At 41.6% G+C, this 57,671-nt stretch carries 41 protein-coding genes and 6 pseudogenes (1 of these 47 running past the window's edge); 29 read left to right on the top strand and 18 right to left on the bottom strand.

Translation table 11 applies throughout. The features are described 5' to 3' along the window. The 10 genes and pseudogenes from GTK07_RS09325 to GTK07_RS09280 all read left to right on the top strand — a co-directional run. Positions 1 to 1,401 carry the 3' portion of a TonB-dependent receptor gene (locus GTK07_RS09325; protein WP_313790791.1) on the top strand. The gene continues 1,362 nt to the left of window position 1, outside the view, so 1,401 of the gene's 2,763 nt are visible here — the last part of the coding sequence; its start codon lies off the left edge, out of view; the stop codon is at positions 1,399 to 1,401. After that, positions 1,401 to 2,729: a DUF4249 domain-containing protein gene (locus GTK07_RS09320; protein WP_163634985.1), complete on the top strand. Its 1,329-nt coding sequence runs from the start codon at positions 1,401 to 1,403 to the stop codon at positions 2,727 to 2,729. Before GTK07_RS09325 ends, GTK07_RS09320 begins: the two co-directional genes overlap by 1 nt. Further along, on the top strand, positions 2,726 to 4,021 hold the full coding sequence (locus tag GTK07_RS09315) for a DUF4249 domain-containing protein (protein WP_163635252.1): 1,296 nt from the start codon (positions 2,726 to 2,728) through the stop codon (positions 4,019 to 4,021). Before GTK07_RS09320 ends, GTK07_RS09315 begins: the two co-directional genes overlap by 4 nt. A 10-nt stretch (positions 4,022 to 4,031) precedes the next feature. Beyond that, entirely contained in the window at positions 4,032 to 5,801 is a 1,770-nt protein-coding gene (locus GTK07_RS09310) for a hypothetical protein (RefSeq protein WP_163634984.1), read from the top strand. 42 nt (positions 5,802 to 5,843) lie between these two features. Further along, positions 5,844 to 6,281: a DsrE family protein gene (locus GTK07_RS09305; RefSeq protein WP_163634983.1), complete on the top strand. Its 438-nt coding sequence runs from the start codon at positions 5,844 to 5,846 to the stop codon at positions 6,279 to 6,281. Positions 6,282 to 7,001: 720 nt separating this feature from the next. Beyond that, positions 7,002 to 7,884 (top strand): annotated as a pseudogene (locus tag GTK07_RS09300) (IS481 family transposase). 107 nt (positions 7,885 to 7,991) lie between these two features. Further along, positions 7,992 to 9,731 carry a sulfatase family protein gene (locus tag GTK07_RS09295; protein WP_051947148.1) on the top strand — a complete coding sequence of 580 codons (1,740 nt, stop codon included), beginning with the start codon at positions 7,992 to 7,994 and terminating at the stop codon, positions 9,729 to 9,731. 6 nt (positions 9,732 to 9,737) lie between these two features. Continuing rightward, the gene (locus tag GTK07_RS09290) at positions 9,738 to 11,381 is read left to right on the top strand and encodes a sulfatase family protein (protein ID WP_036379439.1); all 1,644 of its coding nucleotides are present in this window, start codon (positions 9,738 to 9,740) and stop codon (positions 11,379 to 11,381) included. A gap of 54 nt (positions 11,382 to 11,435) precedes the next feature. Continuing rightward, positions 11,436 to 12,545 (top strand): formylglycine-generating enzyme family protein, encoded by a 1,110-nt coding sequence (locus GTK07_RS09285; RefSeq protein WP_036379437.1) that lies wholly within the window; start codon positions 11,436 to 11,438, stop codon positions 12,543 to 12,545. 283 nt (positions 12,546 to 12,828) lie between these two features. Next, the gene (locus GTK07_RS09280) at positions 12,829 to 13,674 is read left to right on the top strand and encodes a glycoside hydrolase family 3 N-terminal domain-containing protein (protein WP_394297318.1); all 846 of its coding nucleotides are present in this window, start codon (positions 12,829 to 12,831) and stop codon (positions 13,672 to 13,674) included. Between the two features lie 52 nt (positions 13,675 to 13,726). On the opposite strand, the gene GTK07_RS09275 is transcribed toward GTK07_RS09280, so the two are convergent. After that, on the bottom strand, positions 13,727 to 14,032 hold the full coding sequence (locus tag GTK07_RS09275) for a transposase (RefSeq protein WP_394297317.1): 306 nt from the start codon (positions 14,030 to 14,032) through the stop codon (positions 13,727 to 13,729). A 286-nt stretch (positions 14,033 to 14,318) separates the two neighbouring features. On the opposite strand from GTK07_RS09275, the pseudogene GTK07_RS09270 reads away from it, so the two are divergent. Then, a pseudogene (locus GTK07_RS09270) lies at positions 14,319 to 14,459 on the top strand (ATP-binding protein); the annotation flags it as partial. 300 nt (positions 14,460 to 14,759) lie between these two features. On the opposite strand, the gene GTK07_RS09265 reads toward GTK07_RS09270, so the two are convergent. From GTK07_RS09265 to GTK07_RS09255, 3 genes are all read right to left on the bottom strand, one after another. Beyond that, positions 14,760 to 16,181, bottom strand: a complete 1,422-nt coding sequence (locus GTK07_RS09265; RefSeq protein ID WP_036386028.1) for a RagB/SusD family nutrient uptake outer membrane protein — start codon at positions 16,179 to 16,181, stop codon at positions 14,760 to 14,762. A 16-nt stretch (positions 16,182 to 16,197) separates the two neighbouring features. After that, positions 16,198 to 19,560 (bottom strand): SusC/RagA family TonB-linked outer membrane protein, encoded by a 3,363-nt coding sequence (locus GTK07_RS09260; RefSeq protein WP_163634982.1) that lies wholly within the window; start codon positions 19,558 to 19,560, stop codon positions 16,198 to 16,200. Between the two features lie 182 nt (positions 19,561 to 19,742). Beyond that, on the bottom strand, positions 19,743 to 20,894 hold the full coding sequence (locus tag GTK07_RS09255) for a FecR family protein (protein ID WP_036379431.1): 1,152 nt from the start codon (positions 20,892 to 20,894) through the stop codon (positions 19,743 to 19,745). A 125-nt stretch (positions 20,895 to 21,019) separates the two neighbouring features. On the opposite strand from GTK07_RS09255, the gene GTK07_RS09250 reads away from it, so the two are divergent. Then, positions 21,020 to 21,613, top strand: coding sequence for an RNA polymerase sigma factor (locus GTK07_RS09250; protein WP_036379429.1), 594 nt, complete (start codon positions 21,020 to 21,022; stop codon positions 21,611 to 21,613). Between the two features lie 120 nt (positions 21,614 to 21,733). Here the strand turns inward: GTK07_RS09250 and GTK07_RS09245 are convergent, their stop codons facing one another. The 9 genes and pseudogenes from GTK07_RS09245 to GTK07_RS09215 form a co-directional block, all read right to left on the bottom strand. After that, complete coding sequence (locus GTK07_RS09245; RefSeq protein ID WP_036379427.1) at positions 21,734 to 22,546, bottom strand: sialate O-acetylesterase; 813 nt, start codon at positions 22,544 to 22,546, stop codon at positions 21,734 to 21,736. A 316-nt stretch (positions 22,547 to 22,862) separates the two neighbouring features. Continuing rightward, positions 22,863 to 23,513 (bottom strand): annotated as a pseudogene (locus GTK07_RS09240) (IS3 family transposase); the annotation flags it as partial. Then, positions 23,514 to 23,645: pseudogene (locus GTK07_RS19515) on the bottom strand (transposase); the annotation flags it as partial. 127 nt (positions 23,646 to 23,772) lie between these two features. Continuing rightward, positions 23,773 to 24,861: a hypothetical protein gene (locus GTK07_RS09235; protein WP_067034461.1), complete on the bottom strand. Its 1,089-nt coding sequence runs from the start codon at positions 24,859 to 24,861 to the stop codon at positions 23,773 to 23,775. A 193-nt stretch (positions 24,862 to 25,054) separates the two neighbouring features. Beyond that, a pseudogene (locus tag GTK07_RS19440) lies at positions 25,055 to 25,828 on the bottom strand (IS3 family transposase); the annotation flags it as partial. A gap of 204 nt (positions 25,829 to 26,032) precedes the next feature. Then, positions 26,033 to 26,245 (bottom strand): transposase, encoded by a 213-nt coding sequence (locus GTK07_RS19435; protein WP_220123573.1) that lies wholly within the window; start codon positions 26,243 to 26,245, stop codon positions 26,033 to 26,035. Positions 26,246 to 26,436: 191 nt separating this feature from the next. Continuing rightward, positions 26,437 to 27,207 (bottom strand): alpha/beta hydrolase, encoded by a 771-nt coding sequence (locus tag GTK07_RS09225; protein ID WP_163634981.1) that lies wholly within the window; start codon positions 27,205 to 27,207, stop codon positions 26,437 to 26,439. Positions 27,208 to 27,328: 121 nt separating this feature from the next. Next, entirely contained in the window at positions 27,329 to 28,216 is an 888-nt protein-coding gene (locus GTK07_RS09220) for a hypothetical protein (RefSeq protein WP_036379423.1), read from the bottom strand. Between the two features lie 34 nt (positions 28,217 to 28,250). Then, positions 28,251 to 29,897, bottom strand: a complete 1,647-nt coding sequence (locus GTK07_RS09215; protein ID WP_051947143.1) for a sulfatase family protein — start codon at positions 29,895 to 29,897, stop codon at positions 28,251 to 28,253. 383 nt (positions 29,898 to 30,280) lie between these two features. Here GTK07_RS09215 and GTK07_RS09210 point away from each other — a divergent pair, with 383 nt between their 5' ends. From GTK07_RS09210 to GTK07_RS09180, 7 genes are all read left to right on the top strand, one after another. After that, complete coding sequence (locus GTK07_RS09210; RefSeq protein ID WP_163634980.1) at positions 30,281 to 30,880, top strand: RNA polymerase sigma factor; 600 nt, start codon at positions 30,281 to 30,283, stop codon at positions 30,878 to 30,880. Between the two features lie 285 nt (positions 30,881 to 31,165). Further along, on the top strand, positions 31,166 to 32,047 hold the full coding sequence (locus GTK07_RS09205) for a FecR family protein (protein ID WP_163634979.1): 882 nt from the start codon (positions 31,166 to 31,168) through the stop codon (positions 32,045 to 32,047). Between the two features lie 161 nt (positions 32,048 to 32,208). After that, positions 32,209 to 35,547 carry a TonB-dependent receptor gene (locus tag GTK07_RS09200; RefSeq protein WP_163634978.1) on the top strand — a complete coding sequence of 1,113 codons (3,339 nt, stop codon included), beginning with the start codon at positions 32,209 to 32,211 and terminating at the stop codon, positions 35,545 to 35,547. 26 nt (positions 35,548 to 35,573) lie between these two features. Next, positions 35,574 to 37,001, top strand: coding sequence for a RagB/SusD family nutrient uptake outer membrane protein (locus GTK07_RS09195; RefSeq protein ID WP_036379417.1), 1,428 nt, complete (start codon positions 35,574 to 35,576; stop codon positions 36,999 to 37,001). A gap of 184 nt (positions 37,002 to 37,185) precedes the next feature. Continuing rightward, a complete protein-coding gene (locus tag GTK07_RS09190) occupies positions 37,186 to 38,640 on the top strand; it encodes a sulfatase family protein (RefSeq protein ID WP_036379415.1) in 1,455 nt (484 codons plus the stop codon). Between the two features lie 59 nt (positions 38,641 to 38,699). Continuing rightward, positions 38,700 to 39,806: an alpha/beta hydrolase gene (locus GTK07_RS09185; RefSeq protein ID WP_051947140.1), complete on the top strand. Its 1,107-nt coding sequence runs from the start codon at positions 38,700 to 38,702 to the stop codon at positions 39,804 to 39,806. 186 nt (positions 39,807 to 39,992) lie between these two features. After that, a complete protein-coding gene (locus GTK07_RS09180) occupies positions 39,993 to 40,931 on the top strand; it encodes an aldose epimerase family protein (protein WP_203583768.1) in 939 nt (312 codons plus the stop codon). Between the two features lie 357 nt (positions 40,932 to 41,288). Here GTK07_RS09180 and GTK07_RS09175 read toward each other — a convergent pair. Continuing rightward, positions 41,289 to 42,390 (bottom strand): annotated as a pseudogene (locus GTK07_RS09175) (IS3 family transposase). Positions 42,391 to 42,493: 103 nt separating this feature from the next. Between GTK07_RS09175 and GTK07_RS19345 the strand changes: the two are divergent. After that, positions 42,494 to 42,616, top strand: a complete 123-nt coding sequence (locus GTK07_RS19345; protein ID WP_255307434.1) for a hypothetical protein — start codon at positions 42,494 to 42,496, stop codon at positions 42,614 to 42,616. 163 nt (positions 42,617 to 42,779) lie between these two features. On the opposite strand, the gene GTK07_RS09170 is transcribed toward GTK07_RS19345, so the two are convergent. The 4 genes from GTK07_RS09170 to GTK07_RS09155 form a co-directional block, all read right to left on the bottom strand. Further along, entirely contained in the window at positions 42,780 to 43,376 is a 597-nt protein-coding gene (locus tag GTK07_RS09170; RefSeq protein ID WP_036379408.1) for a TetR/AcrR family transcriptional regulator, read from the bottom strand. Positions 43,377 to 43,513: 137 nt separating this feature from the next. Continuing rightward, positions 43,514 to 43,726: a lysophospholipid acyltransferase family protein gene (locus GTK07_RS09165; protein ID WP_036379405.1), complete on the bottom strand. Its 213-nt coding sequence runs from the start codon at positions 43,724 to 43,726 to the stop codon at positions 43,514 to 43,516. A gap of 161 nt (positions 43,727 to 43,887) precedes the next feature. Then, positions 43,888 to 44,445, bottom strand: coding sequence for a lysophospholipid acyltransferase family protein (locus GTK07_RS09160; RefSeq protein WP_036379403.1), 558 nt, complete (start codon positions 44,443 to 44,445; stop codon positions 43,888 to 43,890). A 69-nt stretch (positions 44,446 to 44,514) separates the two neighbouring features. Further along, positions 44,515 to 45,123: a TetR/AcrR family transcriptional regulator gene (locus tag GTK07_RS09155; RefSeq protein WP_051947139.1), complete on the bottom strand. Its 609-nt coding sequence runs from the start codon at positions 45,121 to 45,123 to the stop codon at positions 44,515 to 44,517. Between the two features lie 79 nt (positions 45,124 to 45,202). On the opposite strand from GTK07_RS09155, the gene GTK07_RS09150 reads away from it, so the two are divergent. From GTK07_RS09150 to GTK07_RS09110, 9 genes are all read left to right on the top strand, one after another. Then, entirely contained in the window at positions 45,203 to 45,643 is a 441-nt protein-coding gene (locus tag GTK07_RS09150; protein WP_036379402.1) for a PaaI family thioesterase, read from the top strand. A gap of 100 nt (positions 45,644 to 45,743) precedes the next feature. Next, positions 45,744 to 47,081, top strand: coding sequence for a TolC family protein (locus tag GTK07_RS09145; protein WP_036386003.1), 1,338 nt, complete (start codon positions 45,744 to 45,746; stop codon positions 47,079 to 47,081). 8 nt (positions 47,082 to 47,089) lie between these two features. After that, positions 47,090 to 48,154 carry an efflux RND transporter periplasmic adaptor subunit gene (locus tag GTK07_RS09140; protein WP_036379401.1) on the top strand — a complete coding sequence of 355 codons (1,065 nt, stop codon included), beginning with the start codon at positions 47,090 to 47,092 and terminating at the stop codon, positions 48,152 to 48,154. 36 nt (positions 48,155 to 48,190) lie between these two features. Continuing rightward, positions 48,191 to 51,361, top strand: a complete 3,171-nt coding sequence (locus GTK07_RS09135; RefSeq protein ID WP_036379400.1) for an efflux RND transporter permease subunit — start codon at positions 48,191 to 48,193, stop codon at positions 51,359 to 51,361. A gap of 392 nt (positions 51,362 to 51,753) precedes the next feature. Further along, positions 51,754 to 53,598, top strand: a complete 1,845-nt coding sequence (locus GTK07_RS09130; protein WP_036379398.1) for an ABC transporter permease — start codon at positions 51,754 to 51,756, stop codon at positions 53,596 to 53,598. Between the two features lie 66 nt (positions 53,599 to 53,664). After that, positions 53,665 to 54,762, top strand: a complete 1,098-nt coding sequence (locus tag GTK07_RS09125) for a hypothetical protein (RefSeq protein ID WP_141673284.1) — start codon at positions 53,665 to 53,667, stop codon at positions 54,760 to 54,762. Beyond that, the gene (locus GTK07_RS09120; protein ID WP_036379395.1) at positions 54,734 to 55,045 is read left to right on the top strand and encodes a hypothetical protein; all 312 of its coding nucleotides are present in this window, start codon (positions 54,734 to 54,736) and stop codon (positions 55,043 to 55,045) included. The genes GTK07_RS09125 and GTK07_RS09120 overlap by 29 nt, the downstream gene beginning before the upstream one ends. Positions 55,046 to 55,614: 569 nt before the next feature. Continuing rightward, on the top strand, positions 55,615 to 56,055 hold the full coding sequence (locus GTK07_RS09115) for a helix-turn-helix domain-containing protein (protein WP_051947138.1): 441 nt from the start codon (positions 55,615 to 55,617) through the stop codon (positions 56,053 to 56,055). After that, positions 55,979 to 56,932: an IS3 family transposase gene (locus tag GTK07_RS09110; protein WP_067032276.1), complete on the top strand. Its 954-nt coding sequence runs from the start codon at positions 55,979 to 55,981 to the stop codon at positions 56,930 to 56,932. Before GTK07_RS09115 ends, GTK07_RS09110 begins: the two co-directional genes overlap by 77 nt. Positions 56,933 to 57,671 lie beyond the last annotated feature (739 nt).

Raw genomic sequence — 57,671 nt, 5'->3', positions numbered from 1 at the left:
AGCATCACTTCAGACTCCCTTTACAATTATAGCAACCGATTGTTTTCAGTGCGTTGGGCACATCGGTTAAGTGATAGGACCAGTGGGGTACTGACCGCAGGTAACAGTGATTATGATTTTGGGATCGATTACGAAAGTGAAGGAAATAATGATTTTGAGTTGGATTATGCCATCAACGAATCGGAATTGAAATACAAAATAATGACCCGTTTGAACGAAAACCATGCCTTGGACTATGGCCTTTCTGCCAAATACTATTCCGTTAATCCTGGAAGTATTGAACCACAGGGCGATTCCAATGTGGCCCCTGTGGATATTGAACAAGAACAAGCGTTGGAGGGAGCACTTTTCTTTGGGGATGAATTCAAGGTATCCGATAAATTGTTGTTGAGTGTAGGGGCTAGGTACATGTTCTATTCCGCCATGGGAAAGGCAACCCAGAACACCTATCAAGAAGGCGCTCCCCGCAATGAGGCCACCGTTCAAGACACATTGCGCTATGATAGTGGCGAGTTCATCAAAATGTATGGCGGGCCCGAAGGAAGGATTTCAGCACGATATTTATTAGCGCCTGATTTATCGGTCAAGGCAAGTTTCAATAATTCCTACCAATTTATTCATACCCTTTCCAACAATACCACGGTTTCCCCGATCGATACATGGAAATTATCGGATTTGAACATCAAACCCCAAAAAGGGTATCAGGCGACTTTGGGATTCTATAAAAACTTCAAAGACAATATGTTCGAGTTAAGTCTAGAAGGGTATTACAAGAAGATGGATGATGTGCTCGATTTTAAGACAGGGGCCGATCTATTGTTGAACGAGAATGTGGAAACCGAAGTACTGCAAGGAGAAGGGAAGGCCTATGGAGTGGAATTTTTGTTAAAGAAGGACAAAGGGGATTTGAATGGCTGGCTCAGTTATACCTATTCCAGATCGTTGTACAAATTTGATGGCGAATATCCCGAGGAGCGAATTAACAATGGTGAATTCTTCCCATCTAATTTTGATAAGCCACATGATGTAAGCTTGATCGCCAATTACAAATTGACCAGAAGGTTCAGCTTTTCCATGAACTTCGCCTATCAAACAGGGAGGCCCATTACCTATCCTGTGGGAACCTTTCGCTTCAATAATGCGGATTATGTAATCTTTAGTGATCGAAATAAATATAGAATACCCGATTACTACCGATTGGATTTGGGAGTGAACATTGAGGGCAATCACAAGAAGAATAAATTGGCCCATAGTTTTATTACAATTCAAGTGTATAATGTTCTTGGTCGTAACAATCCATATTCCGTGTTCTTTGTAACGAAAGATGGTGAGGTCAAGGCCTTGCAGAGCTCTATTTTCGGGATCCCAATTCCCTCCATAACCTACAATTTTAAATTCTGATGAAGGTGCGTGCAATTATTTATAGAACCATTTTGGGGTTGATGTTGTTGACCGTGTTGGGAGCTTGTATTGATGAGCTTGACATAGAAACTTTTGGGGAATCTGATGCCAAAGGACTACTTGTGGTAGAAGCCGTTTTATCCGATGAGGTCATCACACAAAAAGTGTATCTAAGCCGCAGTGACAATCGCCTCGATTTGGAAACTGATACCGTATATAATCCCTATATACCACTGGGTAGCCAACCCTACGATTCAGTGGATTGGGAAGAAAGGGCAAGGGTGAGACTCTTGGGAAATAACGGAACGGAGTTTTTGTTCACAGAGGGGCAATCAGGGTTCTATTTTTCCAATGAACCTTTTGCTTTACAAATGGGAGTGGATTATGAACTGGAAATTACCACCAGTGGTGGAACGGATTATACGTCCGATCCCATTGCCGTGCAGGGAACTTCTGAGGTTACCAATCTTTATGCGGAAAGGGCCATTAGTAATTCTGGGGTAGAGGGAGTGGCCATTTATGTGGATAGCCAACCAACAAAAGGGTCTTCGGAATATTTGAAGTATACCTATGATGAGACCTATGAAATTGTTGCCCCTTATTGGTCGCCAAGTGAATTTGTACTCACAGATTATGAACCTTGTGCCTTGCCTTTTCCTACCTATAATTTGGAAGTGGTTGCCCGAGAGATAGAAAACAGGGTCTGTTACAATACCGTTTCCTCCACTACCATAGAACAATTGAGTATGGCAGGAAATCCAACGGGCCAGGTCTCCAAGCATATGGTTCGCTTCATCGGAAAGGATAATTTTATTATTTCCAATCGGTATAGCATATTGGTGCAGCAACAAGTACAATCACCTGAAGCCTTTTCGTTTTATGAAGTATTGAAGAGTTTTTCCCAATCGAACAATCCGTTCTCCCAAGTACAGCCTGGGGCTATTTATGCCAATGTGCATCGAAGTGATGGTTCGGATGAACACGTATTGGGGTTTGTAGAGGCCGTGGGGGTTTCCGAACAAAGGCTCTTTTTTAATTACGAGGATTTTTTTCCTGGGGAAGAATTACCGCCCTACCCATTTGTATGTAATCCGCAATCCACACCAGAGTCCCATACGTCCTATTGCACCTCTGATCCTGCTGGTAATCCCTGTCCGCTGTCAGTCATTGAGAGCGTGAATAACGGGTTGATAAGCTACTTTTCGGCTTATGATGAAAATTTGGTTCCAAATGCATCCTGTCCGGGTCCGTATGTTTTTGTTCCAAGGATCTGCGGGGATTGTACGCTGATGGGGTCCAATGTAAAACCTGATTTTTGGGAAGAATGAAGATGTTAAGACATATAGGGGCTTTACTTTTCCTTTCATGTTGTTGGGCGTGTCTAGACGAGTTCGAGATTAGTACGCTTGAAGAAGATGGACAATCTGGGTTATTAGTGGTAGAGGCAGTTTTAACCAATGAGGTGATCACCCAAAAGGTTTATCTCAGCAGGAGCGACAACCGCCTCGATTTGGAAACGGATACGGTCTATAGCCCATACACACCGCTGGGTAATAGGCCAATGGACTCTGTTAATTGGGAAGAAGGGGCAACGGTAACGGTACAGGGTAGCAACGGAACGGCATTTTCGTTTACAGAAGGGCAATCAGGGTTCTACTTTTCCAACGAATCTTTTGCGTTGCAAATGGGAGTGAACTATACACTCGAGATTACCACAAGTGGAGGAACGGATTATATGTCCGATCCCGTTGCCGTGCAAGGTACCTCTAAGGTTACCAATGTTTATGCGGAAAGAGCCATTAGTGGCTCTGGAGTGGAAGGAGTGGCCATTTATGTGGATAGCGAGCCTCTAGAAGGTAAAACGGAGTATTACCGCTATGCTTATGAGGAAACTTATAAAGTAGTGGCACCTTATTGGCAACCAGTTGATTTTGAACTTACTGGTTATGATAACTCCGTTTATCCACCCGCGTTCAATTTGGATATCGTGGAAAGACAAATTCAGAATAGAATTTGTTATAACACTGTTTCGTCTAACACCATAGAGCAGTTCAGTACTGCAGGTAACCCGGAAAGGGAAATTTTTAAACATATGGTACGATTTATCGGGAAAGACAATTTCATTATTTCAAACCGATATAGCATCTTGGTACAACAGCAGGTGCAATCCGTAGAGGCCTATTCTTTCTATAAGACACTGAAAAGTTTTTCTCAATCCGATAATATTTTTTCCGAAGTTCAACCAGGGGCACTTCTTGCCAATGTGTACAGAAAGGACGGGGTAAAAGAAAGTGTTTTGGGTTTTGTAGAGGCTGTTGGCGTCTCCGAACAACGGTTGTTCTTTAATTTTGATGATTATTTTTCAGATATGGAAATTCCCGAATTTCCCTTTAACTGTAATCTGAGCACCGCAAGAATATACAATGAGCCACCCCCTCCATCATGTCCTCAAGATTTATTGAGCAGGCTAGATAACGGCATTGTCACTTATTATGGGCTGTATGAAGAAGGTTTGGTGCCCAATGCATCATGTCCAGGTCCATATGTTTTTGTGCCAAGGATCTGTGGGGATTGTACCTTGATGGGTTCCAATGTAAAACCTGATTTTTGGATAGATTAAAAACTCGCTTATGAAGAAACATTTCATATTACTTTTCGTTTTTTGTGCCATCGGATCAATAGCTCAGGGGCAATATGTGATCAAGGATAATGAGGAACTTCAAAACCTGAAAAACCTCCCGGAGGAAAAAGTCTTTGTGCACCACACGGGGCCAGTTGTATTTGTTGGGGAATATGTGCATTATGCTTTTTATTGCTTCAATGCCCAGACCAACAAGGCAAGTAATATCAGTTATGTAGGTTATGTGGCCTTGGTGAACGAAAAAGGGGAATACGTTCATGAGGAGAAAATCCGGTTGGAAAAAGGCTTGGCACAAGGCGACTTCTTTCTCAATACCGAGATTCCATCTGGTCATTACAAATTGCTCGGCTATACACAATGGATGAAGAACAATGGTCTCCAACAGGTTTTTAAGGATGATATTGTCATCATCAATCCCTATCAAGTAGATCAGCAAGGTTTGCAGGGAGAACATATGGAATCTGAGGTATCCTATCAAGATGTGGTGAAGGTTTCGGATTCATCCATCATTCAAATAAGGTTTGATAAGGAGCAATTTGGTACCCGTGAAAAGGTGAAATTGGCGTTGAGAAATTACAAAGGTCCGTTGGGCTATGGCAATTTCACCATAAGGATCCAAAAAAAATCCCCGTTTCAAATATCCCAAAGTATGAATGCCATGGAGTATGGAACGGTGTATTTGAATGTGGCAAACCAAATTGACAAACAAGTAGGCGACAGTCTCTTTTTACCGGAGCAACGTGGAGAACTCTTGTTCGGAAAAGTAACCGACCAAGCCTCAGGGGAACCGGTTGATAATGCAAAAATGGTGATTTCCGTGCCCGGGGAAGAGTTTCTGCTACAGTTTGCCACAACAGACCCCGAAGGAAATTTTTATACGTATTTGAGGAAGGATTACAAAGTGCCCCAAACGGTAATCCAGGCCAAGGATTTGAGGCAACCCTTGAACGTTAAATTGTTGCAAACCGCAAAATTGGACGTTGCAGGATTGAATTTTGGTCGATTTACCCTGAAACCGGAGTATGCCGAAATCATCAAAAAGCGAAGTGTTTACAACCAAATTGAGAACCAGTTCTTTGCCGTGAAACCGGATTCAGTGTTATTGGGTCTTCCTATTGATCCTTTTGATGGTGGAATTCCGGAGACCATTGATCTGGATGAATATACCCGTTTCCCTACCTTGCAGGAAACCTTGGTGGAGCTCTTAAAATATGCGGGGTATAGGAACGGTCCGGATGGTGACTACATCCGTATTGCGCAAGATCTTCAGACCTACAATGAAAAGACCAATGATTTTCCGGCCATAGTCTTGATCGACGGTGTTTTTATTCCCCATCATGAAACCATAAAGGAATTTGATGCGAGAAAGATAAAGACCATCAGTTTGATCCGTGACCAATTTGCGTTGGCAGATAGGGATTATCAGGGCATGATGGTAATCAAGACCATTGAGGGCGATTTTTATAAAACCTACGCCCCTGAACATGGCATCAATGTACCGATCGAAAAACCGCAACCCAAAAAGAATTATTATCGCCAACGCTATGACATGGTGGATACCGCAAGCGATAATATTCCGGATTATAGGAACCTATTGTTTTGGGAACCCCATGTGGAGCTGGAAGGCGATGCCTTGGAGTTTGAGTTTTACACTTCGGACCTTACCGGCAATTTTGATGTGATCGTGGATGGATTTACCTCTTATGGCAAGCCCATTACCGTTTACAAAAGTATTTCGGTAGGGGATGAAAGCCAATAACGTATCTTTGGTACATACTCAACCTTAATTAAAAATACCCTCATGAAAAATTTCTTCCAAGTTCTCGTATTTATTCTGATGACAGGTAACATCACCTCAACCTTGGCACAGGAAAAATTGGATGCTTCCATCGTGGCAGATCTTCAAAAAACACCAAAATATGCTTTCGGTGTCACGGATGATTTCCATTTTAAAGGAGTTTTGGGCCTGTATGATACTTTGGTGGAAAATGGAGTGGAAATTGAAGCGTTCGAGATTGTGGTGAAGGGAAAAATTGTGTCCGAATTGGTAAAAGGCTCGGATTTGGAATCCTATTTTCAAAAATACCAGGGCAAGGTGCGGGTAAGCGTATGCAGTATGGCCATGAAGAAATGGAATGTTATCGCGGACCAATTGTTCGAAGGATTGATACCCGTGCCCACGGCCTCCATTCGAATGCTGCAATTGCAGGCCAAAGGGTATAACACATTATCATATTGAACCATTTAAGGATATAAAATAAAAAACCTTGCAACATTCTGGGAAAGGCAAGGTTTTTTTATGAAATATGCTTTGTGACCTCGGCAGGACAGAATTCGAACTTTTTAAAGAAAGATATTGAAATCATTTTAAATAAGTCATTTCATATCAGAAGAGCTTGATTTTAGCCCATCAAGGAGTATAAATATTCTCCACCTCATATGTCGTCAAGCGGTAAAGCTTAGAGAAATCGATGTGCTTGTCCACCGTGTTCGGAAGATGCCTAACTTCTGGCTTATCCGCCGCTTGCTCACACCCCAGGTGTAGAATTTGAATATCTATTTATTTTTGCACGTCTACCTGCTTGTTCGCCATGGTCCTCTTTGGCAAAAAAAGACCTTTGGGACTTTACAAACAGCACAAATCAAAAGTGGCTCACTTTCACTGGCCAGCTACACTCACTTTGACCCGACGAAGATGATATACTATGTCTGGCGTTTCCACTAATTCAAGGGTTAAACTAATATATTGAGATTGTCAGATTAAGTATTAACTAATATACATAAGTGCTCGATTTTATTATATTTATCCAGGGAAAATCCCTCCCCTTTAAGTGAGACTTTAGGTTGTATATTATTTATGTAGAATGTAGGACCTCCTGAAGGCTCCCTGTTACTTGTTCATGTATGTGACTACGTCAACTAAAAGTGTACTATTTTGATAATATTTAAAGAGACACTTTTGAGATGGAAGTTCAAACTGAGGGTATTGGACTTTGCAATAGATTATGGAAAGGTCAAGGAAACCTGTGAGATGTTCAATGTGAGCAGGAGCACTTTCTTTAGCTGGAAAAGAAAGTATGATTAGTATGGGACAGAGGGTCTTTTAAGGAAAAAAAGGGAAGCGGATACCTACCCCAATAGAATCAATCAAAAAACGGTTGATCTGATATTGGACCTTAGAAGGAAATACAAACTTGGCGCATGGCGTATCAAATGGTACTTGGAAAGATACCATGACATCAATATTTCTGAATCAAGTGTTTATAGGACCCTTAAAAGAAACGGTATCAAACCGCTCAAACGAGCAGTTACCAGAAAAGCGATGGGACCTAAACGTTACGCCAAGGAAACTCCGGGACACCATGTCCAAGTGGATGTTAAATTCTTGATTTTCCACACCAACGAAGGAAAAAAGATAAAACGATATCAGTACACGGCCATTGATGATTACACGCGTATCAGGGCATTGAAAGTATATGAAAGTCACAACCAGTCAAGTTCCATTGACTTTATGGATTATGTTGCCAATAAGTTCCCTTTCCGAATCCATGCAGTCCAGACAGACAATTGACATGAGTTCCAATCTAGGTTCAATTGGCACGTGAAGGACCTTGGCATGGAGCACCGTTACATAGAGCCAGGAAGACCACAGCTCACGGAAAGGTGGAACGATCACACCTCACGGACAAGAAAGAGTTTTATCAACTACTAGATTATTCTGATGATGTTGATTTGAACAAGAAAATAAAACAATGGGAAGACTTTTATAACTTTATAGAACACAAGGTGCATTTAAGGGAAAGACACCCTATGAGATTTTAATGTTTCACTTAAAAGAATGAGAGTTTATTGCCATTTTAGCTGAAGTAGCACACTAGAAAAAAAATCAAAATCTTGTCTATAAAAGGAAAATGGATCGCTCTAATTAGTGAAGCCAATCTTGTACAACATGATTTTTGATTCTTTTTCGCATACTGTAACATTATTTTTAAGAACGATTACCAAACGATTTACGATTCTTCTTATATTTATTTTCACCGCGCACACATTTTCCCAGACCAAATCTAATATTGTTTGGATCGTTTGTGAAGATATTTCCCCCTATATCGGGGTTTATGGGGATGCCACTGTGCGGACTCCCAATATTGACGCACTGGCAAGGGATGGCGTTAGGTATACGCGGGTATATACGACTGCTGGGGTCTGTGCCCCAAGTAGGTCCTCTATCATTACGGGAATGAACCAGATCTCCATCGGGACTTCCCATATGAGAACTACTCATAACAACTCAAAATTGATGCCCGAAGGGGTCCCCAGCTATTCGGCCGTGTTACCACCAAAAGTCAAGGCTTTTCCCGAGTATCTGAGAAAAGTTGGGTATTACACATCGAACAACGCAAAAGAAGATTATCAATTTGAGGAGCCCGTGACCGTTTGGGACGAAAGCAGTATTGGTGCCTCCTACCAAAACAGGAAGGCTGGGCAACCTTTCTTCAGTGTCTTTAACTTTGCCATTTCGCATGAGTCCCAAATCATTTCTCCTCCAGATTCCCTCTACTACGATCCATCTAAAATGGTGCTGCCCCTTTATTACCAGAATACGGAACAAATGAGGCACGACAAGGCTGCCTTGTATACTCGGATTGAGCAAATGGACAGTGATGTGGGAGAATTGATCCAACAACTAAAAAAAGATGGGGTCTATGATGATAGTTATGTGATCTTTTATAGTGATCATGGAGGCAATTTGCCCTGGATGAAACGTGAAATCTTGGAGAGAGGCACCCATATCCCATTTGTTGTGAAACATCCAGGATCTGAAATGGCCGGTACCGTGAACAATGACTTGATCAGTTCCGTTGATTTCGCCCCCAGTATGTTATCCATTGCCAGGGCTGATATTCCAGACTACTTGCAGGGCAAGCCATTTTTGGGCCCAAAATCGGGAAGTGAAAAGAACCAATATGTATTTGCCGGCAGGGATAGAATGGCGGATAAATATGATAGAGTTCGCTCTGTGACCGATGGGACCTTTAGGTACGTTTATAATTTTCATCCCGAATTGCCCAAATACCAGGATTTGGCCTACAGAAGACAAATGGTCAGCATGCAGGAAATCATTGATATGAGGGATGCAGGCAAGATTACCAATCCATACCTTTCGGACTGGTTCAATACGCCAAAACCGCAAGAAGAATTCTATTATACCACCAAAGATCCGGACGAAGTACACAATCTAGCAGACGACCCCGCATACCAAGACAAGAAAAACGAGTTGAAAGAAGTACTTTTTAACTGGCTGGAAGTTGTTGGGGACACCGGTAAAATTCCAGAAAAAGAAATGGTCAGGAACATGTGGTGGAAAGGTAAGGATGATGCCCCTATGACCGAAAAACCAGTCATAAAAAAAAGCAAGGAAGGTGTAACACTTTCATGTGCCACCGATGGTGCCTCCATAGGTTATCGAATATTCAAGGACAATGTAGCGGATTCCACCTTGGTACGGGACATAAAAACTTGGGACTTTTTCTACCTAATGCCACATAACAACAAAAAAACAGTGACCGTGCCCAAGCCGTGGAATGTTTACACCGGTGGTAACATATCACTCAAAAAAGGGCAGACCATTCAAGTCAATGCGCATCGTATAGGATATAAGCCAACAGAAATCATCTATAAGTTTAAATAAAATAACATGAAGAATCCTTTTCAAATCATACTGGTATTCGTAATGTTGTGGTCGTTCAGCATTACCAAAATACAGGCCCAACAAAAAGATGAAAACCAAAAAAGGCCCAATATTGTCTTCATTATCAGTGATGACCATGCCTATCAGGCCATCAGTGCCTATGGCGGTAGATTGGCCCAAGTAGCACCAACTCCCAATATTGATCGGATTGCCAAGGAAGGCATGCTCTTTGAGAATTGTCTGGTTGCCAATTCTATTTGTGGGCCATCAAGGGCTACCATACTCACGGGCAAGTACAGTCATAAAAATGGATTTATCGACAATAGGTTCGGTACCAAATTCGACTTTGACCAACAAACCTTTGGTGAATTGCTCCAACAGGCGGGATACAAAACCGGGGTGCTCGGTAAACTACATCTGGGCGATAAACCGACCAAAGGATTCGATTATATCGACATTCTACCAGGTCAGGGATCCTATTACAATCCCCTTTTCATCAATAATGAGGGACAATATCAATTGGAAGGATACACTACGGAAATCATTACGGAGAAAGCCATCAAATGGATTGACGCCATCAAATCCGATGACCAGCCCTTTATGCTGTTTTTGGGACACAAATCCTCACACAGACCATGGCAGCCGGGACCAAATGAGTTGGGCATGTATGAAAATGTAGAGATTCCAGAACCAAAGACTTTGTTCGATGATTACTCAGGAAACAGGGAGGTAGCCGCCATGAACTATATGTCCATTTCCGAAGCCATGAAAATGGCACAGGATATTAAAATAACGGACCAACCCCAAGCTGGTTTTACAGAGGAACAACAGAAAAAATGGGATTCTATCTATGGGCCTATCAACGAAAAGGTCAAGAAAGCTAATCTTAAGGGAGACAATCTGACCCGTTTTAAGTATCAACGTTACATGCGGGATTATTTGGCCTGTATTGCCGGCGTGGACAAAGGGGTTGGCCAAGTATTGGATTATTTAAAGGAAGCTGGGCTCGATGAGAACACTATTGTTATTTATACCTCCGACCAAGGATTCTATTTGGGGGAACACGGCTGGTTTGATAAAAGATGGATGTATAAGGAATCTTTGCAAACTCCATTACTGGTAAAGTTGCCCGGTAAGGTCAGCCCAGGAACGACCAATAAGGACCTGGTTTCCAATCTGGATTTTGCCGAAACCTTTTTGGATATCGCACAAACCGAAATTTCAGCGGACATGCAAGGGAAAAGCATGCTGCCCATTTTAGAGGGAAACACACCTAAGGATTGGAGAAAAGCCCATTACTACCACTACTACGAACATCCTTCCGAGCACGATGTAAGAAGGCATTACGGAATTACCACCGATAGATACATGTTGATCCATTTCTACTATGATTTGGATAAATGGGAATTATACGACTTCCAAAAGGATCCTAATGAACTGAACAATGTATATGGAGATCTATCCTATGCAAGCATCCAAAAAGAGCTTCACAAGGAACTTGAACAATTAAGGGTGAAATACGGGGACAACGATGCCCAAAACCGGCAATTCATTGAGGAATATTATGAAAAGGTCAAAGCCAACCCATTGGTTGAATATTGGAAACTTTCCCCCGAAAAAAGAAAAAGGTTGTACCAAGAATATTTATAAACACGAAATTAACCATATAGTCCAGGTCAAAACATCTTCATAGAACCAAGAACAATGGTATTAAAGCATAAATCGGCACTTTTTATTATCCTGTTTGTCTTCCTGATAGGGTGCAGGACCAAAACAGATGGAGCAAATGAATCCATTGGCATAACAGAAATAGAGGGGCCTCCAAAATTAACAGATTCACCGACCGAAGCACCAGAAGGTATGGTTTGGATACCAGGTGGAGAATTTATGGAGGGTGCCGTCGCTAAGGACAAAATGGCCATGATGCATGAAAAGCCGGCGCACCAGGTGCACGTTGACGGTTTTTTTATGGACATCCATGAGGTCACCAATGAACAGTTCGTCAAATTTGTGGATGAGACCGGTTACGTAACTGTCGCAGAACGGGAAATTGATTGGGAGGAAATGAAGAAACAATTGCCAGAGGGCACTCCCAAACCCCATGACTCCATTTTGCAGCCAGGGTCCCTTGTGTTCAAAAAAACCAAATCCAGTGTGACTAACCTATATGATTATTCGCAATGGTGGGAATGGAAGATAGGTGCCAATTGGAAACATCCCAACGGGCCGGAAAGCACTATTAAGGACAAGGAAAATGAGCCTGTGGTGCACATTGCCCTTGAGGATGCCCTGGCCTATTGTAAGTGGGCGGGAAGGAGATTACCCACCGAGGCCGAGTGGGAATATGCCGCACGGGCAGGCAAAAAGGACGAGCTGTTCTTTTGGGGAAGCGATGTCTCGCAGTTGAGTTCCCATGCCAATTCGTGGGAAGGGGAATTTCCGTTGAACAATACCAAAGAGGATGGATTTGAGCGTAGGGCCCCCGTGATGAGCTATCCCAAGAACGACTTTGGCCTTTACGATATGGCCGGAAATGTCTGGGAATGGACTAGCGACTGGTACAACACGAATTATTATAAGGAACTTGCGGACAAAAACGAGGTTACCCAAAACCCTAAAGGGGCTTTTGAGGCCTATAATCCCTCGAACCCATATGCCAAGGAAAAAGTGATCAAGGGCGGGTCTTTCCTATGCAGTGCCTCCTATTGTGCCAGCTACCGGATAAGTGCCCGTATGGCCACCAGTCCTGATTCGGGAATGGAGCATTTAGGGTTTAGGACAGTAATGCCGGTAAAAATGCCCAGAAACAAATAGCATCTATATGATTCCTCCCAAAAATCCTAAAAACGGAAAGCCAAAAAACAGTCTTTGAACACAAAATACACCAATATGAAATCCTAAAAGCGCCCATTCTATTTTAGCATTGCTGTTTCAGTTATACTCTTGACGGGCTGCAGTGGTCCAAAATTTACCGAAGAGAATAAAGGAGAATTCAATCTTGTACACCAACAAGTTGGGAAAAGTTTAGGGTATTGCTCTAAATCCGGGGTTCTCATCCTTGAAGTAGATCAATTGGCCTTCAAGGATCTAAATCAAAATGGGACTGGATTCCTATGAGGATTGGCGATTGCCCGTTGAGGAACGAGCCCAGGACTTGGCTTCCAAGATGAGCATTGAGCGAATTGCCGGATTGATGTTGTACAGTGCCCACCAATCCATTCCAGGAGGTGGGAACCGTTTTTTTGGTCCGGCGACCTACAATGTAAAGCCTTTTGCGGAAAGTGGGGCAAAGGCAAGTGACCTTTCCGATGCCCAACAAGTTTTTTTAAAGTATGACAACTTACGGCATGTATTGATTACCAGCGTGGAATCTCCCGGAGTTGCTGCGCAATGGAACAACAATGCGCAAGCCTTTGTGGAAGGTATCGGCATGGGCATTCCGGTGAACACGAGTTCGTATCCAAGGCATGGCAGCGATTCCTATGCGGAATTCAATGCAGGATCGGGCGGACAGATTTCCATGTGGCCCAGTAGCTTGGGCATTGCGGCCAGTTTTGATCCTGGATTGATGAAGCAATTTGGGGAGATTGCTTCCAAGGAATATCGTGCCTTGTGCATTGCCACGGCACTCTCCTCCCAAATTGATTTGGCCACGGAACCCCGTTGGTCCCGTTTTGATGGTACCATGGGTGAGGACCCTAAATTGGCCACCGATATGGCCAGGGCCTATGTGGATGGATTTCAATCTTCCGGTGATGGCGGTTGGGGCTACCAAAGCGTGAATGCGATGGTGAAACACTGGCCTGGGGGTGGTCCCGAAGAAGGAGGGCATGACGCCCATTTTGGTTATGGAGCCTACGCAGTACCTCGATGTCAAAAAGGTCATTGTGGTTACCGGATACCGGTTCCGAGATGGCCAAGGGCAGTCCCTGCCTATCGGTAAGGAAGAGGGCATTGGTGGTCCTGCCCTTTTTGCGGCCTTGGTATTCCACGGCCTAGCCTCCCCTGATGGCAGTGTGGCTGCCGTCAAGATCGACACTGGAGAGGTCGAACATGTCCCTGTACCGTTTTAAAATACCGATCCAACAATCCAGAAATGTCCCTGAACGGCACCATTTGCGATAATGGTGGTAGACCGATTGCCAACTCAGGACCTTTTGGGAGAACAGCGAGCTCGTGGGCAGGTACTCCCATTGCACGCCCGTCTTCAACTTGTAGAGTATCGCATTGACAATCTCGTACAAGGGAGCCGTTGGGGCAAAACCCCTTTTCGGTAAAGGTATGTGCGGAACTATCTCCATTTCTATGGTATCTTTTGTACATGGGCTATGGTATTTATGTTTGGCGACACAAATGTCCGTAGCCCTATCTTTCGATCCAAAAAAAGTTTAAATCACTTCTCATTAAGAAGTTATATGATAAAATAAGTAGAAAGGATTGTTTTGAAAGTATTTTTCCTATAAAGGTTTTCTGATTACAAGTTCTATCAAACCCTTTATTTTATGATGGGTAGAGCCTATTTTACTAAAAAATGTGAATGGTACCATGTACGGTTATTCTGAGATAAAAACACAGAATTATAGTCCACAATTGCCCGTATCAAAATGGCACGACATCATCGGGGAGAGAACACTAGCCGATGCCATCCTCGATCGTTTGGTGCATACAGCCTACAGAATAGATATAAAAGGAGAATCAATGAGAAGAAAATTGAAAAATAAAAACTAAGTTTAACCCACGGATAGATCAAATCTGGGCAGTCCATTTGCCCTGGTCGGTTTCATCCGGCGAAGGTGGGTCAGTTTACGCGGGCTTATCCAGACCCATTTCAAACCCTTCCTTTGTTCTAAATCCGTGGGGGGATTTATTGAAGCTATGTGTGCGAATCACACAATTTAAGCTTGTAGCTCAGCATCTATTTTTTGGAAACCATTTCAATCATTCCGTCCTTAAAGATTGTTAATTCTTCTCTAAATGCAACGAATTTTCCTTTTCCACTGTGCTCGAAATAAAAATGTTCTACAAAAATCAATAACCCTCGTTTTGCACCAATTTTGGATTTGCATCTAAATTGATCTGAGGAATTGGGAACAATACATGAAACGTTTGGGCAAGCTTACCTCTTTCAACAGCTTTAGATATGAATACATCTTGTCTAAGCTGGTCTTCCCTTCCTTTGCCTTCCCAGAAAAATTCTCTTTTTCTTTCATCCAATATGAAACTCTTCAAACTTTGTTTTGAAAAATCAGCAAGTGAGATTTCACTTGCTCCGGCTCTGCTGCGAACCTGATTTATCAAATCGATTGATTCTTGAACAGGTCCGTTGAGTTCGTTCAAAGCCTCAGCTCTCGATAACAAAATATCTGAGTAACGAATATCAGGGATGTCGTTTCCTTGCCCATCTCCCGATCCATTGGGATCCATGGGATATTTAGCAGGAAAAGAACGGTCGTTGCCAAAAAGCTGAATCTCATCCCCGGCCGTATTGGTGTATTCAGTAACAATCAAGTTTTTCCTAGCATCATTATCCTCGAACGATAATACAAATTCATCTTCAAAAAATATGATGACCGGATACAGCCTAAGGTCTCCCGGTCTAGGAAAATCACTTGGGTAAGTGAGCGCATTTATTTGGTTGCCAGCATCAGGAGCTACGTGAGGCAGTGCCCATACCATTTCATCATTGATTTCATTGTCCAAACTGAAAACTTCTTCGTAATCGGGCAAAAGTTCATAAACCCCCAAAGAGATGATTTCGTTTGCCTTTTCCGCACTTTTCTGCCATTCTTTGGTATTCAAATAATGTTTGCATAAGGTGCCAAGCGCAGCTCCTTTGGTCGCCCTACCTTCTTCAATTGCTCTAATTGGAAGGTTTGTTGACGCAAAAATCAATTCTTGTTCGATGAACGATTCTATTTCGGCCTCTGTACTTCTGGGTAGTAAAAGGTCTTCGTTAAATAAATCCTTATACAAGGGCACTGGGCCAAAAAGGTTATATAGCTTAGAATAGCTATACCCTCTAATAAAGCGAGCCTCGGCGGTAATCAGAGTTTTGAAATCTTCACTAAATGGGCCATTGTCAATATTGCTCAACACCACGTTTGCATCTCTGATAGCTGCATAATATAGGTCCCACTGCCCTAAAATATGTCTATTATTGCTGTCCCATGTGAAATCGGAAAGCTGCCTATAAAATATTTCAATGCTCCCGTTTAAGCTTGACACTTCTCCCGAAGAAAGTCCCGATAATGCATAAATACCTTGCTGGGGTATGCCGGGTTGCACTTGTATTGAACTGTATGCGGAACCAAGCAACGACCTAATTCCTTTCTCAGTGGCCAAAAATGTTTCGGGTTCCAGTTCGGAGAATGTTTCTTCCTCCAAGATATCAGTGCACGATGCCGATAGGGCCAGCACCGCAATTCCATAGTATTTATATAGTGATTTCATATTAGTAAATTTAATTTTATAATCCAATGTTTACACCCAAAATCCAGCTGCTTGCCAAGGGGTAGCTGCTATAGTCAACCTTGGTGTTATTTCTTCCAAAGGAATTGGCCTCTGGATCGAAACCTGAATAATCTGTTATGGTCAACAAGTTTTGTCCTGTCAAATAGAGCTTTAAAGAAGACAAGAACTTTATGTTGTCAACAGGTACTTGATAGCTGATGTTTATGCTTTTTAACCTTATATAGGACGCGTCTTCGACAACCAGTGAATTGACCCTTCCTCCACCGTATGATGAAGGATTGGTACCCGAAGGCCATATAGTGTTTGTGTTTTGGGGAGTCCATCTATCCAAGTATTGATGTGCATATCTGTTCAACCTAAACGTACCAGGATAGAGGCTTTGAATGGCATTGACATTTAAGAGCTCAACCCCCTCTTGACCTTGTATGAAAATATCCAGGGTCAAGCCCTTATAACTGAAACTGTTGTTTATCCCATATGTAAAATCAGGAAATGGATCCCCTAAAATGATTTGGTCATCGGGGTCGATTGTGCCATCTTGATCAGCATCTCTAAAGATTGGAAATCCAGGTTGTGCTGTAGGTTGCGGCGAATTGGCAATGTCATCGCCTTCTTGAAAAATGCCCGTTACCTCATAGCCGAAATAGGATGCCAACGGCTCACCTCTCCTGATTATGGCATTGTTTCCAATATCAGCTATGTTTCCCGTGGGAATCTCATCTATTCTGCCCAAATCGGATACTTCATTTTTGATCATAGAAAAATTTACTGCGGTAGTCCACATAAAGTCGGGTGAAGATACATTTATGCTGTTGATCAATGCCTCGAAACCTTTGTTCTGTATTTTTCCGACATTCGATAAGATAGAATTAAAGCCGGATGCCGAAGGTAAAGGCAAGTCAAAGAGTAAATCTCTTGTGTTTTTGACAAAAAAGTCTACCGAGGTACGTAGCCTTCCTTTTAGTATAGACATATCCAAACCAATATTGAGCTGTTCTGTAGTCTCCCACTTCAAATCGGGATTTGAAATCCTTGAAGGTCTTGTGGTGGTAATAGGTTGATTATCAAAAACGGCGTTTGTACTACTGCTGAAAGTAAGTAAGGAACTGTAGTTGCCTATTTCTTGATTGCCCGTCTGACCCCAACTCGCCCTAAGTTTCAGTTCCTCAAAAAAATCAGGTACAAAGACTTCATTTGAAAGTTTCCAACCAAAAGCTGCCGAAGGAAAATAACCGAATTTGTTATTCTCTCCAAAACGAGAAGAACCGTCAGTTCGAACCGTTGCCGTAAAGAGATAGCGATCCATAAGATTATAGTTAAATCTTGCTAGGTACGAGGTTAGCACATTTTCTTCTTTCAGGCTTCTTAGGTTGTCATTTCCAGTGTCCCCCAATGATAGATTGTTGGTTTCTATTATATCATCAGGAAAACCTCCAATGGTTCCCGAAAATTCCCTCACACTGAAATCTTGATAGGTAGCACCGGCCAAAACGCTCAAATTACTTTCAGAACCAAACTTCTTATTATAATTCATGGTAAATTCAACGAGGTTGCTGTTGCGTTCTAATGTCGAGACATTGGCAACCCCGCCCTGTGCCCTTCCGTTCACGGTCAAAGTAGAGTTATAAACATCTCTTCGGGAGTTCGACCTATCTGACCCAAAACTTAGTTTGGCATTCAATAAATTACTGATTTCATACTGAAAGTATATATTCCCGAGTGTGCGGTTTGTGAGGTTTTCGCTCAACACACCCTCAACTAAGCTCAAAGGGTTGTTCACGGTCAATTGGGAAGATTCGCTGAAATTGCCATTCTCATCAAATACCTGTTCAGTGGGGTCATATGAAAGTGCTGAAAAAATGGGCCCCGAACTGTAATTGAATCCAACGCCATCAACACTATTTTTGTCCTTGATATGGCTTGTATTAAGATTGAGGCCCATTCTGACCTTGTTGCCAAGTGTGCTCTCGTAATTTACTCGGCCGATATATTTTTTAATACCGGTATTTTTGACCACCCCATCTTGATTGTATTGGTTTAAAGAGACAAAAAACTTGGAATTTTCACTTCCTCCTGAAATTGATAAATTTCTATTTTGTATAATGGCTGTTCTGAAAATTTGGTCCTGCCAATCAGTACCGGCACCTATTTGTTGGATGTCTACTTGGGTGAACACAGGCTCATTGCCATTGTCTACAGCAATACCGTTGATAACATCAATATATTCTGATGCAGAGAGAAGATTTATTCTATTGTGAACTTGCTGAAACCCTACCGATTCATCATAATTTACGGTCAGTCTTTGTGCTGACCCCTTTTTGGTTGTAATCAAGACAACTCCATTGGCGCCCCTAGACCCATAGATTGCTGTTGCTGATGCGTCTTTTAGAATTTCAATAGATTCTACATCTTGGGGGTTCAAGGTATTTAAGGGGTTCCTAGGGTTTACGTTGGTGCCCATACCCGTATTGGGGTCAGATCCAGAAAGCCCTTGTGAATTGTCGATTGGAAAACCATCGATGACGTACAATGGCTCATTGCCAGCTGATATAGAACTTGCACCTCGCACCCTAATGGAAATTCCTCCTCCAGGTTCCGCACTTGTCTGGCTTATCTGTACTCCTGCTGCTCTGCCCACCAGCAACTGATCAACGGACACATTGGTACCGGGATTAAGGTCATCACTCTTCAAAGAACTCAAGGCACCGGTAAAATCACTCTTACGTTGGGTACCATAGCCGACAACAACCACTTCATCAAGGCCTGCGGCACTCTCCTCTAATATGATATCGAAACTGGTTCTTCCATTTACCTCGATTTCTTTTTTTGCAAACCCTATATAAGAAATCACCAAGGTGGCATTTTCATTGGTGACCTCCAACGAAAAATTACCATCAAAGTCAGATTGCGTTCCATTCGCGGTACCCTTTTCTACAATGCTAGCACCCGGCAATGGTTGTCCATTACCATCTTTGACCGATCCAGAAACCAATTCCTGGAACAGAAGAATACTTGTCTTCATAGGTAATGGCATTTTGGGTGTTGATTCCAACTTATTTGCTACCCCATGTAGGATTATTTGTTTCTTAAACACTTTAAAACCCAACCCTTCACCTTCAAACAATTTTGTTAAAACCGATGGCAAGGGTTCTTTTATTGCCTCAATTGAAACCTTGCGATCAAGGTCCACATCTCGTCGGTTCAATAAGAACTTAAAATCAGATATAGCCTCTATTTCCTGAATCACATCGGCAATAGTGACATTTTGCATATTCAAGGAAATCTTTTTGTTCTGTGAATAAGAATTCGCATTGATTTGGAATAGGGTAAGAATTAAGAAAAGTATGGTTAGTTTCATTTTCAACTTTGATAGCGAAATATGCTTACGCAAATTGTTTGGTTCTATGAATTTTTTCATAATTTCGAGTTAGTTATTTAATTTTTATAAATCTTTTTACCGAACCGGAAAATGCTGGCACATTTTTCGGTTTTTTATTTGAAGAGGCTATTTATTGTTTTGCATAACGTCTTTTTTTTGGATTATTCAATAATTATTTCGTTGTTTACAATTTTGTAATCCATATCATAGCTCCTACTGAATGATTGCAACACTTCATCAATAGATTCTATATCAAAAGAGGCATCAAAACGCTGTTGGTCTAAATCACCGTTCAGATTTTTAATGGTTACGTTATACTTTCTCTCCAAAGCATGTCTAATACTCTTGAAAGTGGCAAACCTGAAGATCAATTTATCCTGCATCCATGCCGTATGAATATAGGTATCTACACTTTCGATAGACATTTTTTGGGTTTTCTTGTTCCATTTACCCATTTTCCCTGGTTTGAGCTTAATTGACTGATAGTCTATCATTTTACGGTTCTTGATTTCAACTGACCCTTCTACAAGAACTGTTTGGATTTCGGGATTCTCTGGATAATAAGATATATTGAACATAGTACCCAATACAACCAGCTCAATTTCATCGGCATGAACTTTAAAGGGGCGGGCGGAATCTTCGGCGACATCAAAGTAGGCCTCCCCAGATAGGAACACCTGTCTATCTTGCCCCTTTAAAAATTCGACAGGATATTTTAAAGAAGTGCCTGAATTCAAATAAACACGGGTACCGTCTGAAAGAACCACATTAAACCGCTTGCCGTAGGGAACACGGATAGTATTGTAGGATAATGATTTTAAATTATGCGTATGTAAATAGACCAGCTGTGCACCATTTTGCTTACCAAGTACCTTACCATCTTTACTACGGATTATTTTACTTCCTTCCTCCGATAATGGTTGAACATCCCCGTTACTAGTTTCAATGATCACTGATTGTCCTATATTTAGGGGTTCCTGATGTCCACTCCTATCTAGATGATCTTTTAGAATATTATATCCAAGACCTAATAACAGTATGCCCACGGATGCATATGCCATAAGTTTCCTGGCCGTTTGTTTCATTAATCTTGTTTTATCCTTTTTAATCTCACTTAAAAGGTTCTTCTTTATTTTTTCGACATCAGGTTTGTTCAAGGAAATAGTAATTTTATAATGGGATTGTATATATTTTTGAAATTTTTTTTGATTTTTAGGCTCCATAATCCATTGAGACAGTTGATCCAATTCTCCTGATGTTGACTCGTTGAGGAGGTATTTAACAATATGATTTTCAATCTTGGAACTTACCACAACAATTCACATTTATGTAATGAAGACAAATCCATTTGATAAAACCCTAACTTAATATCAATATTTTTTTCATATTTGTAATATTTCACATCCTTTATTAAAGGAAATAAATTCTTTGATTTTTTATGAAGTATTCAGATGAGAGACTGCTAATCGAAGGCTTGAAGGCAGGAACCGAGGATGCCTACATCTGTTTAGTAGATAGATATAGTAGAAGGCTATTCGGATATTCACTTACGTTGGCCAACGACCATGCAATGGCCGAGGATATATTACAAAATGTATTCTTGCGTACATGGGAGAAAAGACGGAAATTGAATGTTACGACCTCTCTGCAGAATTATCTATTCCGATCTATCCACAATGAATTTATAAACCAATACAAAAAACGGCAGTCCAACTTGTTGTTGGAACAGAAATATTACGAAAACCTTGAAAAGGCTGCCAGAACGGAGGACTATAGTAGGCTGGAAAAATTAATCGTATTAGTAATCAGAGAAATTGAGAAATTACCCCCGAAATGTCAAGAGGTTTTTAATTTGAGCCGAAGAGAAGGTCTGACAAATTTAGAAATATCGAACCATCTCAATATATCGGTAAAAACTGTGGAAGCACAGATTACCAAAGCATTTGGTATACTTCGAAAAAACCTTGGAGAAAAATATTCTGGGATTCTTGTTCTCATATTGGGAAAACGTTTAAAATTGCCGTTGAACTAAAAATACCCTAAGTTGATTAGGTTCAAAGAAAGAAACACTTTCAAAGTTTGAACAGAATAACAGAAAAGTACAATGAATATCAATTGAGTGACAACAAAATTTATGACTTGTTTGCATATTCTAATTTTTCAATAACTCTGATATTTTTTCTCCAAATTTAATGCCTAAATTAATTTGTCCGTTTGAAGAATAATGAATGTCATCGTTCAGTTTTTCGAGACTATCCGTATCAATGAAGTAAGTATTTGGTATTTCTTCACTAATGCGAATTTGTGCATCAACGACATTGTCTAATGCTGGGAACCAAGCTTTGGGTGGATTAATCTTCCCAAAAATTATAGGCATCTCTTGGTTTTCATAATCTATTCTAACCGAATTGATTAATTTTTCAAAGTTGCCATAATAATCTTTACCAGCCTCAGGAATTCGAGCATCACGTTCTCCCTGCATCCAAATTAGAGCTTTGACTTTTGCATTGAGCCCCTCAGTGAGACTATCTGTGAGTTTTATCAACCTATTGTACATGCTACCGAATTGAGGATTCCCCGTTATTTCAGCCTTATCTTTACTGTAGTTGGGTGCCCAGTCCAATAATGAAGCTCCGCCAATTGCATATTTGATCAAAATAAATTTTTTGTTCGGATTGTTTTTGCTCAATTGCATAGAAATTCCAATTTCTGGTCCAAAATTATCTTTTGGGTTTATCAAGCCGGGACTTAGACCAAAATCGAAAAAAGAAATATTGGAAAACATCATTTCATCCAAATCAATTTGTTTTCCTCTCCCAACCATATTTGATTGGCCACCCATCAATATAACACAGTATTGTTCATCTTTGGATAAATTCTCAGCGTACTTAACCTTTAAATCTTGAGAATAGCCATACAAAACTGGTAACAATGTCAAAATAATAAATAGTCTTAATGCCATCATAGCATAGTTTGTTTATTACATGTAATCATAATAAATGTATTGTTTTGATTTCTGACAAATATAGCAGAATCTTTCATTTAAGATGAAGTAAATATTTCTTCATGCACCGTAATCAAATAAAGAATCAGAAAAGCTACAACCTTCCTAAGATAGAAGCCCGTCTTTTTATTGATTCTGAAGAAGTTACCAAAAGAAATATATGAAAGAGTTTTCAAAGAGGATGCTACTTTATTTTGTTAATCTCTATTACTCCCTGTATGTCTTAAGCAGATTTGAACTTGGACTTGCAACAAAAAAATGGACAACCAGTTAAGAGTCATGCCTCTGATGCCTCTGATTTTTGGTTATACATTTCGTTTTCAAATTCCTCTATTGTTTTATAGTCCAATGTCGAGTGTGTCCTGCTTCTATTGTACCAGGTCTCTATCCACTCGAATATCGATAGTTCCGCTTCGGACCTGAAGCTATAGTTTTGATGGTACACCCATTCGACCTTCAAGCTCTTGAAGAAGGATTCCGCCACTGCCTTGTCCCAGCAGTTCCCTTTTCGGCTCATTGATTGTACCACTGGACCATTATGCTCTTTAAGGATATCGGCAAACTCGTAACTGGCATATTGTGAGTTCCTATCGGAATGGAAAATAAGCCTGTCCGTGGTATTGTTCGACCTTATCGCCATCTTCCAAGCGGGAATTATGGTGTCGGCAGTCCCCAAGGTCTTGCCCATCGACCTTCCAACGACCTTTCGTTGGAACGGGTCCATGATCACCGTCAGGTACATCCATCCCTCACCGGTCCTTATGCGGGTCATGTCGGATACCCATACCTGGTTTTTCCTGTGTACCGTAAAGTCACGGTCCAATATATTGGGCGCTATCGGATAATCGTGTCTGCTGTCCGTGGTGACCCTGAACTTTCTCTTTCTTTTGGCGAAAAGCCTGTTGGCCCTCACTATCCTGGTCTCCCTGCGCCAGCGTCCCAATACCGAGGGGTTCAGCCCAAGTTCCCTACATACCTCTGCTGCATTGCCCCTTGCATGGCTCAGTTCGACAGCCTTTTGCTTGAACTCCATTGTGTACTCTCTTTTTTGTTTTGACATGTTTTCAAAGTTAATTCAAACAGTCAACATGCTCTTTTCTCAATGTCCAGTCAAATGTAGTAAGTCCACAATTAAGTTTTCCAAATTTTCGAGACTTGCGCAACGGTGATCATTGTTGGGCCCAGTGTTATTCATTTATTTCACTCACGAAAGTATTCCAAGCTGGTTTAGGTTGCCCAGTTTCCCAACTGTGAAGACCTAAGTTATCCATAAAACCACATAAATAAGTTGAATCGACACCTTGTTGCTGGGCATATTGGTTGCAGAATCCTTGAGGATAATCATACATACCGTGATAGTAAACGAACGCTACTTTTTTACTGTCTATATATGGTTTCAAAGAGCTAAACATTACTTGCACAAATTCTGTTTGTTGTACTTCAGATGATGAATTTTCACTTGAAGATGTATATCCTATTTCTGTAAATGCAATTGGTTTACCCGCTGCATTCTGAACCATCCAGTCAATATCATCTTTAACTTGGTTGGTTGGACGCATTTGCCAAGGAATGCTATTTTGCTCGTCTGTTGGGTAATAGGTATAGCAAATAAAATCGCCTACATATTTAAATGTGTCAAACAAGGTTGGATTAGTTTTAGCTGAGTTAAAAGTAATAATTGTGCCTACTTTTACTTTTGGATTTAATGCGTGTATTTTCTGAATAGCAGATACATAAAATACTTTGAATCCTTGTAATTGATTTGGATTGGCACTTAAATATCCATCAATTTCATTTCCTATTAAAATATAGGAAACTCTTTCGATGGATGGAACTTCTGAAAAAATTTTATCTAAAAGCAGTGAAAATCTATTTATCATATCGGGATCATCGAAATCCAAGTTTTCTAAATCATCTGGAACTGATTTGATATTTGTATCTATCATTTTCAAGACAAGAATATAACTATTCAATTTGGTCTTATCTGGATCGAGTAAATTAAGAGGATTTGCCAGATTATCTTGTAATGAATAAGAATTAGGATTAGTTTCCAATGTATTCCATTCAGGGCTCATTCCAAATATATTAATGCCATTTCGAACCGCATAGTCCAGTCCTTCAAGATATCCGTCTAAACCGGGAGCTGTATTTTTATATTGTTGCAGAGAAAGTCCAATTAGTAATTTAGGTTTCGGCATTTCAGTAGGTGTAACTGAATTTTTGCTACAAGAAAGAAGCAGTATGGTTAAAAGTAGGTTTGTAAGTATTCTAAACATTGCGTTGTCTTTTAAGTATTAGACAATTCAAATTGCTAATAGGTTACAGAAACTATGTGTTTTCCAGATTGTGCCCAACTAGCTTATATCTCCAACTTTCTTAAGCATATAACGCCAATTTCGTCAGCTATGCCCAAGTGGATAAGCCGTGTAAACTGGGCTTGCAACAAAAAAATGGACAACCAGTTAAGAGTCATGCCTCTGATGCCTCTGATTTTTGGTTATACATTTCGTTTTCAAATTCCTCTATTGTTTTATAGTCCAATGTCGAGCGTGTCCTGCTTCTATTGTACCAGGTCTCTATCCACTCGAATATCGATAGTTCCGCTTCGGACCTGAAGCTATAGTTTTGATGGTACACCCATTCGACCTTCAAGCTCTTGAAGAAGGATTCCGCCACTGCCTTGTCCCAGCAGTTCCCTTTTCGGCTCATTGATTGTACCACTGGACCATTATGCTCTTTAAGGATATCGGCAAACTCGTAACTGGCATATTGTGAGTTCCTATCGGAATGGAAAATAAGCCTGTCCGCGGTATTGTTCGACCTTATCGCCATCTTCCAAGCGGGAATTATGGTGTCGGCAGTCCCCAAGGTCTTGCCCATCGACCTTCCAACGACCTTTCGTTGGAACGGGTCCATGATCACCGTCAGGTACATCCATCCCTCACCGGTCCTTATGCGGGTCATGTCGGATACCCATACCTGGTTTTTCCTGTGTACCGTAAAGTCACGATCCAATATATTGGGCGCTATCGGATAATCGTGTCTGCTGTCCGTGGTGACCCTGAACTTTCTCTTTCTTTTGGCGAAAAGCCTGTTGGCCCTCACTATCCTGGCCTCCCTCGGTCTTGAGGCCCCATATCCCCTTTTCAAGAGCTCATCCTGGATCCTTGGTGCCCCGTAACTCCCAAAGCTGTCCTTGAAAATACCATGTATGGCCACCGTCAGGGCCTCGTTCTCCAACCATCTTCTGGAAGGCCCGGTTCAACCAATTGTAATACCCACTTTTGCTTATCTTGAACATTTTGCACATCTTCCCGACAGGAAATTTGAACCTGTGGTGTTTTATGAACCTATATTTTTCCTGTCGCCCTAGGAGAAGATGGCTATTGCCTTTTTTAGGATATCGCGCTCGATCTCCACGCTCCTCAGTTTTTTCTTGAGCTAGGTTTATCTCCCTTTGTTCATCAGTAAGCTTGGGGTTCCCCTTTCCGGGAAAAAACTGTTCTCCCCATTTTTTTTGGCCTCCCTGCGCCAGCGTCCCAATACCGAGGGGTTCAGCCCAAGTTCCCTACATACCTCTGCTGCATTGCCCCTTGCATGGCTCAGTTCGACAGCCTTTTGCTTGAACTCCATTGTGTACTCTCTTTTTTGTTTTGACATGTTTTCAAAGTTAATTCAAACAGTCAACATGCTCTTTTCTCAATGTCCAGTCAAATGTAGTAAGTCCAAAGCGAAAGGGAATAGAGACCAAACCCCTAGGGCAAGGCGCGTTGTTTTTCCAATATAACGGGAAATGAAGATTACGCATAGTGCCTGCCCGCATGGGGCTTGGCTCTCTCCCTGTTTTAAGTTCACTGTCTCATAAAGCCCAGCCCTATATATTTTAGAAAATCGGGGATAGAGGACCGCCAAAATGTCCAATCATGCCCACCATCAATGATGCGGAACTCATGGTCTATTTTCATGTTTCGTAATGAGACATGGGCCGCGGCATTACCTGTATATAGAAAATCATCATCGCCGATGTTAAAGTAAAGTCTTAATTTCAGGTTATCCTTTGCTATTGTATTAATCAATTTCATGGGGTTGTTGGCATCCCAATGGCTAGTATCCGGGTTTTCAGAATCTACATCCATCCCATAAAGGTTTTTAGCCAGTCCTTTCCACATGGGGTTTTTGGTCATTGGATCATCCATTGAAATAATTGCCGCACTGAGTGGCACACAGGTACCGAACATATCATGGTGTTTCACCCCATACAAAAAGGCGCCATAGCCACCCATTGAATTGCCTACAACGGCCCGGTGTTCCTTTGTCTTTTTAATCCTATAGGTTTTTTCGACCATTGGTATAAATTCTTGAAAGAACATATCTTCAAACCTTGAATTGCCTTGGAAATCATTGATGTAAAAATACTGCCCTCCATCAGGCATTATTACAATTGAAGGAGGGATTTGTGCCTTCTCAATGGCAGAATCCATGAAATGGTCTATAAGCCCATATTGTACCCAAACATTTTCATCACCCCCATAACCGTGCAAAAGATAGATTACAGGGTAGCTTCTTGTAGAGTCATCATAACCGGTTGGCAAATAAACGGTATAATCAACCTCTTTGCCCAAAATGGCGCTTTTTACCGACTGTCCTTCCAAAACTTTTCCCTGGCCAAAACAAAACATCGTGCTTAGTAGAGTTATGGCAATTGAAGTAATAGAACTTCTTGATTTTTTCATTTTTTGTTATTTATAGATTATCCAAGTTGATCTTTTTGCTGCCGAACAAAGGGGCATAGGTCCGAGCCTCGGCAAAAGTCAGTCGATTCCGCAAATAAACGATTTGGGCATGTACTCGTGTAAAAGGGGTGTCAATCTCAGGTGGGATATCATACCATTCGTCATCAAAAATCAAGATAACGCTTCTATTTCCAGGTAATGCGCCCGGGGTGAGCACTCCGTGCAACTTTGGGGCTGGGTCACCTTCGTTGGCATAATGGACATATTGGGGGCCTCGGGGGAACCACATACCTGCACCACCCGATGTTTCTACCATGAGTTGGCCCAATTGGCTGTTCGAAAGCTGGTTTTCCAGCGAACGTAGTGATCTGGCCAAGTGAAAGGCCCCCTGACTGTGTCCCAACAAAAGTACCCTGGTCTCTGTATCAATGATTTCGAGCACACTCTTTTCAATAGCGGCCTCCACGACCTCGTTGGTGGGCAAGATGATTTCAAGAGCATCCAGTTTTCCTCCTTTGGTGCCATTGTGTATGCCAACAACGGGGCGACCTGTAAATTCTGCAATTTCAAGCATGCTTTTGAACTGTCTTGTCACATCGTTGCCGGCACCGTTGATAAACCATATGGGTTCGTCGTTTGTGATTGTTTCTGGGTATACTGGGGGCACATCCAGAATACTGGTGGTCCGATAATCAAAAAGTAAGGTGTCCGCCCCTACGTAGTAACCATCAAATTGAATGTCTTCGGACATGTTGCCGAACAGCGATACTTTATCCGACTCGGTTAGGTTTTTGGAAGCATTCAGGTTTTCTTCCTCAAAAGATGTGTCCGAGCAGGAGGCGAACAATAGCAATGACAAAAATGCCGTTCCAAAAAATAAGCGATTGATTTTCTTCATAGTTAAATTGATTTATATAATTTTTGTTAAAATTCTAATATGTATAGGTCACTTCATTGGGCAAATACCCGATTCTATGGGCATTGATGATAAGTGTCTGTCCCTTTTCCAAATTAATGGTTTCTCCTAGGTAGATCTTCCATGGCTTGTGCACATCAACAAGTTCAATGGTCTTTTCTTGGTCGATTGTAAAACCAAAATCCCAACTTTTGGCCCTACGCCTTGATTTCGCGTCAAGGAGGTCACCTTGGTCAACTATGCGATAACCGATCGAAGCTCCTTTAGTAGCACATTCTATAGTAACCCCATTTTTGTTACCTATTATTTTCGGGGGAGATGTTTTAGGAGGTTCCTTTGTGTTTTTCCACCAATTGTTGAATACCATCTCTTTTTCGCCGACCGAGGATAGGTCGCCCACTTTTGTTATCCAATCAAAAAGAGTTTCTTTAAGTTCTTTCTTTTTTGCCGCATATTGGGGCTCTTCCGCAATATTTAACAACTCATTGGGATCCATTTTCGTGTGATAGAGTTCTTCGGAAGGTTTATTTCCGGCAAACCAGTCCAACAGATAGGGGTTATCTAAATTTCCCTCTTTATAGAGTTCCAATATTTCTTTCATCGTGGGTATGCCCTTTCTGTATTGCAGGTCTTGGTATTTGGGGAGTTCTGGCATAAAGTTGTACACATACCTGAAGTCACCGTCGCTCACAGACCGTACCCTATCATATTTATTTGCCATACGGTCTCTCGCCGCAAAGACATACTTTCTTCCTTCCGAAGATTTGTATGCCCCCAGAAAAGCGGTTCCCTGAAGATGGTCGGGAGGCTTGATACCCGCTATGGAAAGCATTGTTGGTGCCAAGTCCACTGCACTGATCAACCTATCGTCTTTGGTGCCGGAAAAACGGTTTTTGGGAAATTTAATGATTAAAGGTATATGCGTCCCCCTTTCAAGAATTTCCCGCTTGGTCCAAGGCATGCATCCACCATGATCGCTAAAAAATATCACATAAGAGTCATCATAGACTTGATCTTTTTTTAACTTGTCAACAATCTCGCCCACAGCCTGATCCATTTGTTCGATACGGGTATAGAGAACTGCCATATCTTTGCGCACAGTTTCGGTATCGACGTAATATGGAGGCAACTTCATGTCATTGGGGTCGAAAAAAATGCTGTCTGGCGACGCCATCAACTTTGATTCGTGTGTGACAGCCAAGTTGAACACACTGAAGAACGGAACGTTTTTAGGCCTATATTCATAAGAAGCCGCTGGGCTACTGTCATCCCAAACTGTAACCGGCACTTCAAACTGATAATCTTCTTTATAGTTGTTTGTCGTATAATAGCCCCGTGCCCTTAGATATTCAGGAAAAGCCTTTACATTGTCCGGCAAAACGGCTGAATAGCTTGGCAGGCCTTCCGGCATAAAAATTGTTGAGTTAGAAAGGGTGCGCATGTGTTGTGTGCCTATAGAAATTGCATGCATGCCGGTAATAATGGATGATCTACTAGGTGCGCATACCCCGGACGTGGTATATGCTTTTGTAAAAACAACCGCATCTTGAGCCAGAGCATTTATGTTAGGGGTTTTCGCAATTGAATCGCCATATACTTCCAAAAAAGGGGAAATATCCTCGCATACTATCCAAACTATATTCGGGCTTTGCTGAGAAAACATCACCTTACACATAAGAAAAACCAATAAGATGGCAACCATAAGCAACAACCTAGTCGTTCCTTGACCTATTTTTTTAAGATGACTTTTCATGTCTGCAGAGTTTTAACTTGTTGGTCGCCCATTTTTAGTAAGAGATGAAAACCCTTTTTTTATAGACATCATTTTTTGTTTTCTTGACACTCTTAGCCCTTTTGAGCTGGGCACCCAACTTCTCATATCATTAAAAAGTTAATTTGTAAAAAAATTTATCATTGTTATCAATTCTTTATTTTTTTTATACATTAGTTGCGATAATTTCAATAATGGGACATGATAATATTCCATTTACTAATTATGATTTTGTCAATCGGCAAATTTGCCATACCATTTGGATTACGGTATCAATGGGAAGAGAAAAAAAAATAGACCAAGTACTAGACTCTATAGAGAAACTGCTCTGGAAAGATCTGAAGAAAGGCTGTTTGGCATCTTTGGGGTCTCTATATGACCTTTACGTTGACAAACTTTTTGCCTATGGGTACAAAATCAGTGGAGATAGAGCTAAAGTTCAAGATGAAATCCACAATCTTTTTCTAGACCTTTATAGATACCACAAGAAATTATCGGATGTCAAAAACATAGAGGCCTATTTGATAATGTCCCTTAAAAGAAAACTCATTAAGCAAAGCGACCATAAGATCAAGAGTTTGGAGAGCGAATTGGAAACCTTTAACAATAGTTACTCTACTGCAGGCCTGACGGTTATTTCACATGAGGAAGAAATGATCGAAGATGAAAAAGAAAATGAACTGTCAAAGAGGCTAAAAAAAATAATGGTTAATTTAACGGATCATCAACGAAAGATACTTCGACTTCGTTTCGCCCAAGAAAAGACATATCAACAGATCGCCGGAGATTTGGGACTTTCTGTTGCTTCTGCCAGAACGCTGGTTTACAGAACGTTAAAAACGATCCGCGACACGGCCTTAACATTGTTCTTTTAAAAAAGCGTTTTTTTTTGTCTATAAATATCAAAAACTGCCCTCTTATATATGGACGGTAAGTTCCATTTACCCCATAATTACAAATAAAGTATGAACTTTAGCGAGAACGAACCACTTTCCGACTTAGAGCGGACAAAGCTTAAGAGCCGTATTATAAGATCGGCCAAACTTCTAAGAAAAAATGCAAAAAGGCAACGAAGGGCAACGTTGTTGTACGGTGCGGCGGCATCGATAGCGCTGTTGTTTGCTGTTTTTACCGTTTTTGACAAATCTAGCGAACAGTCATTGCAGGATTATATTGATGAAAATAAATCAATTGTTGACTTTGGCAGTAGCAGCCAAGTAATCGTGGTGCTCGGAGAGAGAGAAAAAATTCAACTAAATGAAAAGAACAACACATTAAGGTACTCGTCAACGGGAAAAGATCTGCACGTGGGAACAGGTGAAAAATATAGACAAACTATAGAAGATGAAAAAAAACCTGTATTCAACACGATACTGGTGCCCTTTGGAAAACGTACCGACGTGACCCTTTCTGATGGAACGAAAATATGGATAAATTCAGGGTCTAGGCTTATCTACCCTGCGTTTTTCAGGGATAAGGAGCGGGAGGTCTTTCTCGAAGGTGAGGCCATATTCGAAGTTGCACATAACCCATCAAAACCCTTTCGGGTGATCTCGACCAATCAGGAGATCAATGTATTGGGAACCGTTTTCAATGTCAGCACTTATCCCGATGATGAAATGGCTAGTACAGTTCTTAAGAGCGGCAGTGTTTTGGTGACCTATGACCATGATGACGAAAAGTCTTTTAAGATGGCCCCGGGCACAATGGCTGGCTATAATACCAAAACCAAAGAAATAGAAATGCACGATGTGAACATTGATGAATATTTTGGGTGGAGAGAAGGCTTCCTAAATCTGAAAAACCGTGATTTGGAATATATCACCACAAAATTGTCGAGATATTATGGTGTGGAAATTTTCATAAAGGAAAATCATTTAAAAACAGAAACATTTTCTGGAAAACTTGACTTAAAGGAAAATCTGGGGCAAGTCATACAAACTATAGGAGAAGCATCTAACTTTTTTGCGGAATATCAAACCGACAAAATCATACTGGCCTCCACCAAGTTAAATTTAAAAGATACAGTGCCTATGAAATAAAATATACAGAATGAAATGAAAACCGACAGATGTTGGCGCATCTGCCGGTAAAATGTATTACCGAAGTAATAACTAAACTGAACTCTAAAATTATGAATAATTACTTAAGTATTGCCCATGTTCTAGGCAAATTAAATGGTCAATCCATTTCAATAAAAATAATGAGGTCCTTTCTTTGTTACATATTATTGGGGTTAACCGCTCTCTATGCAAACCACTCTTACTCACAGACCAAGTTTAATCTTGACCTTAAAAATGTAAGTTTAGAGACACTATTCAACCAGTTACAGGATGAAAGCGAGTACATCTTTTTTTACAAAGATGGTATTTTGCCCAATGATAATTCAATTACTCTCAAGAAAAACAATATAACCTTACCTAACGTTCTTGACTCTTTATTAGAATCGTACGGTCTAGGTTACAATATTATTGGCAGACAAGTAACAGTCTTTAAAGATCAAACCTATCATATACCAAACACCGACGCCGTTTTTTTTCAAGATTTTACGGTCAGCGGAACGGTTTTGGATGATTCAGGAGTTCCTTTGGCAGGAGCAAATATCATCGAAAAGGGAACCACGAACGGCACCCAAACCGATTTTGATGGAAATTTTTCGATCAAGGTAACTGACGGTGATGTCATATTGACCGTATCCTATATCGGGTTCACTACGAAAGAAATCCCTGTCAACGGACAATCGGTTTTGAACATTGTTTTGCAGGAAAGTACTGCCGTCCTTGATGAAATCGTGGTTGTCGGCTATGGAACGCAGAAGAAAAGTGACTTAACTGGGTCCGTGGCGTCATTGGGTCAAGACGACATGAACCCGGGGGCGAACGTATCCGTGGACCAAATGATGCTAGGTAGGGCTGCTGGGGTACAGATAAACCAAGCCAGTTCAGCCCCTGGAGGTGGGTTGGCAATTAGGATCAGGGGCTCCAACTCTTTGAATGCCAGTAACGAGCCTTTGTATGTAATAGATGGGTTCCCGATTGACAACAGCCCCAACCTTGGTTCTGGCGGGGTGGCCGAAGTAGGTCAAAACCTGAGCCCTAGGAATCCCTTGAATTCCCTGAATCCAGCTGATGTGGAATCGATAGAGATTTTAAAGGATGCCTCAGCAACGGCAATTTACGGTTCAAGAGGGGCAAATGGGGTAATTTTGATCACTACCAAGAAGGGAAGCAAAGGCAAGGTAAATGTCACGTATGATGTATATGCAGGTATCCAATCGGTCGCTGAAAAAATCGATGTGCTTTCCACCTCACAATACATAGATGCCATAAACGACTTGTCAATTGCACAAGGAAACGCAGTGGTTTTCAACAATGAGGATATTTCAAGAATCGGCAGGGGGACCGATTGGCAAGATGAAGTCTTTCGCTCGGCTCCTTTGACCAATCACAACCTGGCTGTGAGCGGGGGCAGCGAAAACACAAACTATTATGCCTCATTCAACTATTTTGATCAAGAAGGTGTTGTAAAAAATACGGGGATAAAAAGATATACCGGAAGAATAAACCTTGAGACAAAAATTGGGAACAAGACCCAGATAGGCCTAAACTTCAACACAAGTTTGGTCAAGGACAACAACAATGTCGATGGCGTCAATACCAATGAGCAAGCAGGGCCTATTTATTCTTCATTGTTATATGATCCTACGGAGACCATATTTAATGACGATGGTACTTTTAGCCAGTCGGCGAATCTGACTGTCAACAATCCAGTTACCTTGATAAATGCCATCATTAGCGAGAGCGAGACCAATAGAACATTCGGAAGTGCTTTTTTGAACTACGATTTCACTGAAGATCTTTCAGGCAAGTTCAATTTCGGGACCGACAGACAAACATCGAGACGTGACATTTACAATACCACCCAGACCATTCGTGGCGGTGCCGCTGGCGGTATCGCGAACATCAACGTATTGGAACGCTCCAACTATCTGTTCGAGTACACGATGACCTATGACAAAGCTTTTAACGAAGACCATGCACTTACGGTATTGGGTGGTATCACCTTTCAAAAGTTCAGTTCGCGGTTCTTTTCCGGTAATATCAGCGGTTTTCCGACAGATGATATCAAAACTAACAATTTGGCACTGGGCGACACCAATACGGATGTACTCTCTAGTGGCAAGGAAGAAAATACCTTGTTGTCATATCTAGGCAGGGTGAACTATAACCTTTTTGACAAATTTTTATTTACCGCCTCAATAAGGGCGGATGGGTCATCAAGGTTTGGAGAGAACAACAAATGGGGTTATTTTCCATCCTTTGCCTTGGGCTATAAACTTGACCAAGAAGAATTTATTCCCGATAGTTTCAGCCAGTTCAAGCTACGGGCGAGTTGGGGTCAGACAGGTAACCAGGAAATTGGCAACTATGCATCGCAACTGACCTTTGGAACAGGACCCAACGTAGTGTTTGGTGGCACCATTTCAGGCAGTGTCTCCCCCCAGCGTATTCCAAATCCAGACCTTAAGTGGGAAACCACCGAACAACTCAACATCGGTCTTGATTTCGGTATTTCAGGGGGCAGATTCAGTGGTAGTTTAGATTATTTTTCAAAAGAATCGAAGGATTTGTTGTTTGACCTTCCATTGCCATTTGCTTCCGGTTATTCATCAATATTGACAAATGTAGGCGAAGTTAAGAACAGTGGGGTTGAGTTTCTTTTTAACTCGACCAACATAGTGACCGATGATTTTAAATGGGATACTTCATTGAATTTTTCCGCCATTAAGAATGAAGTGGTGGATTTGGGACGAATTGAAAGTATTGTGACGGGAAGTGTACAAGCAGTGGGCAACACGGCGATCATTCAAGAAGGTGATCCCCTGGCCTCCTATTATGGATATGTTGTCACCGGCATTTTTCAGGAAGGTGACGATATAGCCAATTCACCACAGCCCACAGCCCAGCCAGGCTTTCCAATTTTTGAAGATAGAAATGGAGATGGGGCCATTACGCCTACCGACCAGACCATTATAGGCACCCCATATCCTGATTTTACCTATGGTATACAAAATTCAATTTCCTACAAGAATTTGACGTTGGACTTCTTTTTTCAAGGTCAGGCAGGTGTCGACCTATTGAATATCAACCTGATAGAGTCTCTCTATCCTGCAAACTTCAGAAGAAACCGACTTGCGCACCAAATATTGGATCGATGGACGCCCCAAAATACAGGTGCTAAATGGCCATCAGGGGTAAACCCCAATGCCTATGGTGCAGGAAAAGTGAATACCCTGACCATTCAAGATGCATCTTACCTGCGTTTGAAAAATGTCAGGCTATCGTACAACGTTCCAGTTCAAAATATTGATTTTTTGAACTCACTTCAAGTCTATGTGACCGGCCAGAACCTGTTTACAATTACTGATTATGTGGGATTTGATCCTGAGGCTAATTCATTCGGTAGAAGTAACGTTAGGATCGATTATAGTAGTTATCCCCTGGCAACAACCTATATGTTGGGTCTTACTGCCAATTTTTAGGTCAAACAATTAAAAAAATCATAATTATGAAAACTTATTATTATAGAATAGCTCTCACTATAATGCTGTCTGGCCTGCTGGGCTGTGAAGAACGTTTGGAGGAAGAGGTGTTCTCTGAGCTCTCGCCCTCAACACTTTTTACCTCTGAGCAAGGTCTCAGCTCCTTATTGAATGCAGCTTATGCCTATTCGCATAGGGCTGGGGATGATGAATCCTGGTCCCCTTATTATTTGGGAACCATGCCAGCCGGTGAGGTATGGGGCGCTGGTGGGTCGATTGAAAGTGTATGGCAATCATTGATCGATTACAATTGGGACAGCAACCATGGCCAATTGATTCCTGTATGGATAGTGTACTTTAGTTCCATTCGTGATGCGAATCTGGTCCTGGACAACCTGGACAATGATTCTTTTTCGAATGATTTTAAGCAGAGAACGGAAGCCGAGGCCCATTTTATAAGGGGATGGGCCTATTCGGAGCTTTACAAGCTTTTTGGTAGGGTGCCGATTTATCGGTCTTCTACTGATGATCCTTTGCTGCCCCGATCAACTGACGAAGAGACTCAGGCCTTTATAGAGCAGGAACTGTTGGGGGCAATAGCCACTTTACCCAACCAACCTCCGGCCTTTGGAAAAGCATCCAAAGGCGTGGCCATGTCGGTCTTGGCAAAGTTTTACCTGAACACCAAGCAATGGCAAAAAGCGGCCGACATGTCCTCGGGCGTTATCGATTTGGGACTGTACAGTCTTTTACCCAATTACTCAGACGTGTTTGAAATATCGAACGAGGGCAATGCCGAGGTCATTTGGGCACTTCCCAAAGATGCTGCTGGGGCGGGCCAGTTTATGAATGCGCTGATTTTCCCACCGGATTATCCAAGACCTTTCCCGAACAATTCTGTATTTGCTGCACGCACTTACTTATTTGATGATTTTGTAAACTCCTTTGAGGCGACAGATACTAGAACCAGCCGTATAATAACCGAATGGCAGAGTACGGCAACCGGTGAACTGGTAATGGGGTTGGGCAACGATCAATCACACCCCTATAAATTACCTTTTGACCCAAATGCCGTGGGAGCGTCAGCTGGCAATGATATTATTGTCATCAGGTATGCGGACATATTGTTGACAAGGGCAGAAGCACTCAATGAACTCAATGGTCCCACCCAAGAGGCCATCGACCTGATCAACGAGGTCAGGAACCGGGCCGGTGCCACCCCCTTGAATCTGGGAAGTTTTGGCAAAGATTCCTTAAGAGATGCCATATTGAGTGAAAGGGAGTGGGAATTTTACTTTGAAGGAAATGCGAGGGAAGACCAAATAAGACACGGGGTCATGATTTCTAGGGCCCAAGCAAGGGGGAAAAATGCCCAGGATTTTCATGTGCTCTATCCGATTCCCCAAAGAGAACTGGATGCCAATTCAAATTTGGAACAAAATCCTGGATATTAAAAACATCAGTGTTCTTTTTGGGAGTCGAGAATATAATATATAATGAAAAGAAAAGTATTCCAGATTAATTTAATGGTCGGCCTACCTCAAGGTTTCTTCCAACCTTTTCGCTTTACTGAAGTCTATCTTGGTAGACTTCTGTGGATTTACCAGGCCTTGCTTGAATATTAAAAATTAAATTTAGATGAAAGTAAATACGATTAGATTCATGAACATAAAGCTGTTTTTGACACTTGCCTTCTTGTCATGGGTTGGCACCTGCACGGGACAACAAGCCAATGTCGACCAAGTTACACAGAGAGAAGACGTACCTCCGAACTTTGTTGTCATTTTTGCCGATGACCTTGGGTATGGTGATTTAAGCTCATATGGGCACCCTACAATACACACCAAAAACCTGGACCAAATGGCGGTCGAAGGCCAAAAATGGACGAACTTCTATGTTGGGTCGAGCGTATGCACACCCAGCAGGGCAGCATTGATGACCGGGAGATTGCCCATCAGAAATGGAATGACCAGTAAGGTGAACCGTGTTCTTTTTCCCGATTCCCATAAAGGATTGCCGCAAAGTGAGATAACCTTGGCCGAACAATTAAAAAAAGTCGATTATGTGACGGCTTGCATTGGCAAATGGCATTTGGGACATAAAGAGGAGTATTTGCCAACGAGCCAAGGGTTCGACTATTATTTTGGTATTCCTTACAGCAATGACATGGACAACATTATTCCATTCAGGTCAACTCAAGGGTATATTGATTTTTGGAAATCGGAAGAGAGGAAAGATATAAATACTTTCAATGTTCCACTGATGCGCAATACGGAGATAGTGGAGCGCCCAGCTGATCAGAACACATTGACAAAACGTTATAATGAAGAGGCGGTACAGTTCATAAGGAAGAACAAGGAAAAACCTTTTTTCCTTTATTTGGCCCATAATCTTCCACATGTGCCCCTTTTCGCATCAAAGGACTTTCTGGGCACCAGCGATAGGGGGCTCTATGGCGATGTTGTTGAAGAAATTGACCATGGGGTGGGACAAATATTGGCCGAATTAAAAAATAGTGGCCTAGATAAGAATACAATTGTAGTCTTCACCTCAGACAACGGACCATGGCTCATCATGAACCAAGAAGGTGGAAGTGCAGGGTTATTGAGGGAAGGAAAAGGATCTACATGGGAAGGGGGTATGCGTGAGCCATGTATTTTTTGGGGACCAGGCCGAATCCAACCTGGTTTGGTCACCCAAATTGGCACCACCATGGATTTGTTTACCACTTTCAGCAAATTGGCAAACGTGCCATTGCCCGAAGATCGACAGATGGATGGAAATGACCTTGGGCCAACACTCTTTGAAAAAAAACCAAGTGAGAGAAAAGAAGTGTTTTATTACAGGGGAGATGAGCTTTATGCGGTTAGGCTGGGAGCCTTCAAAGCCCATTTCATAACGGAAGGTGCCTATGGCCCACCGATGCGTGAAGAACATGACCCCCCACTCCTATACAATCTTGAAGTGGACCCATCTGAAAAATATAATGTTGCCGAAAGTAACCCTGATGTCATTGAGCAAATCAAAGCCTTGGTCAAAATCCATAATTTAAATTTGGTCAAAGGGGAAGATCAGTTGAAAGACAGGGGTTGACCTTTGAATTATCAATTAAATTTCAAACTAGTTTTAATTTATCAATATACAATATATATATGAAAAAACGAGGTCAAATTCAATGTGTGGTTATTTTATTGCTTCTATTAGGCGGGGGCATAGTAGCACAGGACCAAAAAAGCAACTATTCGCTGGTGGAGATTCCGGCTCCATCACTTAAGGATAATTTAATAGGCACGAAAGATGTGCAAAAGATTGGGGTTTATTTACCACCGTCTTACTTAGACTCAGATCAATTGTTTCCAGTTGTCTATTTTTTGAACGGTTATACCGTTGAGGCTGGCGAATATCCCAAAACGGAGGCTTTTGACAGTTATATGAAGAATAGTAAAGAACACGAGTTCATCTTAATAGAACTCAACGGCCATAATCTGTTTGAAGGGTCGATGTATGCCAATTCACCTGTTTCGGGAAATTGGGAAGATTTTATTGTAAGAGATGTCATTACTTATGTTGACAGCCATTACAAAACTTTGGCGAAACGGGAATCTCGTGGAATAAGTGGACATTCAATGGGCGGAGGTGGAACAATCAATATCAGCTTAAGGCATCCCGAGGTATTTTCTGTGGCCTATGCCATGAGTCCTGCCGTTTTGGCAAATGATAATTTATTGAATGGTATGTTTAAGAACGATTCGACCTTGGTGCAGGTTCAGAATTTATCCGAAAAAATGGTAAATGTGAGGGATGAGGATTTTTCTGAAACCTTGCAACAAGAATTAAAATCGTATGACCGAAAGATAACGAGCATATTTGGTATTCTTGCCTTTGGATCTGCATTCTCTCCCGATCTTTCACAACCCTTAAAGATTGCATTCCCGTTTACGATGAATGCCGATGGCACCTTTTCCAAGAAAGAAGAAGTCCTAGAGAAATGGGTAGCTGGTTTTGGGAATTTGGAAGAAAAAGTGAAAAATTACAAGAACAATTTAACCCAGTACAAAAAAATTGCATTGAGTTGTGGCTATCAGGACGAAACTCCCGGATTGCTCGAAGGTTCAGTTTATTTCTCTACATTGTTGAAAGAGGAAAAAATACCACATAGCACCTGCTGGTACACCGGCAAACATAGTGACAAGGTCAGTGAGCAACTCATCGGTGAGGTATTTCCGACTATGTCCGCTTACCTACATGGTGAAAAGTAATATGATAGGTTGATTTTGAGTTAGTTTTTTTAAGGGAGCGCAGCTTGTCTGCGCTTTTTTACTTTTGCTTCCAGTTCCTGTCCTTATGCTGATTTTCTTATTATGAACTAATACATTCACACCGTGAAACCAACAGATTCGAAAAAGACTTTTAAGTGGGATTGTAAAATGCCACACCTGAAAGTATTGGCTTTTTTATTTATTTTTTTGACATTTTTCTTTACAGTCCATGGCCAAGGTTCTGAGTTACTTTGGCTCGAAAATGATTCCATTAGGGTATCAATAAGCAAAAAAGGGGCTGAACTTCAAAGCATAAAAGGCAAAATCAGTGAGTTTGAGTACCTATGGCAGGGCAATGGTGAATATTGGGCGGACAGGGCTCCCATAATGTTTCCAGTAAATGTCAGATTCAGGGACAACGAATTTTATTTTCGGAACGTCAAATACGATATGCCGAAAATGGGAATTTTAAAAGAGCGCTTTATGACAGTAAAACATAAATCAAATGATGAGGTTACATTAAGTTTTGTTCCCAACAAAGAAATATTGCATGAAAACTATCCCTTTTTGTTCAAAATTTCAGTTCGATATAAATTGACCGATAATACCATCTTGAACGAATACGTCATCAGAAATGACGATACCCATAGCATGTATTTTGCACTTGGGGGGCATCCTGGGTTTAATCTGTCACTTGGTCAACCAAATGATAGAAAAAAGCATGAGTTGTTTTTTTATAAATCCCTTTCTGCCCAAAGAGAACTAATTAAAAATAGTCTTCTGAAAGATTCGGTAGCCCCCTTTTTACAAAATGAGACAACTCTTGGATTTGATGATGACAGGATACCTAATACTGGGATTTTCATCAAAGATTCAGTTATCACTAAAATTGGTCTGGCCAAATCTGGCCAAAAACCATACATAAGTTTGATTCTGGGTAATTTTCCGAATGTCAATATTTGGAGCCCTCCAGGATATCCGTTTGTGTGCATTGAGCCTATGGCCTCACATCATGATTTTGAGGATTCTCCAAAAGATATTGAAAAAAAGTCACACCTCGTCACATTGAAACCGGGCGAAACCGTTAAGTATTATTTTTTAATACAAATAGACCAAAGCCTTTAAACAACAATCTACATATTATCAAAACATGGTTTTGCATTTGCTTCTAATGCCTAATTATGTAACGAATTTATGGTGTTTTGTGTTTCGTTTCTGCTTTTCTAAAGAAGGTAATTACTGGCAGTGCCTGTTGTCTTTGGCGTTACTTTAAAACATGAAATATTACATTTGAGGTTTATTGAGAAAATTTGATAAGTTTTGGAATAACCATTTTTCAATATAAGTCATAAACACGACCTTGCTTCAGTAGGTTATTTTGCATATGAAGTGATTTAAACTTTTTTTGGACGAGAGATAGTGTAAGGTTCCCCTAAAGCAAAGCGTCCATAAATATACTTTCTTTTGTGAAATGGCTGTCCATTAGCAATTAGGGAAAGCTGGATTTCCCTCGGCTTTCCAAAATTTTTTCGGTGGCCTGTTGCCCAATGATTCATGTGGTCGGACATTGTTGTATTCCCGGAACCATCTCTGGGTCTGGTCCCTGACCAGATCAAGCTCCGTGAACAGATAAGCATCCAAAACCTCTTTACGGTAGATGCCGTTGAACCTCTCGACCAAAGTGTTCTGGGTCGGTTTTCCCGGTTGGAAATACCGGATCTCGACACCGTTCTTTGTGGCCCATGTATTGAAAATGGCCGAAGTGAACTCAGGGCCATTGTCCACGCGGATGGTCTCCGGTGAACCCCTCCATTCGATGAGCCTGTCCAGTTCTCTTGTTATCCTCCTCGCACTGAGCGAAGTGTCGACGGTGGACACCAGGGGTTCCCTGTTTAGGTCGTCGATTACGTTGAAGACCCTGAACGATTTTCCGTTGGTCAAGGTATCCTGCATGAAATCGGCACTCCATGTGATGTTACAGTCCACGGGGTGTATATGTGGGCTCTTTACCCTTTCGGGCAACCTTCTCTTTCGCTTTCTTCGAATGTTCAGCCCCATCAACACATAGACCCTGTAGACTTTTTTGTGGTTCCAGCCGTGGCCCATTGCCCTGAGCATATGGAACATCTTTCTGAACCCGTAGGTCGGGTGACCTTCGGCCAGCTTTTCCAAAGAATCCATAATCACTTCGTCTTCGGGCTTCCTCTTGAAACGGTAATAATAGACCGACAGACTAAGGCTCACCGCCCCACAGGCCGCCTGATACTCAACCCTACCTCTTTGGCCAGGTATCCGACAGCTTCTCGCTTCTCGGCGGGCTTAGCTTTTTTCGATAAGGTTCTTCAGGGCGTTGTTCTCAAAGGCAAGATCGGCTTACATGCGCTTGAACTCGGCAAGTTCCGACTCCATCTCCTTCATCTTCTTGAGTTGGTCTACTCCCATGCCCCCCTTATTTTGCCTTCCAGTTGTAAAAGGTCGGTTGGCTGATACCGTGCTCGCGGCATATCTCGGCAACGGTCTTTCCCTTTTCTTGTGCCGTTAGGACCTTGATGATCTGTGTCTCGGTGAATCTGCTTTTTTTCATTGCCTCAAATTTAAACGTTGAACTCTAATTTCCAACGCTTCGTTTTTCAGGGAACCTTACAGACTTCTGAGATCAGTGTTACCATACTTAAATTCCATAGTCCATGCACAAAGTACACGATAAAGATACTATTGAAATGGAGATAGTTCCGCAGATTTTTCTTTCCCAAAGTGGTTTTCCACCGACAGCCCCGATTTCTGAAATTATCAATGCCATCCTAGTCTAGTTGAAGAGCGGTGCGTAAGGAAAGGAAGAGGCGCAAAAATGACCAATGCACTTTATCTGATCGCTAGGCGAGTTTATGGGCTAGCTCGTCAAGTTTTTGTTTGTAATTGTCCCTGTCCCTGTCCTAAGGATGGGGGCAATTATAATACATGACGGTTGTCAGTCTATTTTTGGATAAACCTGTTGGTGTAATCTTCGGTTACAATACCTTTTATGGTGTTGATTATGAGATGTTGTAGAATCTCGTGCTGGGTATATTTATCAAACAGACTGGTTTTACCAAAAGCGATAGTGTTCAAATTCAAAAAGTACAGTTCACAAACCAATCTCAAGTTCACCTCATTTTGAATAAAGCCCAATTTTTGTGCATCGACAAAGAGTTCGTAAATAGTTTTATTTACCAAATCATTTCGAAAGCTATAATAGAGATCATAGGCCTTAGGGTAATATTTCTTTAGTCCGAAAAGGAACGTGGGACTGAAAAATTTTAAATGTTCGAAACCCTTTTTGTATATCAGTATTATCTTTTCCAGAGGATCTTTACAGAAAGCAATCTCCGATTCTTGGATCTCCCTTGAATATCTTTGCAGTAGATAGACCGTACTCTCTTGAACCAATTCTTCTTTTTTCCTAAAATAATTGTAGATGGTCTTCTTTGATATGCCAAGCTGATTTGCCAACTCATCGAGTGTGAACCGTTTACTCCCAAATTGAGCGAAGTTTAAGGCGGAGCATGCAACAAGTTCGGATTTACAGATCATTGGGTTAAATTATTAAGGCAACATAAAGTTACGTATTTATAACGATAGCGAAATATGATAAAGATCACCAAAATGATAAATAATATTAGGTCGTTAAACCTTTTGTTTCGGTTCTTTCTAGTCAAATATAACTGGTCTTAAATTTCAATAGCATTTTGGATAGACCAAATAATGCCGGGTACTTTAAAATCCCAAATTGAGGCACTTAACTTCCATCTTCTTTGGCTCCATAGCCAAAGTTCCGGCGATTTAAAGATCACGTTTTCCAATGCCTCTGCATAGTCTTCTATAATCCCATTGATTCTCACGGAAACGGGACTTTCCGTTATCAAACTAAAAATGTAGTCCATAGTACCCTCTTTTTATTTTTTTGTAAGAAGGGAACAAAACAACTTCACTGGTTTTTTTGGCAAGCTTTTCGGCCCCTAGAAAAAAGCTGTTTCCCTGTTCAAAAAATGGCAGCAATGTTTGGTACTGATTCTGACAGGGCTTTGATCGCCGATGATGCAGTTCAACATAATGACATTCTTTCGTTCAAGGTCGATAATGGTCCTATATCCCTTGGTGGATTCAATGCAATGGACACCAAATCGTTCTCTGATAATTTTAAATAGGCTATTGAAATAGTGGTTTTTAATTGGTTTGTATAAAGTGTCTGATCGGTAAGGAAAAAAAGTGGTAGGAATATCAACCATTCCCAATTTCCCTGATGGGCAGTGTAAAGCAAAATATTTTTATTCTCGCTTAAATAATGTTCTACCAAATCCGGATTCTCTATACGCAAACGTTTCATTGCCGACCTTTTACTGATGGTCAATGTCTTAATCGATTCGACAAGTATATCACAGAAATGCCGATAGAAGTTCTTTTCAATTTTTCTCAGTGTAATTTGTGGTTTTTGAGGAAAGGATTTTTTGATATTGTCCGAGACTAAGTTCCTTCTATACTTCATGAGGTAATAGACCACTACAAACAATATGTCCGATAACAGGTACAGAACAGGCATCGGCAGGGTCGAGATGGCATAAAAAGGCAAATATCTAATCTTGGGCAGCATCTTGTTTTTCATTACAAAAAAATTATAATGGCACAGGCAACAAATAATTAGTTTCCTTTTTTCTAAAGGCCGGCCTACGATTTATTTTTTGATTCCTTTCACGAACATTTTTAATGCGCTTTCATATTGTCTCTGCAATAGAGAATACTCAATTTCCGTGATATTTATTGTGTCTTTTTTAATAAGTACATTGTGCCGCAACCCTTGGAAAATGGCAATGAACAATTGCGAATAATAAGCAATATCAAGATTTTCAAAATCTTGGGCGGCAATACCTTTTTCCAATATTTTACTCACAAGTCGTATTTCTTCTTTGCGAAGGTTTTCGAATAGGCGGGCGTAAACGGGTTTTAAACTGTTTATAGATTCCAGGCTCAAAGAACTGAGGTGTGCAAAATCGCGAAAGTAGATCAGTCGCCTTTCTAGGTAAATATGGAATAACTCTTCTGCAGGGACAACCGAAGAAAGAAGACCTTCAATCTCGTTTAAAAATGTTTTATGTTCTTGCTTTACTACTTCCTTGAAAAGTTCTTCTTTAGTGGAGAAGTAGTAGTATAGGGATGCTTTTGATAGACCTATATCCCCGGCAATCTCCGTCATTGTTGTTTTTTTAAGGCCATAACGGCAAAATCTTTTTTTGGCGGAATCAAGTATTAACGAAAAATTATCGGTACTTTCAATATTGAACATTTGACTTTTTTAGTTAGAAAGTCTAAAATAATATTTATTTTAGCAAAAAAAAAATCTTTTAATTTTTAAAATCTGACCAATGCAGGAAATAGGGCAAGACGACTATTTGTTTTTAAAGCATGCTATTGAAAACATGATGCCGGCCAATAAAATATTCGGGTTAGAAATTATGGAAATCAGACTTGGGTACGTGTGCATCAAAGTCCCTTTTAAGAAAGAATTCATAGGCGACTATCTGCAAAAACGATGGCATGGAGGAATTTTGGCCGCTATGGCCGATACGGCTGGAGGAGCTGCCGGAGCGACGACCCTCGATTCCTTACAGGACAGGATAAATACCTTGGATATGCGGATCGATTATCTCCATCCTACCGTTGAAGGGGATATTTTGGCCAAGGCAAAGATTGTTAAAAGTGGTAAATCCATCAACGTGGTGGACGTGGAACTTTTCCAAAGTGGACAAAAAGATTTAGTGGCTTTGGCAAGATGTATATATAGCATCCATAGAAACGGCTCCTAAACTTTAGGTAATAAAGAATTATACATAAAACAAGAGGATCTTAAAAAACCCTATAGGACATCCTAAAATTTCTCCCCCATTAAATACGTATCCGTTTATGATCAAAAAAATTTTAAGCATTTCCCTTTTATGCCTTGTTTGCGTAGCCAATGCCCAGGAAATAAAGCAGCTTAGCCTAAAGGATGCCGTTTCCTATGCTCTTGAATACAAGGCCGATGCACAAAAATCGAAGCTGGCCATTGAAAATAGTGAGTACCAAATCCAGGAAGTTCGTTCGCGAGCATTGCCACAGATCACAGGAAATGGTAGTTTGGTCTATAATCCCATCCTACAGACCAATGTGATCGATGGAAGTTCCTTTGGGCAACCGGGCACCGTTATACAGGCAACTTTGGGGCAAAAATGGAATTCGGTCTTTGGTGTTTCGTTGAACCAGAACTTATTTGACCAATCGGTTTACACAGGTTTAAAAGCAGCAAAAACTACCCGTGAGTTTTATCAGATCAATAATCGATTAACTCAAGAGCAGGTAATAGAAAAGGTAGCCAATAGTTACTATCAAGTATATCTACAGCGTTTAAACCTTCAGGTACTTGATAGTACGTTGGCAAATACGATCAAGGCGAAAAATATCATTGAGGGCCAGTTTCAAAATGGGCTAGCGAAGAAAATCGATTTGGACAGGATTATTGTTAAAATTTCAAATCTAGAGACCCAACGGCTCCAGATAAACAATGCGCTACAACTTCAAGAAAATACCCTGAAATTTTTTATGGGAATGCCCATAACCGCCCAAATCGAAATTCCGGAAATCGAGTTCGAATTCAGACCAAGCGAGGTAGTTTCATCCCCGGATACCGAGAATCGATCGGAGTATCTGCTTCTCAAAAAGCAGGAACAATTGTTGACTTACCAGAAAATGGCGGTCAAGGCGGAATATTATCCAACGCTTTCCCTAACAGTTGGGTACAACTATCTTGGCCAAGGCCCGGACCTTCCCTGGTTCAAAAAGCCTGAGGACAAGGTATATTGGTCCGATTTTTCATCGATAGGATTGAATTTGAAAATTCCCATTTTCGCAGGTTTTGGTACACGTTCCAAAGTAATGCAGGCCGATATAGATCTGCGGATCTTACAAGAGGATATCAAGGATACCGAATTGGCCTTAGATCTTGATTACGAAAATGCCCGAACCCAAATAAACAATAGTATTGCGACCGTCAACAATCAAAACGAAAATGTCAGGTTGGCACAGGCAGTTTTGGACAATACCAGAAACAATTACGTCCAAGGTTTGGCTCCGCTAACGGATCTATTGGATGCGGAAAACGCCTTGACCGAGGCTAGGAACAACTTTAACTCCGCAATTTTACAATACAAACTGGCAGAAATCCTGTTGTTGAAGTCTAAAGGGGAATTAAAGTCACTAACAAACTAATAAGCACGATGAAAAAGAACATAATATACATACTTACAATTTTAGTGGTATTGGCCCTGATTGCCTTCATCTTAATGAACAACAAACAAGAAAATCAAGCAAAAACGGATATAGTTGCACAGAAAAATGCTAGTGTCACTGTAAAGGTTGATACGGTAAAGATGGAAACTATTCCCCTCAATTTTACCGCCAATGGAAACTTCGAGCCCTTTAAAGAACTGGATTTTTCTGCGGAAAAGCCAGGTAGAGTCGTTAGGGTATTGGTAGAAGAAGGTGATCATGTCAGAGTGGGCAAGACTTTGGCAGTTGTGAGAAGTGAGCAGGTATCGGCAGAACTGCACGCGGCCGAAGCGGCCTATCAGAATGCGTCCAAAAATTTCAACCGTTTTGAAAATGCCTTAAAAACCGGTGGAGTGACCGAACAACAAATGGATCAGGCCAAGTTGACCTTGGTTACTGCACAATCGAGACTGGAACAAGCGAGGGTAAATGCGAGTGATGTCAGCATAAAAGCTACGATAAAAGGAGTTGTAAATAAGCGTTTTATCGAACCAGGTTCTGTTCTGGCAACAGCAACACCAATGTTCGAAATTGTCGATGTCTCCAAACTTAAACTTAGGGTTACGGTCAACGAGTCCCAAGTGGCCAGTTTAAAAACGGGTGCCCCGGTAAATGTAAAAGCCAGTGTCTTACCAGACAGGACATTTGCAGGGAAAATCACGTTTATAGCACCGAAATCGGATAGCAGTTTGAATTTTCCTGTGGAAATCGAGATATCGAACAATCCGGACAACGCCTTGAAGGCGGGCATGTACGGGACGGCATCCTTCACCTCGTCAGACCGGGAAAGCGAAAAGATACTGGTGGCCCCTAGAAATGCGTTCCTGGGAAGTGTAAGCAGTAACCAGGTTTTTGTCGCTGAGGATGGAGTTGCAAAACTGACCGGTGTAACGGCTGGAAGAATATTCGGTGATAAGGTCGAAATATTAGATGGTCTGGACAGCAATGAACTCGTAATAGTTACCGGGCAGATCAATCTACAGAACGGTTCCAAGATAGACATCATCGACTAGAACCGGACAATAACCTGAAACATTTTATTCCATACTATGAAATTAGCGGAAATTTCCATAAAAAGGCCTTCATTGGTCATTGTGCTATTCACCATACTTACCCTTGGGGGCCTGTTCAGTTATAACCAACTGGGGTATGAATTGATACCCAAATTCGACCGAAATGTCATAACCGTCGCCACTATCTACCCCGGTGCCTCGCCCAGCGAGATCGAAAATACCGTGACAAAAAAAATAGAGGATGCGGTTGCCTCTCTGGAGAACATCAAAAAAATAGAATCCCGTTCTTATGAAAGCCTTTCCACGGTTGCGATTACCTTGACGGATGATGCCAATGTTGATATTTCCCTAAACGATGCACAACGGAAAATCAATGCCATTATCAGTGATCTGCCCGATGATGCCAAAACACCCTCCTTAAGCAAATTTTCATTGAGCGACCTTCCGATTATGACAATTGGTGCTAATGGCACTATGGATGAAATTAAGTTTTATGACCTGATTGATAAAAAAATTGCCCCTTTGCTTTCCCGGGTCAATGGTGTGGCACAGATAAATTTGATCGGGGGGCAAGAAAGGGAAATCCAGGTAAATTTAGACGCCGACCGACTTCATGGATATAACCTTTCCATACCCCAGGTCCAACAGACCATCCTGGCCTCGAATTTGGATTTCCCCACAGGAAATATTCAGACCAGGCAGCAAAAAATATTGATCCGGTTGGCCGGAAAATATAAAAATGTTGAAGAGCTGCGCAATCTGGTAGTCGCTGATAAAGATGGCATCCAAGTGAGGCTCAGTGATATTGCGGATGTTCAGGACAGTCAAAAAATACCTGAAAAAATTGCACGGGTAAAGCAAAAAAGTGCCATCCTACTGCAGGTGATCAAGCAGTCCGATGCCAATGCCGTAGCTGTAAGTGAAGATATATTAAAACGGATAGCACAGCTCGAGACCGATTATAAAACCATAGACCTCAGTCTCAATGTCGCCAATGACAGTAGTGTTTTTACCCTAGAGGCGGCCGATTCCGTAATCCATGACCTATTGATCGCCGTGTTATTGGTGGCGATCGTAATGCTGTTCTTCTTGCACAGTGTAAGAAACTCGCTAATTGTAATGGTGTCCATACCCGCATCGTTGGTTGCGACATTTATAGGCTTTTTGTTGTTGGATTATACCTTGAACTTAATGAGTTTATTAGGATTGTCTTTGGTCGTAGGCATCTTGGTGGACGATGCCATCGTTGTACTCGAAAACATTTACCGGCATATGGAAATGGGCAAAAACCGTGTCCGTGCGGCCTATGACGGTACCGCTGAAATCGGGGGCACGGTAACATCCATAACGCTGGTAATCGTGGTCGTCTTTTTTCCCATTGCCATGAGCAGCGGTCTGGTGTCCAAAATCATTACCCAATTTTGTGTGACCATAATTATTTCGACCTTGTTGTCCCTATTGGCATCGTTTACCATTATTCCTTGGTTATCGTCCCGTTTCGGAAAATTGGAGCATATCACAGGTAAAAACCTGTTCGGTAGGCTTATCATCAAATTCGAAACACAATTAAAACGTTTCACGAATTGGATCTCCGGCTTATTGACCTGGTGCCTGGATCATTATAAAACCACGCTGTCCATCGTTTTGGTTATCTTCTTTGCTTCGATCGCCTTGGTAGCGGCAGGATTTATTGGAGGCGAATTCTTTGCCACATCGGATAGGGGCGAGTTTTTGGTGCAGATAGAACTACCAAAAGATGCCTCATTGGAAGAAAGTAATTTTATGGCCCAAAAAGCAGAGGCCTTTTTGAATACACAGGAAGAAGTCAAGAGCCTTATCACCACTGTAGGCCAGACCAGCGAAGGCTTAGGAGCTTCACAGGCTACAGCTTACAAGGCGGAAATAAACGTCCAAATGGTTGATGAAAATGAAAGGCAGGACGATTCTTATGTATTTGCCGCCAAAACAAAACGTCGTTTAGAGAAAATTTTGGTCGGAGCCAAGGTGAAAACCGTCCCTATAAGTCTTTTGGGAGTGGCGGAGGAAGCCCCGTTGGCCTTGGTAGTGACCGGACCTAGTTTGGATAGTGCCATGGTCTTTGCCAGAAAGGCGGAGGCGGAACTGCATAAGATTCCTGGGGCCACGGAAATTGAATTGTCCGTAGAAACGGGAAATCCTGAAATCAATGTTCAAGTAGATCGGGATAAAATGGCCTCCCTGGGATTATCGTTACAAACGGTGGGGTTGACAATGCAAACAGCATTTAACGGGAATACCGATGGCAAATTCAGGGCAGGGGAATATGAATATGATATTAACATTCGCTACAATAGTTTTGATAGAAAAAGCATTGTCGATGTAGGGGATTTGATCCTTACTAATGACCAAGGGCAAGAGGTAAAACTCTCACAGTTCGCCGACATCACCGAAACGTTGGGCCCGAGCCAATTGGAACGCCGGGATAAGACCGCGTCGGTTACCGTAAAAGGGCAGTCCGTTGGCAGACCAGCTGGTACGGTCGCGGATGAATGGGAAGCTGCCTTCCAGGATGTCGAACGGCCCACGGGGGTCGATTACGTATGGGGTGGGGATAAAGAAAGGCAATCGGAAGGGTTCGGAACACTGGGAATTGCTATGTTGGCAGCTATTATATTGGTCTATTTGGTAATGGTTTCCCTGTACGACAGTTTTGTGCACCCGTTCGTAGTTCTTTTTTCCATTCCCTTATCGTTCATCGGAGCTTTGCTGGCATTGGCGTTAACGAACAATTCCCTGAACATCTTTACCATTCTTGGTATAATTATGTTGATCGGGCTAGTGTGTAAAAACGCCATTATCCTGGTTGACTTTGCCAACGAAAGGGTCCGGTCAGGGGAAACGGTCAGGAACGCCTTGATACAGGCCAACCACGCACGTCTCCGCCCAATTCTAATGACTACCATTGCCATGGTTTTCGGGATGCTTCCCATTGCGTTGGCCTCAGGCCCGGGATCGGGATGGAAAAATGGTCTTGCCTGGGTTATCATCGGGGGATTGATAAGTTCGCTTTTCTTGACCTTGATAATAGTACCGGTAATATACAATTTAATGGAAAAATTGGTACATAAGTTTACCAAGGGAACAAAAACTGATTATGAGGAGCTTATGGTGGCCGATTACGAGCATAAAAAATTGGTAGATGGCTTTAACCCAGACCACACGCTGTGATATGCTGGCCGTGTTCCGGTTGTTGAGCTTTATCGACATCTAAAATGCTATCCCCATGGCGGTCCTTGGCGACCTTTTTGTTAGATTTGAATCGATGTTCATCATTATAATGTACAATGATACACCAAGTGAAATCTTGGATAAGTAACTAACTACTGACCTCTAAAAATTAATACTTAATTACTTTCAGACAGAGTTTAATTTGCAGACCCGTTTTTTCTTTGGTTTTATCATGGAAATCGTGCCTCAAAAAATACAATTAAATCGATTTTGGTGATTGTTCCATTTTTAAAAAATTCTTACCCAATATAATGATTTACCCAATGGTGATTTTGATGCTAAAAAACCTTCTTTAGAAGATGCCTATTTTAAAATTTTAAGCGAACACTAAAATGAAAACAATATTTTCCATAGTAAAAAACGAGCTAAGACAGCGTGTATTTAGTTGGGTTACCCTTGTTTTCTTTCTCATGCTTGCCTTTCAGATGATATGGTATACCAAGGGATCGTTTGATTTCTTTTCCAACGAAGGGGTGCTTATGAACGCTTCGAGCATTTTGTATAGAAACTATGCGGCCATGGGTATGCTTATGATCATCATCATTGCCATAGCTACCGGAGGTGTGCTTTACAAAGAGATCAGGTATAAATCCGCGGAGTGGACCTATGCACTGCCCATCAATGAAAAACAATTTTTTATAGGCCGCTTTTTGGCCGCTTTCCTATACCTTGTCATTCTAAGTACGGGTATGATTGTTGGGCATTTGTTGGTGCCGTTTTCCGGCATTGGCGAGGCTGGTCGTTTTGGTCCGGTTCAATGGGGCCCTTTGTTTCACGGTTGGATCATGTTTACCGTACCCAACCTCTTTTTTTATGTATCCGTTGTATTTTTTGCCATTGTGTTTACCCGTAGAATGACCACAAGTTATTTGGCCGTATTCTTGGTGGTCATTCTATTTTTAATCGCCCAAACTTCCTACGAAACCGGGGGTGGGGATAATCTAATGGCTTACATCTTGGCGGATTCGGGAGGCTATGTAGCGGCACAGCACTATACCGAACTGTTGAGTCCCACACAAAAAAATACCGAACTGTTCAAACTGACCGGCTATGTTTTAAAGAACCGATTGCTTTGGATGGGACTTGCCATGGTGTTTGCCATAGCGGCATATCTACGCTTCTCTTTCAAGTACGTCATACAGGCCGGTACCGATAAATCCAAAAAAATCAAAGAAGGCAAGAAAGTGTCATTTTCTACGGCATCCATAAAATTGCCAGAGGTCGTGAAACAATACAAAGTACCTAATTTTCTCACTAAACTATGGTCACTCTCAAAATTGGAGTTCCTGAACATTGTTCGCCCTACTTCCTTCAAAATAATCCTCGGTATTATCTTATTGATGGTGTTTTTGCAAAATGTTACTTGGAATGCGGCTTATTATATTGGTAATGAATATCCCATCAGTAGCAATATGACCTATTTTAGGTTGCAATGGGGCGTTTTTATAACCATGTTGATCATGATTTGGGCCGGCGAGTTGTTTTTTAAGGACAAGACGGTCAATATTTGGCAAATAACAGATTCGTTGCCCGTTCCTGTCTGGGTTACCCAACTTTCCAGATTGGCAGCGATTATTGGACTGTCTTTTATATTAAGTGTGAGCTTTATTGTAGTATCCGTGTTTACCCAAGTGTTGTTGGGTGGAGCTTCTTATATAGATTTAGGACAATTTGCAGAGGACCTTTTGCTCTATCGTTGGGCCTTTTTGAACTTTGTACTTTGGGCGTCTTTGGTGTTTTTTGTGGGAGCTTTGACCAGCCATCGAATTTTCACACACCTTCTTTGTGTGGCCATTTTCATCTTCTTGATTGTTTCCTTTGATATGGGCATCATTGAAGATTTAAGGCTAGGATATGGTTTTACTCCTGGAGTTGAAGATTATTCGGAAATGAGCGGTTATGGTATATTTCAAGAATCGGCCAATTGGTTCTTCCTATTGTGGTTGGCTTTGGCCATTACCTTGGTCATGACCGGTGTTTGGCTATGGAAGCGGGGCTCGGATAAAAAATGGAAAAACAGACTTTCGTTGAAGAATATGCAACTTAGCATGGTTTCCAAAGGTGTGATGGTGTTGTTTTTTGGGGCATTCTTGTTTTTGATGTCGTTCATCACCAAAAATGTGTATGATAATGGCAACTTTATCCCAGATGCCGAAGAGGAACGATTGGATGCCTAGTACGAGATAAAATACAAGTATCTGGAAACCAAACCACAGCCCAAATATGAAACAATCGATGTAAAATTGGATCTATTTCCTTCAAAAAGAAGGGCAGAATTTACTGCTGATATCACATTGAACAACGAAAAGGGGGCAGATACCTTGTTTTTCAATACCAAGGATTTTGTCCAATTATCCAATGTGAAGCTGAACGGACAAGAATTGACCATGGGAAAAGGGGATGTCGAGCAAAACCTGACCGCCTATCCAATCCCGTCTACCTTACAAAAAGATAGCGTGTTGCAGCTTTCCTTGGTAGGGAGCAAACAATATGTCGGTTTTGTGCAGAGCGATTTTCAGGCAGATTTGACCAAAAAGGGAAGTTTTGGTAGTCTTCAGGATTTTTTACCTGTGAAAGGATATGATAGCGACAAGGAGTTATTGGAAAACCGGAAACGCCAAGAACAGGGATTGGAACGTCTGGATTCCAGAATGGCCACTGTTGATAATGCCTTTGCCCTTACCCAAAATGTGTTTGCTACGGATGCCGATTGGGTTACAGGTAAAATTATTATTAGTACCGAAGAAGGCCAAATTCCGTTTACGGCCGGAGCCTTACAAAAAATGGAAACTGAAGATGGTAGAACCACTTCCATCTATACCATTAAGAAACCCCAAGTGTTCAATTGGCAGGTAGGATCATCAGACTATAGCGTTGGCAAGGGCAAGGCCGGGAATATAGACTATTCCATTCTGCATAAACCCACCCATTCGTTCAATGTGGACCTCTATCAAGAAGCATTAAAAAAAGGGGTTGCTTTTATGCAAACCAACTTTGGGGCCAATTCGGTCGACAATCAACTTCAATTGGTAGAAATACACCGTTGGCAAGACGATCGGTATACCTTTGCCAATACCATTGCACTTTCTGAAAAAGAAGGTTGGGTGGCCGATACCGAAGGTTTACAGGAAAAAGCCTATCTCTATCAAACCATCGGTAGTGGATTGGCCAAACTGTGGCTGCAAAAAAACTTGACCATTGCCAATGTGCAAGGGGCGGATATGCTTACAATAGGGTTGCCAGAGGCGTTGGGACTCTTGTATGTGAAAAATGAAATAGGTGGGGAAGCGGTAATCAGCTTATCAAGAAAAGTTGGAAAAGTATGGCAAGGACAAAAATAACGAGCCCAACCAAGAACCACCATTGCTCTATGCCGATGGAGCGGAATATCTTGAAATCAATAAAGGGGCCGTGGCATTTTATAAGCTGATCCAAACCATGGGTTTTGAAGGATTCAATGGATATTTGGCAGAATGGGTCAACGGTAACCTGGACAATCCTACATTGTTCAATGACTTTTGCCAAAAAGCAGTAACTCATATAAAATCATCCGAAAAAAGGGAGATAAGGGCACTTTTTGAAACCAACGAACCGTATACAAACAATACTACAAACAGTAACTAGGACAGATTGATTTTTGGGTGATAACTTATATGCATGTGCATTACACTTATTGGAAAATTTAAGTAATGTCGATTGGGTTTCTGTTATTTCTTCTTTTTGACAGGAAAGCCAGATAAAGAATATGTCAAAGCAGAATGCAATAACAGTCCCTTATAGAATTCAGTGGGAATGTCACAGTATAGGAATATGACAAAACAGTGAGTTTGTTCCCAATTTGATATCAACATCCTCTGGATCACTCATAAAAACAAGAGGACGCTTTATCGCCCTCTTGCATTTATTCTCTCACCGCTACCAAAAAGATTTCTCCATTCCGTTAAATTGGTTGTTTCCCTACAAGAAACCATTGTGTTTTGGTCATGGAAGGTGGCGCCCTGTCGGGCGCTCTTTTGTGGAAAGGGAGAAAGAAGAAAGGATTGGAAATCTCTTTGGATTTCCTATGTTCCTAATCGTATAATCCAAATCACTTAATATTGAATTACATGTAGGTATCATGTTCTTGGGCCATTTAACCCTTGTCTTGTCCTAGAATAGGTTGTCATGATAGAAGCAATAATTTAAATTTAATCATGAAAAGTGTAAACTCCTATTCGGACGATTTTAAACGAAAGGTTGCCTCCCACTATCTGGGATCGGATCTCAGCATGGCGGCAACGGCAAAACTGTATGGTCTCAAAACACCTTCATCCGTGCAACAATGGGTGAAAAGGTTCTGTCCGGACCAGGCCCTGCCGAACGACGGTACCACCAAGGAACCGGCCTCAACTGTCCTACCGGACTCCCCGGAGGGGATGCTGGCCAGGATCAGGGAACTTGAGTCCGATCTGGCAAGCGAGAAGCTCAAAAATCTGGCCGCCAACAAAATGATAGACATTGCGGAAAGGGACCTTAAGATCAACATCAGAAAAAGTCTGGTGCCAAACAGTCCAAGAAATGAAAGAGACCATGCCCAAAACAAGTGTTGGGACGCTGTGCGGACTGTTTGGCAAAACGAGACAGGCCTATTATAAGTTTTTGAGATACGAGTACAGGACACTTGCCGAAAAGCAGTTGGTGCTCGAGATGGTTCAGAATGAACGCGCCATACTTCCCGGCGTGGGCGTGCGCAAGCTCCACAGCATCATCTTCGGGCCATCCTGCCCACAACAGGTTTCAATGGGCATGGATGCGCTCTTCGCCCTCCTGCGGGAAAACTCGATGCTGCTGCGACGCTCCAGAGGCAGGGCAAGGACCACCAATTCACACCATTCGTTTCGGCGGTACCCCAACCTGGCAAGGGAGATGACGGTCGATGCCCCACACCAGCTCTGGGTCAGTGACATAACCTATATCGACACGATGGAGGGATTCATGTACCTTTCGCTCGTCACGGACGCATATTCCAGGAAGATAATAGGATGGGACATATCCCCAAAACTAACGGCCTCCGGTGCGATCGGCGCCCTGAACATGGCCATATCACAGTTGCCGCATGGGACCGGTCCCAAACCGGTGCACCATTCGGACAGGGGCATCCAGTACTGCTGCGACAGGTACATAAGCATCCTTAAGGGTGCCGGCATCGGGATCAGTATGACAGAAAAGGTGGATCCCTTGGAAAATGCAATAGCCGAAAGGGTGAACGGCATACTGAAGACCGAATGGCTCAAGAACAATAGACCAAGGCTCAAAGTGGAGGCAATAGATATGTTCGGGGACATCGTCTCCTCTTACAATGGCCGTAGGCCCCATCTAAGTCTCAATATGCAGACCCCCGATTCGGCCCACATGTCCCACGGACCGATACCAAGGGCATGGAAAAATTATTGGAAGGAAAGACATAAATATGATCAGGGAACAAACCCCTGCATGATAACAAAGGGAACCTTGGGTGTAAACCTGACCTAAGATTATTGAAAAATGTGTAAACTCGTTATAGTATCAACCGCTTTAAGTGACAACTTTTTTCAGGACGAGACACATTTTTTGTACGATCGTACAAATGTATGATCATTTAAATGATCATGTGCTCCAAGGAAAATAAAGGAGGATTAAAGTAAAATATACAGGAAGGAAACTGGACAAAAGAACACTGGTAATCATCGTATAGAGGTAAGGATTTTTCAAAACGCTAATAAATTTGTCTTGATGATTTGCTATGTTAAGGCTGTTTGCGGATAAGGTGCCAAGCCTCATTATTGAACAATCACCATTTTTAAGTTCCCTTTCCTCAATGTCATACCCTTTCTGTTTTTTCCCTTTCCACTATTGGCCCAAACGGGCTTTAAAAATCAGTTTGGAAAATGACAATTGGACAACTGGTAAAGAGATTAAAATTAAGGGTATATTCATACATTGACCATTTTTCTCCCTTTCCATAGAAACTCACCCCTGTGATTTCGTCCAATTCCTTATTTCCAACACTGGATAAATTTACCGTACATATAACTCTGTACGGCAAATCCCTTGTAAACAATCAATAGACAATAGGTTTGTGGTATAGTTGATCGGAGGTCACGGAGCAAGTTGTGTTTTTGTAAACAAAAACTGCGCACTTCGTTTACAAATGACCTTTAGAACAATACCAAAACCATAGAAAATGGCAAGACCTAAAAAGGACATATCAAAAAAAAGGACGATTGTCATC

Origin of the sequence: Flagellimonas sediminis, from assembly GCF_010500845.1 — a bacterium.
GTDB lineage: Bacteria > Bacteroidota > Bacteroidia > Flavobacteriales > Flavobacteriaceae > Flagellimonas > Flagellimonas sediminis.
This window is presented reverse-complemented; position numbering and strand designations above follow the sequence as displayed.

What these genes read in the sequence shown, in the direction of transcription:
- GTK07_RS09195 (WP_036379417.1), top strand. Translation starts at nt 35,574, where the DNA reads ATGAAAACTTATTATTATAGAATAGCTCTCACTATAATGCTGTCTGGC.
- GTK07_RS09155 (WP_051947139.1), bottom strand. Translation starts at nt 45,123, where the DNA reads ATGTTCAATATTGAAAGTACCGATAATTTTTCGTTAATACTTGATTCC.
- GTK07_RS09140 (WP_036379401.1), top strand. Translation starts at nt 47,090, where the DNA reads ATGAAAAAGAACATAATATACATACTTACAATTTTAGTGGTATTGGCC.
- GTK07_RS19345 (WP_255307434.1), top strand. Translation starts at nt 42,494, where the DNA reads ATGCACAAAGTACACGATAAAGATACTATTGAAATGGAGATAGTTCCG.
- GTK07_RS09285 (WP_036379437.1), top strand. Translation starts at nt 11,436, where the DNA reads ATGGTATTAAAGCATAAATCGGCACTTTTTATTATCCTGTTTGTCTTC.
- GTK07_RS09215 (WP_051947143.1), bottom strand. Translation starts at nt 29,897, where the DNA reads ATGTTTTCTCAGCAAAGCCCGAATATAGTTTGGATAGTATGCGAGGAT.
- GTK07_RS09150 (WP_036379402.1), top strand. Translation starts at nt 45,203, where the DNA reads ATGCAGGAAATAGGGCAAGACGACTATTTGTTTTTAAAGCATGCTATT.
- GTK07_RS09310 (WP_163634984.1), top strand. Translation starts at nt 4,032, where the DNA reads ATGAAGAAACATTTCATATTACTTTTCGTTTTTTGTGCCATCGGATCA.
- GTK07_RS09160 (WP_036379403.1), bottom strand. Translation starts at nt 44,445, where the DNA reads ATGAAAAACAAGATGCTGCCCAAGATTAGATATTTGCCTTTTTATGCC.
- GTK07_RS09135 (WP_036379400.1), top strand. Translation starts at nt 48,191, where the DNA reads ATGAAATTAGCGGAAATTTCCATAAAAAGGCCTTCATTGGTCATTGTG.
- GTK07_RS19435 (WP_220123573.1), bottom strand. Translation starts at nt 26,245, where the DNA reads ATGTCAAAACAAAAAAGAGAGTACACAATGGAGTTCAAGCAAAAGGCT.
- GTK07_RS09315 (WP_163635252.1), top strand. Translation starts at nt 2,726, where the DNA reads ATGAAGATGTTAAGACATATAGGGGCTTTACTTTTCCTTTCATGTTGT.
- GTK07_RS09260 (WP_163634982.1), bottom strand. Translation starts at nt 19,560, where the DNA reads ATGAAACTAACCATACTTTTCTTAATTCTTACCCTATTCCAAATCAAT.
- GTK07_RS09305 (WP_163634983.1), top strand. Translation starts at nt 5,844, where the DNA reads ATGAAAAATTTCTTCCAAGTTCTCGTATTTATTCTGATGACAGGTAAC.
- GTK07_RS09275 (WP_394297317.1), bottom strand. Translation starts at nt 14,032, where the DNA reads ATGGAGATAGTTCCGCACATACCTTTACCGAAAAGGGGTTTTGCCCCA.
- GTK07_RS09290 (WP_036379439.1), top strand. Translation starts at nt 9,738, where the DNA reads ATGAAGAATCCTTTTCAAATCATACTGGTATTCGTAATGTTGTGGTCG.
- GTK07_RS09110 (WP_067032276.1), top strand. Translation starts at nt 55,979, where the DNA reads ATGAAAGAGACCATGCCCAAAACAAGTGTTGGGACGCTGTGCGGACTG.
- GTK07_RS09185 (WP_051947140.1), top strand. Translation starts at nt 38,700, where the DNA reads ATGAAAAAACGAGGTCAAATTCAATGTGTGGTTATTTTATTGCTTCTA.
- GTK07_RS09295 (WP_051947148.1), top strand. Translation starts at nt 7,992, where the DNA reads ATGATTTTTGATTCTTTTTCGCATACTGTAACATTATTTTTAAGAACG.
- GTK07_RS09115 (WP_051947138.1), top strand. Translation starts at nt 55,615, where the DNA reads ATGAAAAGTGTAAACTCCTATTCGGACGATTTTAAACGAAAGGTTGCC.
- GTK07_RS09245 (WP_036379427.1), bottom strand. Translation starts at nt 22,546, where the DNA reads ATGATGGCATTAAGACTATTTATTATTTTGACATTGTTACCAGTTTTG.
- GTK07_RS09210 (WP_163634980.1), top strand. Translation starts at nt 30,281, where the DNA reads ATGGGAAGAGAAAAAAAAATAGACCAAGTACTAGACTCTATAGAGAAA.
- GTK07_RS09250 (WP_036379429.1), top strand. Translation starts at nt 21,020, where the DNA reads ATGAAGTATTCAGATGAGAGACTGCTAATCGAAGGCTTGAAGGCAGGA.
- GTK07_RS09235 (WP_067034461.1), bottom strand. Translation starts at nt 24,861, where the DNA reads ATGTTTAGAATACTTACAAACCTACTTTTAACCATACTGCTTCTTTCT.
- GTK07_RS09130 (WP_036379398.1), top strand. Translation starts at nt 51,754, where the DNA reads ATGAAAACAATATTTTCCATAGTAAAAAACGAGCTAAGACAGCGTGTA.
- GTK07_RS09265 (WP_036386028.1), bottom strand. Translation starts at nt 16,181, where the DNA reads ATGAAATCACTATATAAATACTATGGAATTGCGGTGCTGGCCCTATCG.
- GTK07_RS09280 (WP_394297318.1), top strand. Translation starts at nt 12,829, where the DNA reads ATGGGACTGGATTCCTATGAGGATTGGCGATTGCCCGTTGAGGAACGA.
- GTK07_RS09170 (WP_036379408.1), bottom strand. Translation starts at nt 43,376, where the DNA reads ATGATCTGTAAATCCGAACTTGTTGCATGCTCCGCCTTAAACTTCGCT.
- GTK07_RS09165 (WP_036379405.1), bottom strand. Translation starts at nt 43,726, where the DNA reads ATGGACTACATTTTTAGTTTGATAACGGAAAGTCCCGTTTCCGTGAGA.
- GTK07_RS09190 (WP_036379415.1), top strand. Translation starts at nt 37,186, where the DNA reads ATGAAAGTAAATACGATTAGATTCATGAACATAAAGCTGTTTTTGACA.
- GTK07_RS09320 (WP_163634985.1), top strand. Translation starts at nt 1,401, where the DNA reads ATGAAGGTGCGTGCAATTATTTATAGAACCATTTTGGGGTTGATGTTG.
- GTK07_RS09220 (WP_036379423.1), bottom strand. Translation starts at nt 28,216, where the DNA reads ATGAAGAAAATCAATCGCTTATTTTTTGGAACGGCATTTTTGTCATTG.
- GTK07_RS09200 (WP_163634978.1), top strand. Translation starts at nt 32,209, where the DNA reads ATGAGGTCCTTTCTTTGTTACATATTATTGGGGTTAACCGCTCTCTAT.